This is a genomic window from Colwellia sp. BRX10-4 (genome assembly GCF_014077465.1).
In the GTDB taxonomy this organism is placed as follows: Bacteria; Pseudomonadota; Gammaproteobacteria; order Enterobacterales; family Alteromonadaceae; genus Colwellia_A.
Genome location: NZ_JACGVZ010000008.1, coordinates 57,672 through 115,342, shown reverse-complemented (window position 1 = coordinate 115,342; position 57,671 = coordinate 57,672). Strand labels below are relative to the sequence as shown.

General features: G+C 37.5%; 50 protein-coding genes (2 of these 50 cut by a window edge). 32 read left to right on the top strand and 18 right to left on the bottom strand.

Features of this window, described 5'->3' with window-relative positions:
- Positions 1 to 147, top strand: the end of a protein-coding gene (locus H4J67_RS08895) for a hypothetical protein (RefSeq protein ID WP_182203510.1). The gene continues 642 nt to the left of window position 1, outside the view; only the last 147 of its 789 coding nucleotides appear in the window; the start codon falls outside the window, past its left edge; its stop codon occupies positions 145 to 147.
- Positions 148 to 169: 22 nt separating this feature from the next.
- Complete coding sequence (locus H4J67_RS08890; RefSeq protein WP_182203509.1) at positions 170 to 1,042, top strand: mechanosensitive ion channel family protein; 873 nt, start codon at positions 170 to 172, stop codon at positions 1,040 to 1,042.
- A gap of 53 nt (positions 1,043 to 1,095) precedes the next feature.
- Here H4J67_RS08890 and H4J67_RS08885 read toward each other — a convergent pair whose 3' ends face one another.
- Positions 1,096 to 1,950 (bottom strand): universal stress protein, encoded by an 855-nt coding sequence (locus H4J67_RS08885; RefSeq protein WP_182175680.1) that lies wholly within the window; start codon positions 1,948 to 1,950, stop codon positions 1,096 to 1,098.
- A gap of 224 nt (positions 1,951 to 2,174) precedes the next feature.
- Here H4J67_RS08885 and H4J67_RS08880 point away from each other — a divergent pair, with 224 nt between their 5' ends.
- Positions 2,175 to 3,926: an autotransporter assembly complex family protein gene (locus H4J67_RS08880; protein WP_182203508.1), complete on the top strand. Its 1,752-nt coding sequence runs from the start codon at positions 2,175 to 2,177 to the stop codon at positions 3,924 to 3,926.
- Entirely contained in the window at positions 3,923 to 7,657 is a 3,735-nt protein-coding gene (locus tag H4J67_RS08875; protein WP_182203507.1) for a translocation/assembly module TamB domain-containing protein, read from the top strand. Before H4J67_RS08880 ends, H4J67_RS08875 begins: the two co-directional genes overlap by 4 nt.
- Positions 7,658 to 7,719: 62 nt before the next feature.
- On the opposite strand, the gene H4J67_RS08870 is transcribed toward H4J67_RS08875, so the two are convergent.
- Positions 7,720 to 9,516, bottom strand: a complete 1,797-nt coding sequence (locus tag H4J67_RS08870; protein ID WP_182175683.1) for a diguanylate cyclase domain-containing protein — start codon at positions 9,514 to 9,516, stop codon at positions 7,720 to 7,722.
- A 206-nt stretch (positions 9,517 to 9,722) separates the two neighbouring features.
- Entirely contained in the window at positions 9,723 to 10,244 is a 522-nt protein-coding gene (locus H4J67_RS08865) for a gamma carbonic anhydrase family protein (protein ID WP_182175684.1), read from the bottom strand.
- A gap of 394 nt (positions 10,245 to 10,638) precedes the next feature.
- Between H4J67_RS08865 and rimO the strand changes: the two genes are divergently transcribed.
- Entirely contained in the window at positions 10,639 to 12,093 is a 1,455-nt protein-coding gene (rimO, locus tag H4J67_RS08860) for a 30S ribosomal protein S12 methylthiotransferase RimO (protein ID WP_182175685.1), read from the top strand.
- Between the two features lie 57 nt (positions 12,094 to 12,150).
- On the opposite strand, the gene H4J67_RS08855 is transcribed toward rimO, so the two are convergent.
- Together H4J67_RS08855 and H4J67_RS08850 are read right to left on the bottom strand one after the other, a co-directional pair.
- Positions 12,151 to 13,389, bottom strand: coding sequence for an ABC transporter permease (locus tag H4J67_RS08855; protein ID WP_182175686.1), 1,239 nt, complete (start codon positions 13,387 to 13,389; stop codon positions 12,151 to 12,153).
- Positions 13,390 to 13,393: 4 nt separating this feature from the next.
- The gene (locus H4J67_RS08850) at positions 13,394 to 14,080 is read right to left on the bottom strand and encodes an ABC transporter ATP-binding protein (RefSeq protein ID WP_182175687.1); all 687 of its coding nucleotides are present in this window, start codon (positions 14,078 to 14,080) and stop codon (positions 13,394 to 13,396) included.
- Positions 14,081 to 14,211: 131 nt separating this feature from the next.
- Between H4J67_RS08850 and H4J67_RS08845 the strand changes: the two genes are divergently transcribed.
- The 11 genes from H4J67_RS08845 to H4J67_RS08795 all read left to right on the top strand — a co-directional run bounded on the left by H4J67_RS08845 (position 14,212) and on the right by H4J67_RS08795 (position 23,475).
- A complete protein-coding gene (locus H4J67_RS08845; protein WP_259368534.1) occupies positions 14,212 to 14,766 on the top strand; it encodes a DUF3299 domain-containing protein in 555 nt (184 codons plus the stop codon).
- A 292-nt stretch (positions 14,767 to 15,058) separates the two neighbouring features.
- The gene (gene zigA, locus H4J67_RS08840; RefSeq protein ID WP_182175688.1) at positions 15,059 to 16,267 is read left to right on the top strand and encodes a zinc metallochaperone GTPase ZigA; all 1,209 of its coding nucleotides are present in this window, start codon (positions 15,059 to 15,061) and stop codon (positions 16,265 to 16,267) included.
- Entirely contained in the window at positions 16,264 to 16,968 is a 705-nt protein-coding gene (locus H4J67_RS08835; protein ID WP_182175689.1) for a DUF1826 domain-containing protein, read from the top strand. The genes zigA and H4J67_RS08835 overlap by 4 nt, the downstream gene beginning before the upstream one ends.
- A 27-nt stretch (positions 16,969 to 16,995) precedes the next feature.
- Positions 16,996 to 17,619 carry a DUF2796 domain-containing protein gene (locus tag H4J67_RS08830; RefSeq protein ID WP_182175690.1) on the top strand — a complete coding sequence of 208 codons (624 nt, stop codon included), beginning with the start codon at positions 16,996 to 16,998 and terminating at the stop codon, positions 17,617 to 17,619.
- 5 nt (positions 17,620 to 17,624) lie between these two features.
- Entirely contained in the window at positions 17,625 to 18,110 is a 486-nt protein-coding gene (locus H4J67_RS08825) for a Fur family transcriptional regulator (RefSeq protein WP_182175691.1), read from the top strand.
- Positions 18,107 to 18,520: a MerC domain-containing protein gene (locus H4J67_RS08820; protein ID WP_182175692.1), complete on the top strand. Its 414-nt coding sequence runs from the start codon at positions 18,107 to 18,109 to the stop codon at positions 18,518 to 18,520. Before H4J67_RS08825 ends, H4J67_RS08820 begins: the two co-directional genes overlap by 4 nt.
- A gap of 115 nt (positions 18,521 to 18,635) precedes the next feature.
- Entirely contained in the window at positions 18,636 to 19,997 is a 1,362-nt protein-coding gene (locus H4J67_RS08815; protein WP_182175693.1) for an alkaline phosphatase PhoX, read from the top strand.
- Between the two features lie 291 nt (positions 19,998 to 20,288).
- Positions 20,289 to 20,993 (top strand): outer membrane beta-barrel protein, encoded by a 705-nt coding sequence (locus tag H4J67_RS08810; protein WP_182175694.1) that lies wholly within the window; start codon positions 20,289 to 20,291, stop codon positions 20,991 to 20,993.
- Positions 20,994 to 21,208: 215 nt separating this feature from the next.
- On the top strand, positions 21,209 to 21,901 hold the full coding sequence (locus H4J67_RS08805) for an SOS response-associated peptidase family protein (RefSeq protein WP_182175695.1): 693 nt from the start codon (positions 21,209 to 21,211) through the stop codon (positions 21,899 to 21,901).
- Between the two features lie 401 nt (positions 21,902 to 22,302).
- Positions 22,303 to 22,842: a methyltransferase gene (locus tag H4J67_RS08800; protein ID WP_182175696.1), complete on the top strand. Its 540-nt coding sequence runs from the start codon at positions 22,303 to 22,305 to the stop codon at positions 22,840 to 22,842.
- A 183-nt stretch (positions 22,843 to 23,025) separates the two neighbouring features.
- The gene (locus H4J67_RS08795) at positions 23,026 to 23,475 is read left to right on the top strand and encodes a hypothetical protein (protein ID WP_182175697.1); all 450 of its coding nucleotides are present in this window, start codon (positions 23,026 to 23,028) and stop codon (positions 23,473 to 23,475) included.
- Between the two features lie 504 nt (positions 23,476 to 23,979).
- Here H4J67_RS08795 and H4J67_RS08790 read toward each other — a convergent pair.
- From H4J67_RS08790 to H4J67_RS08780, 3 genes are read right to left on the bottom strand one after another with little or no spacing between them, the layout of a single operon-like run.
- Positions 23,980 to 24,969 carry a biotin-dependent carboxyltransferase family protein gene (locus H4J67_RS08790; RefSeq protein WP_259368533.1) on the bottom strand — a complete coding sequence of 330 codons (990 nt, stop codon included), beginning with the start codon at positions 24,967 to 24,969 and terminating at the stop codon, positions 23,980 to 23,982.
- Positions 24,953 to 25,657, bottom strand: a complete 705-nt coding sequence (gene pxpB / locus H4J67_RS08785) for a 5-oxoprolinase subunit PxpB (protein ID WP_182175699.1) — start codon at positions 25,655 to 25,657, stop codon at positions 24,953 to 24,955. The genes H4J67_RS08790 and pxpB overlap by 17 nt, the downstream gene beginning before the upstream one ends.
- The gene (locus H4J67_RS08780) at positions 25,657 to 26,382 is read right to left on the bottom strand and encodes a 5-oxoprolinase subunit PxpA (RefSeq protein WP_182175700.1); all 726 of its coding nucleotides are present in this window, start codon (positions 26,380 to 26,382) and stop codon (positions 25,657 to 25,659) included. Before H4J67_RS08780 ends, pxpB begins: the two co-directional genes overlap by 1 nt.
- A 767-nt stretch (positions 26,383 to 27,149) precedes the next feature.
- Between H4J67_RS08780 and H4J67_RS08775 the strand changes: the two genes are divergently transcribed.
- A complete protein-coding gene (locus tag H4J67_RS08775; protein ID WP_182175701.1) occupies positions 27,150 to 27,923 on the top strand; it encodes an ABC transporter substrate-binding protein in 774 nt (257 codons plus the stop codon).
- Between the two features lie 25 nt (positions 27,924 to 27,948).
- Here H4J67_RS08775 and H4J67_RS08770 read toward each other — a convergent pair whose 3' ends face one another.
- Genes H4J67_RS08770 through H4J67_RS08755 form a run of 4 tightly spaced genes read right to left on the bottom strand, consistent with a single transcriptional unit; the run spans position 27,949 to position 34,767 of the window.
- Entirely contained in the window at positions 27,949 to 28,977 is a 1,029-nt protein-coding gene (locus H4J67_RS08770) for a zinc-binding dehydrogenase (protein WP_182175702.1), read from the bottom strand.
- Positions 28,978 to 28,992: 15 nt separating this feature from the next.
- The gene (locus tag H4J67_RS08765; RefSeq protein WP_182175703.1) at positions 28,993 to 30,429 is read right to left on the bottom strand and encodes a TolC family protein; all 1,437 of its coding nucleotides are present in this window, start codon (positions 30,427 to 30,429) and stop codon (positions 28,993 to 28,995) included.
- Positions 30,430 to 30,432: 3 nt separating this feature from the next.
- A complete protein-coding gene (locus H4J67_RS08760) occupies positions 30,433 to 33,576 on the bottom strand; it encodes an efflux RND transporter permease subunit (protein WP_182175704.1) in 3,144 nt (1,047 codons plus the stop codon).
- Positions 33,577 to 33,585: 9 nt separating this feature from the next.
- Positions 33,586 to 34,767, bottom strand: coding sequence for an efflux RND transporter periplasmic adaptor subunit (locus H4J67_RS08755; protein WP_182175705.1), 1,182 nt, complete (start codon positions 34,765 to 34,767; stop codon positions 33,586 to 33,588).
- Positions 34,768 to 34,886: 119 nt separating this feature from the next.
- Between H4J67_RS08755 and H4J67_RS08750 the strand changes: the two genes are divergently transcribed.
- The gene (locus tag H4J67_RS08750; protein ID WP_182175706.1) at positions 34,887 to 35,831 is read left to right on the top strand and encodes a LysR family transcriptional regulator; all 945 of its coding nucleotides are present in this window, start codon (positions 34,887 to 34,889) and stop codon (positions 35,829 to 35,831) included.
- A gap of 23 nt (positions 35,832 to 35,854) precedes the next feature.
- Here H4J67_RS08750 and H4J67_RS08745 read toward each other — a convergent pair whose 3' ends face one another.
- Together H4J67_RS08745 and H4J67_RS08740 are read right to left on the bottom strand one after the other, a co-directional pair.
- Entirely contained in the window at positions 35,855 to 36,547 is a 693-nt protein-coding gene (locus H4J67_RS08745; protein ID WP_182203506.1) for a cupin domain-containing protein, read from the bottom strand.
- An 88-nt stretch (positions 36,548 to 36,635) separates the two neighbouring features.
- A complete protein-coding gene (locus tag H4J67_RS08740) occupies positions 36,636 to 37,253 on the bottom strand; it encodes a glutathione S-transferase (protein ID WP_182203505.1) in 618 nt (205 codons plus the stop codon).
- 184 nt (positions 37,254 to 37,437) lie between these two features.
- On the opposite strand from H4J67_RS08740, the gene H4J67_RS08735 reads away from it, so the two are divergent.
- The 3 genes from H4J67_RS08735 to H4J67_RS08725 all read left to right on the top strand — a co-directional run bounded on the left by H4J67_RS08735 (position 37,438) and on the right by H4J67_RS08725 (position 39,444).
- Positions 37,438 to 38,550, top strand: coding sequence for an FAD-dependent oxidoreductase (locus tag H4J67_RS08735; RefSeq protein WP_182175709.1), 1,113 nt, complete (start codon positions 37,438 to 37,440; stop codon positions 38,548 to 38,550).
- A gap of 12 nt (positions 38,551 to 38,562) precedes the next feature.
- Positions 38,563 to 38,814: a glutathione S-transferase N-terminal domain-containing protein gene (locus tag H4J67_RS08730; protein WP_182203504.1), complete on the top strand. Its 252-nt coding sequence runs from the start codon at positions 38,563 to 38,565 to the stop codon at positions 38,812 to 38,814.
- An 87-nt stretch (positions 38,815 to 38,901) separates the two neighbouring features.
- Positions 38,902 to 39,444, top strand: coding sequence for a TetR/AcrR family transcriptional regulator (locus H4J67_RS08725; RefSeq protein ID WP_182203503.1), 543 nt, complete (start codon positions 38,902 to 38,904; stop codon positions 39,442 to 39,444).
- Positions 39,445 to 39,632: 188 nt separating this feature from the next.
- Here the strand turns inward: H4J67_RS08725 and H4J67_RS08720 are convergent, their stop codons facing one another.
- From H4J67_RS08720 to H4J67_RS08710, 3 genes are read right to left on the bottom strand one after another with little or no spacing between them, the layout of a single operon-like run.
- Positions 39,633 to 40,619: a tetratricopeptide repeat protein gene (locus H4J67_RS08720; protein WP_182203502.1), complete on the bottom strand. Its 987-nt coding sequence runs from the start codon at positions 40,617 to 40,619 to the stop codon at positions 39,633 to 39,635.
- A gap of 1 nt (position 40,620) precedes the next feature.
- Positions 40,621 to 41,328 carry a phage tail protein gene (locus H4J67_RS08715; protein WP_220471627.1) on the bottom strand — a complete coding sequence of 236 codons (708 nt, stop codon included), beginning with the start codon at positions 41,326 to 41,328 and terminating at the stop codon, positions 40,621 to 40,623.
- A 28-nt stretch (positions 41,329 to 41,356) separates the two neighbouring features.
- Positions 41,357 to 42,184, bottom strand: coding sequence for a PEP-CTERM sorting domain-containing protein (locus H4J67_RS08710; protein ID WP_182203500.1), 828 nt, complete (start codon positions 42,182 to 42,184; stop codon positions 41,357 to 41,359).
- Between the two features lie 434 nt (positions 42,185 to 42,618).
- Here H4J67_RS08710 and H4J67_RS08705 point away from each other — a divergent pair, with 434 nt between their 5' ends.
- The 7 genes from H4J67_RS08705 to nhaD all read left to right on the top strand — a co-directional run bounded on the left by H4J67_RS08705 (position 42,619) and on the right by nhaD (position 51,584).
- A complete protein-coding gene (locus H4J67_RS08705; RefSeq protein WP_182203499.1) occupies positions 42,619 to 43,470 on the top strand; it encodes a DUF6279 family lipoprotein in 852 nt (283 codons plus the stop codon).
- 246 nt (positions 43,471 to 43,716) lie between these two features.
- Positions 43,717 to 45,129: an efflux RND transporter periplasmic adaptor subunit gene (locus tag H4J67_RS08700; protein ID WP_182203497.1), complete on the top strand. Its 1,413-nt coding sequence runs from the start codon at positions 43,717 to 43,719 to the stop codon at positions 45,127 to 45,129.
- A gap of 9 nt (positions 45,130 to 45,138) precedes the next feature.
- Positions 45,139 to 48,276 (top strand): efflux RND transporter permease subunit, encoded by a 3,138-nt coding sequence (locus H4J67_RS08695; protein ID WP_182175714.1) that lies wholly within the window; start codon positions 45,139 to 45,141, stop codon positions 48,274 to 48,276.
- Between the two features lie 296 nt (positions 48,277 to 48,572).
- Positions 48,573 to 48,821, top strand: coding sequence for a hypothetical protein (locus H4J67_RS08690; protein ID WP_182175715.1), 249 nt, complete (start codon positions 48,573 to 48,575; stop codon positions 48,819 to 48,821).
- A gap of 27 nt (positions 48,822 to 48,848) precedes the next feature.
- Positions 48,849 to 49,094 carry a hypothetical protein gene (locus tag H4J67_RS08685; RefSeq protein WP_182203495.1) on the top strand — a complete coding sequence of 82 codons (246 nt, stop codon included), beginning with the start codon at positions 48,849 to 48,851 and terminating at the stop codon, positions 49,092 to 49,094.
- 21 nt (positions 49,095 to 49,115) lie between these two features.
- Positions 49,116 to 49,379 carry a hypothetical protein gene (locus H4J67_RS08680; RefSeq protein ID WP_182203494.1) on the top strand — a complete coding sequence of 88 codons (264 nt, stop codon included), beginning with the start codon at positions 49,116 to 49,118 and terminating at the stop codon, positions 49,377 to 49,379.
- A gap of 783 nt (positions 49,380 to 50,162) precedes the next feature.
- Positions 50,163 to 51,584 carry a sodium:proton antiporter NhaD gene (gene nhaD, locus H4J67_RS08675; RefSeq protein WP_310650667.1) on the top strand — a complete coding sequence of 474 codons (1,422 nt, stop codon included), beginning with the start codon at positions 50,163 to 50,165 and terminating at the stop codon, positions 51,582 to 51,584.
- A gap of 68 nt (positions 51,585 to 51,652) precedes the next feature.
- Here the strand turns inward: nhaD and speB are convergent, their stop codons facing one another.
- On the bottom strand, positions 51,653 to 52,594 hold the full coding sequence (gene speB / locus H4J67_RS08670) for an agmatinase (RefSeq protein ID WP_259368532.1): 942 nt from the start codon (positions 52,592 to 52,594) through the stop codon (positions 51,653 to 51,655).
- A 213-nt stretch (positions 52,595 to 52,807) separates the two neighbouring features.
- On the opposite strand from speB, the gene H4J67_RS08665 reads away from it, so the two are divergent.
- From H4J67_RS08665 to H4J67_RS08650, 4 genes are all read left to right on the top strand, one after another.
- On the top strand, positions 52,808 to 53,770 hold the full coding sequence (locus tag H4J67_RS08665) for an adenosylmethionine decarboxylase (protein WP_182203492.1): 963 nt from the start codon (positions 52,808 to 52,810) through the stop codon (positions 53,768 to 53,770).
- A complete protein-coding gene (speE, locus tag H4J67_RS08660) occupies positions 53,760 to 54,617 on the top strand; it encodes a polyamine aminopropyltransferase (RefSeq protein ID WP_182203490.1) in 858 nt (285 codons plus the stop codon). Before H4J67_RS08665 ends, speE begins: the two co-directional genes overlap by 11 nt.
- A 458-nt stretch (positions 54,618 to 55,075) precedes the next feature.
- Complete coding sequence (locus H4J67_RS08655; protein ID WP_182203489.1) at positions 55,076 to 55,714, top strand: methylamine utilization protein; 639 nt, start codon at positions 55,076 to 55,078, stop codon at positions 55,712 to 55,714.
- Positions 55,704 to 57,671: the 5' portion of an EAL domain-containing protein gene (locus H4J67_RS08650; RefSeq protein WP_182203487.1), read on the top strand. The gene runs 360 nt beyond the window's last position; the window shows 1,968 of its 2,328 coding nt (coding positions 1–1,968); the start codon lies at positions 55,704 to 55,706; its stop codon lies off the right edge, out of view. Before H4J67_RS08655 ends, H4J67_RS08650 begins: the two co-directional genes overlap by 11 nt.

Here is a 57,671-nt window from a genome sequence, read left to right as displayed (position 1 = left end):
GAAAGAAATAATGAATCAGCCGATATTGAATTAATTATAGAAAGAAGTGTTTCAGTTGAATTTCAACCTCTTACCGCGATAAGTAGTCCGCGAGAAACCTCTGAGCACGGTAAATTAATACGAAGAATCAGTAACTTATTTGGGTAAATTTTAGCTAGGTAAATATTATATGGAAGTCATTAATGAGTTTTTTAATATGCTCAAAGCATCTCATTTATACACATTAACACAGGCACTTATTTTATTTGTGGTCGGTTACTTCATTGCTAAAGCGCTCAGTAGCGTGATGGAAAGAATTGTTAGCAAGAAAATGACGACACACGGAGTGTTTTTGTTAAAAAGAACGGTATTTTATACCTTACTGGGCTTGTTTGTCTTGTCGGCTTTAAAGCATATTGGTATCGACTTAACGATATTACTTGGTGCAGCGGGAATTTTTACTGTGGCGATTGGCTTTGCTTCACAAACTTCAGCATCAAATTTAATCAGTGGCATATTTTTGATGATAGAAAGACCTTTCTCAATCGGTGATGTGATTAAAGTCAATGACATCTTAGGGGAAGTTATTTCAATTGATTTATTGTCTGTTAAATTAAGAACCTTTGATAATTTATTTGTTCGAATACCCAATGAAAGCATGATAAAAAGTGCGGTTACCACTATGACAAAGTATCCCATTAGAAGAGCAGACTTAAAACTAGGTATTGCTTATAAAGAAGATATTGAAAAAGTGCGTGATTTATTATTAAAAATCGCCGAAAAAAATGTTATTTGCTTAGAAGAGCCAGCTCCTTTGTTTATTTTGACCGGGTTTGGTTCATCGTCAGTTGATATTCAATTTTCAGTGTGGTCAAGAAGAGAAAATTTTCTTGCGCTTAAAAATGAAATGTATCAGAACATTAAGAAAACATTTGATGAGCAGGGCATTGAGATCCCATTCCCGCATATTAGCCTTTATGCAGGGAGTGCAAGTAGACCTTTTAAAGTTGCTATGAATGAGAACTCGAGAAGTACGGCAGATGTTCTATCCAAAGAAGAGTAGTGACTGAATCAACGTTGAGTATTAACCTTGCTGGTTAATGCTCATTATTTATTTTACTGTTTAATAAGCAATAAATCACATGGCGGCTCATATAAAAAATTTGAGGTCGTACTTCCTACCCAAAACTTATCAAGCATGTTTCTATTAACTAGACCGATAAATAAAATATCGATATGGTTTTTGTTAATATATGACTTTAAGGCCTCTTCAGGTAAACCTTCAAGTAATTTGTATTGATCGTTCTTAATGCGGAACTGATCAGCGAACTCTTTTAAACCGTCTTGGTGCATCGACAATACTTTGTTTTTGTATTGGTATAAAACTGATGAAATGTAACAACAGTGGATAAGTTTCCATTTTACTGAAAGCGAATCTTCCCAGCTTTTTAAATGCTGAACAATATGTTCATCAATTTTTGCTGGGCGATCATTTTCGTGTAACGGGTCAACAGCGCCAATGGCATTGATTTTTTCTTTCCATACTTTGTCAGTTAATAATAATACGGGTGCGTTTATTTCAGAGAGTGTTTGAAAGATGGGATGTCTTGTTTTAGGTGGCGTGTCTTCTAAAATTAGCAGGCCATTATTTGTTTTTGCTAATTCAGTATTGATTGTTTTTATGTGATCTGCAGACTCTGAAACAATAATTTCAGCTTTAATTGCACTCATTTCTAATGCTTTAAGCAAGGTTTGTTTTTTCTTGTTAATCGCCACTAAATCTTCATTAGCCGTTGGTGAGTCGCCAACCATTGCATGCCAATACCACCGTTGGGTAGATTTTACTTTAGCATCGATTATTATTTTAACGCGCATTTTATGAGTATTGGCGAGGTGAATAACTTTATCTAAAGTGATGTTTTTATAAAAATAACGTCCATCTATAAACCAAATCAATTGCTCAGTTATCATTTTATTCCCTCATTTTGGATGTTAATTCCCGCGTGGGATTGACCTAATTTTGTTAAAACAGTCTGGCGACTTTGCTGAAGAAGTCAATATTGTGTAAATTTATCGTAAGGTTGAAAGCATAGATAGTTATTTTTACCTTAAAACTTTTCTATTAGCAAAACCACATAAACTGTTATGCTGTGCTTTTATTTAATTACTGCAAATTCCACGGATAATCTAGCATAATGTATAGTCGTTTTTTTTTGTTCATCTTGTTTATTTTAATCTCACCATTTGCAACATCGAACACACTTATCGTTCAACTTTCAGATAACTTATCCAGTGCAGCAAAACAAAATATTTATGCTTATCTAGGCAATTTGCCAGAGAATGACACCGAACGAACAGTATTTGTTTTTACCGCGAAAAAACAAGCCTTAAATGCACTCAAGGCACTGGGTTATTACCGTGCTGAGGTAATAAGTTCAATTGACAAGAATTTAGATAAAAATATCTGGACGCTTGGTCTTGTTGTGATACTCAATCAGCAAACAAGAATAAAACACGTGCGTATTAACCTAAGTGGCGACGCTTTAGGGGATAGTGCCTTTTCAGATATTATCAAAGAGGTGCCTATTGCCAGTGGAGATATATTACATCATGGCATTTATGAGCAATTTAAAACGGACTTGGTTTCCTTAGGTTTAGAACGAGGTTACTTTGATAGTAAGTTCATTAAAACTAATATCGCTATAAATAAAAGTTTGGATACCGCAGAGATTATTGTTCACTTTGACAGTGGACCTCGTTATCGTTTTGGTGAAATAAAGTTTAATGATTTTGATATCAATACAGATGTTTTGAAACCTTTGGTTTCTTTTAAGCCCGGTGATTTTTATCAACAAACCTCACTACAAAACTTACAAAATGAACTCGATGAAACTCAATATTTTAGCAATGTTGTTGTTCGTCCTGAAACTGAGAATAGCGCGAATAACATCTTGCCAATTGATGTATCGCTGGAAAAAGCGAAACGCCATCAATTTAATTTAGGACTAGGCTACGCGACTGACACCAAAGAAAGGTTTTCTTTTGGCTGGAAAACACCGCTAGTCAACCGTTATGGGCATCGTCAAGAAACAAGGTTGTCCTATTCAACCATTAATCCGACCGGGCATTTTATTTACAGTATTCCTTTGTCACACCCCAACAATGATGTGTTGCAATTACAAACTGAACTAGAAAAAAATGACTATGGAGACTTAACCAGTCGATTTTTTTCTTTTCAAGTAGGACGCGTTTATCTAAAAGATGATATTTTACGCCAACCTTATTTAAGACACTTAGATGAAGAGTGGGAGACTGATAATGTTTACGATGATGCCAGTTATTTTATTCCTGGGTTTACTTGGTCTGATATTGATCGTGATGGCCCTTTACTCGATCCAACTAAGGGATTTAGACAATACTATAATCTAGAAGGAAGCTATGAAGGTTTATCTTCAGAAACCTCATTTTTACGTTTTAATGGGCGTTGGAAATATATTTCGCTGTTTGCTCCTAAGCACCGTATTGTCGCACGAGTAGAGCTTGGCTATGTTATTGTCGACAAAGACTTTGAAGAGGAACTGTCTCCTTCATTACGGTTTTATGCCGGAGGTGATCAAAGTATTCGAGGATTCGACTATCAATCAATTGGCCCTAAGGTGACTCTTTCAGAAGGTATTAACCCAGGGAAGGAAATCGTTATTGGTGGCACTAATATGGTCGTTGCTAGTTTGGAGTACCAGTACTACTTTTCAAATACATGGCGCGGCGCACTGTTTATTGATGCTGGAAGTGTTAATGATAATCACAAACTTGAACCGGTATACTCTATTGGTCCCGGTCTTCATTATATTTCTTTCATTGGGCCAATCAGGTTTGCTTTAGGGTATCCATTAAGTGAAGAAAACCCTTCATGGCGTCTTCATTTTAGTATTGGTGCTGAACTATGACTTATAAACGTGCCAGCTTCACACTTATGGGCGTGTTAACCGGTTTACTGTGTTTCTTTGCCATACTACTTTCAACGCCTTGGGGAGCTCAGTTATCACTTTATTTTGTCGGTAAGGTTTCCTCGCTGCAAGTTGAATACAAAAGTGGTGCACTTTTAGATGACTTAGTGTTACGTAAACTAAAAATTGAAAACGATAGTGCACTAATTAATGCCAGTAACATTCGTTTAAGATTGCATTTGCGCTGCCTATGGAAAAACCAGATTTGTATTGATGAACTCAGTATAGGTACACTACAAGTCAACATAAAAGAAGCACAGCCAGCGGAATCATCTGAGCAACTTGCCGAACAAGCGATTAATTCAACCAATTTCACCTTACCCTTTAGCGTTAAATTAAAGAAGTTTTCTTTAGCACGCGCCCAAATAACAACTCAGGGGCTAGCAATAAACTTAACCGAGTTTTCTAGTGCTTTATCGGTCAATAAGAATGTTGTGAGTAATATCGCTATTAATATAGATAATGCTCGGTTGCTTAAAGCACATATTAATTTATCTGCGGCGAAGACCTCATCACCACTTCAACCCGTTACCCCTTGGCCACTGGCATCACTGCCTAAGATGTATTTACCGGTTAAGTTAGCGCTAAAGTCGTTGGCGGTAAAAACGCTAATTATTAACGAATTAGACAATACGGGTAGTGAAAAAACGCTAATTAATACCACAAATAATGTGGCACGTTTATCATGGTTTAAAACGCAATTATCTATTGAAGAATTGTCATCAAAAGTAGCGGCAGTAGGAGCGTTTTTATTAAAAGGAAAAGTTGACTTTGTACCCCCTTATCTTGTTGATTTAGCCTTAAGTAGTTCCATTGATAACTTTGAGTTATTGCCACAACTTAGTCATTCTGAACAAAAGGTTTCATTAAAAGGTGATTTAGCTGATTTAGTAACAACGATTAGCAACGCGGGTGAATTAACACTAACCGCTAAAATGTCAGTGGATGTTACTAACGCAAACTTACCTTATAAATTGCAAGCTGATGTTAGCCAGTTTACTTTACCTGATGATATCGCTAATGTTATTACTCCATCAACCCTGTTACTAAACAGCGAAGGCGACCTTAATCGGCATGTTATTGATTTAAAAAGCAACATTAGTGGCTTTGGTTACCAAGACGCCGCGTTGGAACTACAGGCAACTTACAGTGAACAAACCTTTAAAATAAAGACCTTATATTTTGAAGAGTTCAAAGAAAATAGCCGCTTGGATATAACTGGAGAGTTGCAGTTAGGCAATCGATTGTTATGGGATGTTAAGGTGAGCTCTTCGGGCATTAGCTTACCTAATATTGATCAGCGTTTATCGGGTCGTCTACAGGGAAATATTTACAGTAAAGGGTTTTGGCAGGATAATGAATGGGCGTTTACGCTAACTGACTCTATGGTTAAAGGTGAAATTAATAAAATAGCTTTTAACGCAGGCGGTAATGTTGATATTAATCATAAAGGGCAATTAGCGTCAAGTAAGATTAAGCTCAATTATGGTGATATAGCGCTTAATATAAAAGGGCATAGCGATACCCATTGGTATGTCGATGGCACGGTCAATGTTGGAGATAGCAGTTTATGGTTAAAGGATATTGAAAGTGGAATAACGGCCAATATTTCAATATCTGGTCCAGTCGAGCAGCCAGAATTCAATCTACAAGGTGAATTAAAAAAGTTGTTAGTGGTTAATCTTGCCAGTGATGCGATTAAGGTCGAGGTCAAATATCGACCGCTGGATAATCATCAACATGAGGTAGCGTTTAGCAGTGCGCGTATCAATTGGAACGATCATACCATCAATGGTGTTAATTTATCGAGTAGTGGTGATTTAAATCAACAAAAAGTAAAGCTAGCCTGGCTTGGCGATTCAGCGATTGACTTGTTAATTAATAGTGACTATTCACCTGTGGGGGAAGAGTGGCAAGTACAAACTGATCAGGTAAAATTTTCTCTAGGTGACGATGTTTTTAAATCAAGTCAGCCACTTAATATACTTTATAACAATAGCCTTAAAACGCTTGCTGTTAACAAACATTGCTGGCTTGGTGACGGTGCTCAGCTCTGTCTAAAGGACGATGCCACCTTAAAAGTAGCTCAAGACGAGTTAAGGTTAGCCATTCAATTAGACACAGACCTTTTAACGCCCTTTATTCCTAAAGATATAACTGTGCGGAGCACACTAGTGGGGAATGTTGCTGTCGGTTGGCAACAAAACAAAATGCCAACCGTTAATGCTAAATTACTTATTAGTGATGGCGATATAAAGACAACTAAAGAAGGCGAATTACATCAATTACTTGAGTGGCAAAAGGGTGAGTTAACGTTAATAGTTGATAATAGCAGTGTTGCAGGAAAACTTGCTTTCTTTGCCCAAAACAGTGCTGAAATAGTCAACCTTAGCAGTACGCTTGTCTTTGCCGATAGCCGCACTATAAATAGCCAGCTTAATATTAATGAGTTTAACCTTTCACCCTTGCAAGTGTTTTTGCCAGAGTTAACCTCATTGGAAGGCCTATTAAATAGCCGTTTAACTGTGAGTGGTGATTTAGATAAACCAATAATAACCGGTGACATTAGGTTAACTAAGGGTGAAGCTAAGATTTTAGGAAATATTAATACCTTAACTGATCTTAATATGGCCTTAAAATTTAAAGGTCAGCAAGCCATTATTTCTGGTGGGGTAAATATTAATAATGCCTTAGCTAATCTTAAAGGGGACGTCGATTGGCAAGATGAATTGAAAGGTAATTTTGATTTTGATGGGGAATCATTAAAATTATCAGTCCCCCCGGATCTTACCATAACCGTTTCTCCTCACCTTAACGCCCAAATAAAAGCATCAGAATTGAAAATATCGGGCCGTATAGAAGTGCTCGAAGGTAAATTACTGGTAAATAAATTGCCACAAGGAAGTGTTAGCTTAAGCAAAGATGTCATTATGGTTAATGATGCAGGCGAACAAGTTGCTAATGAAAAGCCATTTGAGTTATTTACCAATGTTCGTGTGGTTATTACCGATGCATTTAAAGTTGAAGGGCAAGGATTCATAGGTCGTCTAGGCGGTGAATTACAAGTGAGTCAGCAGGCAAATCAACCCTTACAGCTCTTTGGCAGCTTAAAGATACCAGAGGGTCGCTATCGCGCTTATGGGCAAGATTTGTCGTTAACTAAAGGTATTATTTCTTTTAATGGCACAGCGAATAATCCCTATGTCTCAATGCAAGCGACACGTAGCATTGAAAAAGAAAATATTATTGTTGGTATTGATGCAACTGGATTAGCCAACAGCTTGAATATCAAACTTTTTTCAAAGCCAACCATGCAACAATCTGAAACTTTATCATACTTGGTGAGAGGGCGTGGTTTAGATGCAGAAACCAGCGACAGTAATACCGCTATAGGTGTGGCTTTAGGTTCAGCGTTAACAAACTTTTCTGGTGTACTCACTCAAATAGAAAAATTACCTTTGATCAATAGAATCGAAATAGATGGAGACGATGAGCAAGCCTCCATCGCTGGCTATTTAGGTGAGCAGGTTTATATTAAATATGGGCTTGGTATAAAGGATCCTATCAATGAATTAACCGTGAGGTTTTATTTATTAAGCAGGCTATGGGTTGAAACAGTTTCTGGGCTAGAAAACTCTGCCGATATTTATTACTCATTCGACATAAAGTAAGCCGGTGACAGGTAATCGTTATTTCCTAATCCGCTCGAGAAGTTAATAAACGCTAACCTAGGTTAATCAGCATCTATTGGATTTAAACTAGGAAATAGCAGCACTTTATTACGGCCTTTGTCTTTAGCCGAGTAAAGTGCAATGTCGGCTTGTTTGTATAGTTCGTCGTAATTAGCGTTTTTCATATTACCAAACGTAACACCGATGCTTGCTGTGACTTTAGACTGAAAAGGGTGGGACATTTTTTCAATACTACTTCTGACTCTTTCTGCAAATAAGCAGGCAGAGACTTCATTACTGTTCATTAATAAAATAACAAACTCTTCTCCACCAATACGTGCAAATAAATCATCTTTTCGACACAATCTTTTAATTTTATCCGCAATCGCCACCAACACTTCGTCACCAGCGTCATGACCAAAGTTGTCGTTAATATCTTTAAAATAATCAACATCAAGCAGCAAAAAAGCCATTTCTATATCTTGCTCTCTAAAAGTATCAATTTGATGCTCAAGAAAACGACGGTTTCCAATACTTGTTAAATGGTCGGTTTCAGAGGCTTTTTTTAATGTTTTGTTTGTGGCTTCCAAACGAGAAATTACCTGTTTTCTTAGCATTAATACTAGAAATAGCACTACACTAATCAGTGAAATAATAATGACAGCAAATAGGTACATGGAAGCGTGGCGAGACTCTCGTTCGCTGATCAGTAATTCATCTTGTAGTTTTATGTAATCTCGTTCTAAGAGTAGTTGACTCTCCAATTTTTCTACTAGACCCTTTTGTGTCAAAGGTTGAACTTGATTTCTTCTGTTAATGTACTCTGTTTGAATAATCGCCGCTGCTTCAAAATTTTCTTGGCTTAATTCTAATTTGGCTAAATTTTCATAAAGCGCCATTTCACTTTCCACCGATATTTTATTTTTTACCTCAACAATGCCTTTATGATATAAATCGATGGCGGCTTTTATTTGGTTTGTTTGGACATAAATATCAGCGAGGCCTAGGTATGCTGATGCGACAGCAGGTGGATAAACACTACCTTTCTCATCGTTAATAACAAACTTATAAAGAGGTTTAGCCGCCGTAAAGTTTTTTAAATATTTATATACATCAGCTAAGTTGGCTGATGCTTCACTAAAGCTAAAGTCATTGATGTAAGCTCTATTTCTTAGTACTTCTTCAAGTAATTCTTGTGCTTTAAGGGGGTTACCGGATCTTAAGTAAGAGACACTTAATCCAACAGAAGCATTCATCTGCATTGCAATGTCATTGAGTTCTGTGTTGATTACGATTGATTTTTTAAAATATTTAGCAGCATTAGTATAATCATTTTGAGAATTAAGCACATTCCCTAAGTTATTATAAACCATCGCTAAATCTTCTTTTTGATCGCTTAATTTAGCAAATTTCAATGCTTCTATATAGTATTTTACTGCATTTTTGTGATCGATAATGAGCTCGTGAAATACTCCCATTGCTCTATTAGAAACTGAGATTAAATGCACGTTCTCACTCTTCTTGGCACTATTTATTGCTTGAGTGAGATGTTTGAAAGCTTTAAAGTTTAAACCTTGGTACATCTGTGACTGTCCAAGCAAGCGTAATAGTTTAGCTTTATTGAAATCATTATTTTCAATACTAGTAAAGGCTAGGGCTTGTGTTGCATAAGCGCTTGTTTCTTTTGGAGAGATATAAAGGTAAAAGCTTGCCAGCTCAATTAATGCCGCTAAGCGCGCTTTATCATCTTGAGGAAGAGCTGTTAATGTTGCTTTTAATGAATCAACATTTACCTCGTTTGCTAAAGTTGGTGAGGTGACGATTAGTGATAGTATCAATGCTATTAACCATTTTATCACTTTAATTCCTAGCGCTTATGTTGTCCTAAAGTTACTTTCTCATATTTTAATCAATAGATAAAACAAAAAAAAGCTAAATAACGGCTGGTAACTCACTGTTAACATAAACTCTTCTTTATAGCCAAGCACTCAATAACGACCTTAGTATTAATTACTGCGGGCCATTGAATTTTCAATAAACGCGGTTAACTTAACAATTATGATGCTTAACCTATTTGCTTTAATTCTTTCCTATATTGATGATTGCTTTGAACATAATGCGCTGCGCCTGCTGCGATCATCTCTTGGGTTTTTTCATCAAGTTGTTTAATTACTTTTGCGGGTGAGCCTAAAACTAAACTCCCATCAGGAATAACCATATTTTCGGTCACTAAAGCATTAGCACCGATCAAGCAGTTTTTACCAATCTTAGCGCCATTTAATACCACCGCATTGATACCAATTAAGCTTCCTTTGCCTATCGTACAACCATGAAGCATTACTTTATGACCAATAGTTACATTTTCAGCAATATTAATGGGGAAGCCTTCATCAACATGCAAAATAGAGCCGTCTTGAATATTAGAATTTTTCGCTATCTTCACTTGTGCTAAATCGGCCCTGATCACAACATTAAACCAAATACTGACATTTTCACTTAAGTCTACATTTCCTATTACAGTGGCGTTTGGTGCTATAAAACAGTTTTTTGAAATACGAGGAGAAAGTTCACCTAATTGATAGATCATATCTTGGTACCTTAATATTAATGTATTGATTTAATATAACTAATTAGAGATTAACAATCATTAACTTTGTAACGTTATAATATTAGTGGTGAAAGAAGTCGTCGTAAATTTATGTAAGGTATATCGCCAAGCCTTTAGCCAAGTAATTATTTAGCACAAGGTAAGGAGAGACATTTAAGTTTATTGAATATAAATCTCTGAAACTAATTATTCATCCTATGCCAACATTACTGTATAATCCTGCGCATTAAATAACGACCTAGGTAAAGCACCAGCTTTACACTAAAGGCTGTTAAATCAATATTAACGACGCTGCTCTTTATCTTTATTAAACGATGAGTAAAAGCACCAGTAGCAACACCGTAATAAAATATAGAGCAAGTTGAGGCACATTATGACCGTAGAACAATTCGATCCACAAACAACTAAAAAAAGCAGTAATTCAGCCGAGAGCCAGACAACCACATTAGACATTCCGTCTAAGATGATTGAAGAGCAAAAGAATAGTCAACAGCCCTCTAAAGCGGCTAAAATCGGATTTGTTTCATTGGGCTGCCCAAAGAATCTTGTTGATAGCGAGCGCATCCTTACTCAGCTTCGCACTGAAGGTTACGATGTAACCAATAGCTACGATGATGCTGAATTAGTGATTGTAAATACCTGTGGTTTCATTGATTCAGCCGTTCAAGAGTCTTTAGATACAATTGGTGAAGCACTTGCTGCCAACGGTAAAGTATTGGTTACTGGCTGTTTAGGCGTTAAGAAAGACGAAATCATCGAATTACATCCTAATGTTTTAGGTGTTACGGGACCTCATGCTTACGATGAAGTGTTAACACAAGTACACAAACATGTAGCCAAGCCTGTTCATAACCCTTTTATTGATTTAGTGCCGCCACAAGGCGTTAAACTTACCCCTAAGCATTACGCGTATTTAAAAATATCAGAAGGGTGTAACCACCGTTGTACGTTCTGTATTATTCCTTCAATGCGTGGCGACTTAGATTCTCGTCCTATTGGCGATGTCTTAGGTGAAGCCAAACGTTTAGTTGATGCTGGCGTTAAAGAATTGTTAGTTATATCTCAAGATACTTCGGCTTACGGCGTCGATGTTAAGCACAAAACTGATTTTTGGGATGGTATGCCGGTTAAGACTCACATGCAGCAGTTATGTGAAGAATTAGCCAAGCGGGGCGTTTGGATACGTCTCCATTATGTTTACCCGTATCCGCATGTTGATAAAATAATTCCTCTTATGGCAGAAGGTAAAATACTGCCGTATTTAGATATTCCTTTTCAGCATGCCAATAAACGTATCTTAAAATTAATGAAGCGTCCTGGTAGCTCTGACCGCGTATTAGAGCGTATTGCTAAATGGCGTGAGATTTGCCCTGAATTAGTTATTCGTTCAACCTTTATTGTTGGCTTCCCGGGTGAAACAGAAGAAGAATTTGAAGAGTTATTAGAATTCTTAGAAGAAGCGCAATTAGACCGCGTCGGTTGTTTTAAATACTCACCTGTTGAAGGTGCTACGGCTAATGCTTTACCTGATCATAATTCAGACGAAGTTATGGAAGATCGTTTACAACGTTTTATGGCAGTACAAGCGAGAATAAGTAGCGACAAACTACAAGCCCGTATTGGCCAAGAATATTTAATTCTTGTTGATGAAGTAAGTGCCCTTGGTATTGTTGGGCGTTCTTACATGGACGCGCCAGAAGTTGATGGCAAAGTTTATTTGTCTGATGATTATGACGCTAAACCTGGCGATTTAATGTGGGTCCAAATAATTCATGCCGACGAGCATGATGTTTGGGGCGTTAGAGTTGACGACGAAGCTGAAGATTAAGGTTATAAAATTTAGGTTACAAAACCTCTGTCTGAGAAATCAGACAGAGGTTAATGTTTAATTACTTGAAAGCTGAGCGTGTAAAGCATGCTTGTATGCTGCAATTCCTGGTAATAAAGGCATAATCAATGTCGCGATAAATATCATAAAGATTAACCTCATCAACTCCACAGTAAAAATATCAGCACTTAAAAACAAACCAAATTCAGCAGCCAACCATGCCTCAAGGCTATAAAGCGCGAGTGTTAATACGACTATTGACATGATGATGGCTAGGCTTACTAAAATAATGGCTTCTAACAAAATTAGCAATAATATGGTAGCAGGGCTAGCCCCTAATATGCGTAATACTGCTATTTCAGTTTGACGCTCGTACATTGAGGCCAATAACATAGTTGAAAGTCCAAATAAGGATGATATAAGTACTAGCACAGCTATAATACGCAGCAAATTTTCAACGCTTGCCATCAAACTCCATAGTTCGCTCATAGCAACACCAGGTAATACCGCCATTAATCTATCCGCTGGGTAGTTATTAATCTCTCGCTGAAATCCAAATATTGATAATTTACTTTTTAGTTTAAGCATAACAGCTGTAATACTTTTAGGAACGGGTGGTAATGCCTCGTGATCTTTTACTAATGCTTTTAATGCTGGTGGAGGTAAGTGGATCGCTTCAATAGCACCTAAACTTACGTGAACACTTTTATCAATTGGCGTGCCAGTTTTGGCTAAAATACCACTTATCACAAAGGGTTTTTGCATATGTTTGGTAAAGCTTGTATTACCAATACCGTGAGCAATAATAATTTTGTCGCCTAAATTATAATTAAGTTTTTTTGCTACATCGGCACCGATAACTACGTTAAATAAAGATGAAAATACATCCCCGTGTTTAAATATCAATGACTGTTGTTTACCATAGCGATAATAAGTAAAGTAGTTGTTATTTGTGCCAATAACACGAAAGCCACGATGAGAGTCACCAAGAGAAATAGGGATAGCCCAGTCAACTAATTGTTGTTTTTCGAGCATAGTAAAGCTCGTGTAACTAATGTTGTTGGCAGGACTACCCATTCTAAAAACAGAATATAACAATAAGTTCAATTGTCCATTAGGCGCGCCAATAATTAAATCGACACCTGATATAGTGCGATTAAAATTTTCTTTTGCTTGTAGGCGAATATGTTCGATACTAAGCAATACAACAATGCTAATGGTTAATGATAAAAAGGTCAAAATGGCTGTTTTTTTTCGGCTTAATAAGCTGTGCCATGCAACAGAAAATAATATCATAGTGTCATGCTTCCTCAGTTTTACTCAAGCTAGTAATATCGAGGTTACTATCAAAATGATGCGACAAAGAGGCATCATGGCTGACAAAAACAAGCGTCATTTTAGTGTTATCACACATTTGCATAAGTAAGTCCATGAATGCATTTTTTGCTGATGTATCAAGTGCAGAGGTAGGTTCATCAACTAATAATAGTCTTGGATTATTTATTAGGGCACGGGCAATGGCGATACGTTGCTGCTGACCAGCACTCAATTGGTTAACTGGCCTATGTATAATATTATTAGGTAACTGCAATGCATTAAGCAACGTTTTTACGTCATTGTTGACCTCAGGTCTTGAGTTTTTGACGAAGTAGGCTGCGAGCTGAATGTTTTTTAGCACAGATAAATACGGGATAAGGTTAAATTTTTGAGATACCACGCCAATATTTTTTGCTCTAAATAAGTCTCGTTGGCTGTTTGACAACCTACTGATATTATTATTAAATAAACTAACATTCCCTGATGTTGGTATTAAAATACCACACAATAAGTTTAAAAGTGTTGTTTTCCCTGTCCCCGAGTTTCCATGTAAGAATACACGTTCAGTGATATCAACATTCCATTGAGCAATAGATAATCCAGCATAATTAGCAGGGGCATTTTTATAGCGGTAGTTCATATCTTTTAAGCTGATAGCAAGTGTTGACAAGTTTCATTCACCTTTAGAAATTACAGCAGAGGTATTTCTATCTGTACATACTTCATGCTACATTATGTTATAACATCACTATATAACTTGGAAAGAAAATTTTTAATTTTAATAAACTGACTAGCTGCCATTTGCTATGCTCAAAAATATTTATATTAGTAGTATTAACCTTTAGTTTAACGGTACATGCACAGGTTCAGTATATTGAGATAGAATGGACTGAATTAATCCCAGCTGATGATTTAGAAGTATTACTTAATCCACCAGATTTTTTATTTGAAATAGAAGATCAATTAGAAAACGATAATATGAAGGCATTGAAAGACATTATTTCAACTGATACAAAAACTAAAAGGTATCAACAGGCGCTAGAATCAACGAAGGTTATAGACACATTTGATGGCAAAAACATTCGACTTCCAGGTTTTATTGTTCCTATAGAAATAGATGAAAAACAACGGGTAACGCAATTCTTTATTGTTCCTTACTTTGGAGCATGCTTACATATGCCACCACCACCACCAAATCAAATTATCTTCGTAAAATCGCCGGCAGGCATTGAAGTAACCTCTTTGTATGATGCGTTTTGGTTTGAAGGAACTTTAAGTATTGATACAACAGATAGTCACCTTGGAAAATCAGCATATAGTATACAACTTAGTCATGCTTATCTTTACGAAGAGTAAGGTGTGGAAACCTCAGATAGTCCTACCAACCTTATTAATGTTGTGATGATTTTTACTGATTAAAATAGGCAATGACTAGGTTATATATTTAATAATTAAACCAATATCTCATTAGATCAACATCATTAAATTAATCCAAAGGTCCACTCAAAAATAAAATCACCTGAAAATCTTTTGTTATGTTATCACAATGCTTCTTTATTAATATATTGTTATGTTATAACATAACAATATATTACTTTCTGGATGATTCATCTAGTCAATCGCAATAGAATAAATAGAGAGTGCTCCCATGCTTCAAAAAAATAAGTTACCGGTTACTGTGTTGTCAGGTTTTCTCGGTGCCGGCAAAACAACGGTGTTAAGTCATATTTTGAATAATCGTCAAGGTAAAAAAGTGGCCGTCATCGTTAACGATATGAGTGAAGTCAATATTGATTCTGCTACGATTACCAACGAAGTATCTCTTAATCGTAGCGATGAGAAGCTTATTGAAATGAGTAATGGCTGTATTTGTTGCACATTACGTGAAGATCTTCTTCTAGAGGTTACCAAACTGGCAAAAGAGGGACGATTTGATTACTTGGTTATAGAATCCACAGGTATTTCTGAGCCATTGCCTATAGCTGAAACCTTCACTTTTTCTGACGAAGACGGTGTTTCATTATCAGATGTCGCAACACTGGACACTATGGTTACGGTAGTTGATGCGGTAAATTTTTTAAAAGATTACGAAGAGGCATCTTCCTTACAAGAAGTAGGAGAGTCGTTAGGGGAAGAAGACGAACGTAGTGTTTCTGATTTACTGGTTGACCAAGTTGAATTTGCGGATGTCATCTTGATTAGCAAGACTGATTTGGTCGATGTCTCTGATATTGCACGCCTAATAGCAATACTTAAAACGCTTAATACTCATGCCAAAATCAGCCCTATTACTCAGGGGGAAGTCGATATTGATGCCGTACTGAATACGGGGTTATTTGATTTTGAACGTGCTCAGAGCGCCCCAGGGTGGTTAAAGGAAATGCGAGGTGAACACATTCCTGAAACTGAAGAATATGGTATTAGTAGCTTTAGTTTTTTTGCTCGCCGACCGTTTCACCCAGAGAAATTTTTTCACTTTCTTCACGACACAGAAAAATTTGGTAAATTAATTCGTTCCAAAGGCTATTTTTGGTTAGCCACACGCCCCCTATTTTCAGGTCAATGGAATCAAGCAGGTGGCATTGCTCATTATGGGTTTGCTGCTATGTTCTGGAAATCGGTGCCTAAAAAAGACTGGCCTACCGATGAAGAGTCACTGAGCGCTATACGAAAGCAGTGGGTTGAGCCATTTGGTGATATGCGGCAAGAATTAGTGTTCATTGGTCAGCAACTCGATCAAGGAGCTATGACCCGTGCACTCAATGAATGCCTGTTGTCAGATGATGAATTACTGAAAGGGAAAAATTACTGGGCAACACTCAGTGATCCGTTTCCAGAGTGGAGTGAAAGCGTATGATTGCATCAGAAGCGATTAATGACAACCGATCAATAAGTCCACTTTTACCTGAATTACTGACAAAACGTGCCAGTGAAAGTGATACGCCTGAGGTATTCACCGATATTTATCGAGATGACACTAATATTGCAATTTGGCAACGTAAATTGTCTGACGAATTAGCCTTGGCCGTGGATGATATTTTAAAAACGGGTGTAAGAGTAAAAGTCGCAGAGGCAGTTACCGTACAAAGTGTCAATGCTACACTTTGTAATGCGTTAGGTGCTTCGAGCGCAGTGATGAGATTGAGTGAAGACATCACACTATTGGTTGATATGTTTTGCTGTTTGTTTGATCTCAAAGAGGTTGGGTTACGATTAACGGCACTCGATCGTGCTATGTGCCCCAGGTTTCATTTCGATCGAATACCCTGTCGACTGGTAACAACATATCATGGTGTTGCTACCGAATGGCTTCCTCATCAGTTAGTTGATCGCAGTAAATTAGGTTCGGGGAACCAAGGGAAGTCAGATGAACAATCAGGTCTTTTTGATAGTACTGATGATATTCGTCAATTAAGTCAAGGTGATGTTGGCTTACTGAAGGGTGAGTTTTGGCATAATAATGAAGGTGCGGGTTTGGTACATCGTTCACCCGCTCAGTCACAAGACTCAATCAATGAACGTCGTTTATTATTAACACTTGATTTTATTAATAATTAAATAGTGTTAGTGCAGGGGAGTTTATAAATGAAAGTACAAAAATTAGTATTGTTTTTGCTAAACATAATATTATTAAATATTTTTTTATCAGGCCAACTTGTCTATGCAAAAAATCAGCAGGAACAAAGTACTCGTTTAGATGCCCATGTACATGGTTCATCTGAAATAACGATGGCGATTGAAGGCGAGATACTAGATATTCAATTGGTTTCTCCAACAGTCAATCTCTTTGGTTTTGAGCACAAAGCAAGCAACAAAAAAGAGATCATGCTTGTTAATAATGCCAAAGGTATACTGAGCAATGCGGCATCAATTTTTTCTTTCTCTGGTGGCAGTTGTTCACTCATTAATATCGAGATTGATGTTTCAGGTTTATTAAAAGATCATGAAAACGAGCACGAACATCAGTCAAAAAATAGTAAAAAATCGCATGATGATCACAGCATTAAAGAGACAGTCAATGAAAATCATAGCCAAATAGTTTCAAATTATCGCTATCACTGTGAAAAAACAGCAACGTTATCAGCTATTACTGTACTTGCTTTTGAGCGATTTTCAGGAATTAAGAAAATTCGTACGATGTGGGTAACAGACAAAAAACAAGGTGCTCTCACACTCAATATCAACAATAACATCATTTATTTGAGGTAAACCTTATGGCTAACGTCTGCGAAAACTTCAATCATGTCGAAACACATAATCAAGAACTAAGCATGCGTCTAACGAATAAACGACAGCTGATCCTATCAAGTCTAATAAAATCAGGAAAAGCGCTCTCTGCCTATGAGATTATCGAGTTCTGTAATGCTGAATTTAATTATACTTTACACCCTATGACAGTGTACCGAGCATTAGACTTTTTTCGGGGTAGAGATCTAGTACACAAACTGAATTCAATCAATAAATATATAGCTTGCGCTCGTAATGTGAAAGGGCATGAACATGACATCATACAATTTTTAATTTGTAAAAAGTGCGATAAAATTGATGAAGTTAATATCCAAAAATCGACTCTGGATGACCTTCATCATAATGTTTTACATGCGGGTTTTCACTTCGTTAGCTCACAGCTTGAAATGACGTGCATTTGTAAATCATGTCATGAAAAAAGCTTACTCACTCATGAGAAAATAATAAAATGACAACAATAAAAAACCTTACCGATAAGCTAGCGATTGGTTTATCAATAACCTGCGCAATTCATTGTTTAGTAATGCCTATAATGCTGGTTTTGCTACCAAGTGTTGCAGTACTACAACTTAATAATGAAGCTTTTCATTTGTGGATGATCGTCGCGGTAGTACCTATCAGTATATATGCCCTATTTATGGGATGTCGACGCCATGAACATTATAGATTGCTTGTTATTGGCTCGTTAGGGTTAGTTTTTCTTGTACTCGCTGTCGTTCTAGGTGATTCACCCCTTGGTGAATTCTGGGAAAAAGCACTAACCTTATCTGGCGCGATGATCATTGCTTATGGCCATTATCAGAACTTTAACTTATGCCAGCAGCAAACTGATTGCCATAGCTGCGAAAATAAAGGTATATAAGTAAAAAAATAACCAAGAGACCTCATGGTTAATACCAAGATGCTTGAATTAACGCCACTATTATTAAATACATTAGGTATGTGAAGTCAAACTATTATCAACTAGAGAAATGAATATGATTTCAAGACGCCGATTCAATCAAAGTATAGTAACACTTGCATTCACAGGGCTATCACGTCATTTACTTGCTTCAACTTCTGGGATAGCCAATAATTCACTTTCTATTGGCTATGGGGAATTACTCAACGATCCCAATGGCTTAATTGATTTACCAGCAGGGTTTTCATATAAAGTTATTTCCTCATTAAATGAAAAAATGGCCGATGGCCTACCAGTGCCTGATCGCGCCGATGGAATGGGCTGTTTTTATCTAGACGACGAACGGGTAGCATTGATTCGAAATCATGAATTATCTCCCAAACATCAAATAAACAAATCAACGAATGGCAAAATGCTTGATTTAGCTTACGATAGCTTTCAATACGCCTATCCACTGCCTGGCGGCACGAGCAACATTATCTACAACCATAAATTACAACAAGTTGAACATCAGTTTATGTCGCTTATTGGCACTATTCGTAATTGTTCAGGTGGTATCACCCCGTGGGGGACGTGGTTAACATGCGAAGAGTCAACAGTAAAACAGGATAATCAACTGAGCAAAGATCATGGGTATGTATTTGAAATACCAGCTAATGCAACTTCGATGGTAAAAGCAATACCCATTGTTGCCATGGGGAGATTTAATCATGAAGCCGCTTGTGTCGACCCGCGTACAGGTATTGTATACATGACTGAAGATAGAGACGATAGTTTATTATATCGTTTTATTCCAAAAGTAAAAGGCAGACTGCATCAAGGTGGTCAATTACAAGCATTAACTATTAGCCAACGACTTAAATTTGATACTCGTAACTGGGATAAGACATCGATTTTATTAAATGTAGAAATGGAAGTTTATTGGACTGATCTTGATAATCCTCAGAGCCCAGATGATGACTTGCGAATTCGTGGTCATAAAGCTGGTGCCGCTTTATTTGCTCGCGGTGAAGGTATTCAATGGGGCAATAACGAACTTTATTTCTGCTGCACCAATGGTGGTAATAAAAAATTGGGTCAAATAATGCGTTATGTTCCTTCATTATCGGAAGGAAGCGCATTAGAGAATAAAACGCCAGGTAAACTAAGCTTATTTGTTGAAAGTGAAAATAAGCAATCATTAAATTTTGGCGATAATATTACCGTAGCTCCAAACGGTCATCTTATTGTCTGCGAAGACCAATACACTGCTCAAGTTGATAATCATCTCAAGGGTGTGACTACAAATGGACAAACCTATGATTTTGCGCGTATAAAATTACAAACAGAGCCAGCTGGTCCGTGTTTTTCGCCTGATGGTAATACAATGTTTGTAAACTTGTATTCTCCGACTACCACGCTAGCTATTACTGGACCTTGGAATAAATTTAACCAATGAACGCCAACACTATAATTATAAAATCTGTTCCTACTAATATTATCACTGGCTTTTTAGGTGTTATTGGGACTCATGCTTACAATGAAATGTTAACATAAGTGCACAAACAGGTGACCAAGCCTGTTCATAACGCTTGTATTGATGAGTAATGACTTCCATCGGATTGCTCTTTCTTACAATTTTTCACACAACGCTGACATTTGATAGACAAAAAGCCTCAGGAATCGAACGCAATAAATTTTTATAATACCCCCATAAATTACAAAACATAAACTTTAGGGAACAATTATTATGAAAAAATCACTTATTAGCACGGTATTACTTTTAGCTTCATCGACTGTTTTTGCAGAAACTGAATATCCTACCAATCCAATATTAAGACCTATAACATTAACTGATGGCACCATTGCCGTCAGTGGAGCCTTAGCGTGGGGAGAAGAGAAGGATGAAAGACACGCAGCGCTAAATTTAAATCTGGGCTACGGTTTGACTGACAATTTAACGATTGGTTTAAATGGTATTAGTTACCGACTTTTAGCTCGCCCTGACAATGAAGCTGGCCTTGAGTTAGCGGTTGGATTAGGTTTAAGGGGCTTTCAAGAGTCAACCATTAATGGAGATTCTGTTGCTTATGGTACCGACTTAAAGGGTAAGTATGTCTTTGATAAAAACTTAGCAATGATTTTTTCTTTAGGTTATGTAAAGTGGGATGAAGAGAAGCTACAAAATAAAGATGAATACCGTTACTCTGTTGGTGTGCAAACCCACTTAGCGAAAGATTGGACGGCTAACATTAACTATACTTATCGAGATTTAAAAGACTTTCAGCAAAAATCCGCTCATGAAGTTAGTCTTGGTGTTAATTATAATTACAGCAAACAGACCGACCTTGGGATGTTTGTTAGTTATTCAAACTTTGATGCGCAAGAAAATGGTTATCAGTATGATAATAATTTTGATCGTGTGGTTGGTGTTTACGCTACCTATCGTTTTTAAGTTAACTTAACTTAACTTAACTTAAGGGATAACTACCCTTGTTAGTCATATGAAAGTGAGCTGAATAGGCTCACTTTCATCATTAAAAATATCTTCTTTTTAATCATCAGTCGTCACTAAGTCATTTTCTCTTTAACGCCAACTTGTTATATTCGTTGGCAAGACACAGCTAATATTCGTTGCTACACTGGCCGATAATAAATAAGGATAGGATTATGTGTGGTCGGTTAAATACGACGTTTGATAGTGGTGTAAAAAAGCTATATACCCGCTTAAAAATAAATAAGGTTATCGATAGGCCGATTGATCGTCGCTTTGTTAAAGCCGCAGACACCGTTTCCATTGTGAGGAATGTGGGTCAACAACGCCGAGTAGAAAGTGCTATGTGGTGGTTATTATTAGATCAAACTGAAAGTGACTTTAAACCCTCTCGGTTTACTTCATTTAATACCCGATTTGATAAGCTTAATACTCCCCAAAGTGCTGGTTATCAGGCTTATCGGAGTGCTAGGTGTATTATTGCCGTTAAAGGCTTTGGTGAAACAGAATTTGTCGATAAAAAGCCGGTTCATTACTTTGATATGCAAGCAGAATCTGGCGGTTTAATATTGGGGGGCTTGTATCGAACATGGCAACATAAGAAAACGGGAGAAATTAAATTGAGTTGCTCGGTGATAACGCTGCCAGCACACGAAAAATTAAAACATATCCATAGCAAAGCCATGCCACTGATACTCCCGCAAAATTCATCACTCGTAGACAAATGGTTAGATCCTCAATGTGATGAACTTAATCAATTTGAACATCTGTTACAGCCGCGTTTACCTCAGTCTTTGATTGCTCATCAAATTGATAGACCCATGACTCATCAGCCAATTTCTTTGCCGCAAACAATTCCTTATGATTAATTATTTACAAGTAAACTTAACAGCCGCTGCGCTTTTATTTATTGAGAGTAAAAGGGTAGATCATCGCTCTTTATTTATGATTGAAAGTCGATAATACGCTAAGTTATCTGAGATAATTGCTAATAGGATTAAAAAGCGTATTAGAAACAGAAGGTTTTAGCGCAGAAGAACATTTAAAAGCTGGTATTTTGTGTTTAATAATATTTTTTATTGAGACTTAGTTGATGTAATATGCTGAAAAGCCTAAGCTATTCTTATCGAGAGTATCAATTTTTAAGAAGGGATAGAATGTCTTGTTAATTTTCATTAAAGGTAAAATGAAGTGTTTTATTTTTCCGCTTATTGCGGTGTTAGATGTAAGCGAAATCATCAGCGTTCAACTGTTTTAGGCTATTGTTAACATGGATTTTTTTTCTCTAATACTTCTTATTATTGTTATTCTCATGGTCTTATCCATCGTTTGGAGTACGCTGAAAACGGGGATTTCCCCTATGATGAGTTCAAGCAAAGCGTGCAAAACCATGCTTGCTGAAATAGATACCCATGAAAAAGGACCTTTAATTGATCTAGGCTCTGGTTGGGGTACGCTGGTTATAGCTGTTGCCCAGAAATACCCCAATCAGCAAGTTATCGGCTACGAGTTATCTTGGTTTCCGTGGTTGGTTTCAAAAATTTTGAAACACAGTTTACGTTTAGATAACCTTACTCTCTTTCGTAAAGACTTTAAAAACGCTGATCTCAGTACTGCCTCGACCCTAGTTTGTTACCTCTTTCCTGAAGGCATGGTCGCTCTTCAAGAAAAGTTAGTAGATGAAGTCTTTAATAAGGTTACTATTGTGAGTAACACCTTCGCCTTACCTTTATGTCAACCAACAAGAGTCATCAGGCTTAGAGATTTCTACCAAACACCTATTTACGTATATCATTGGCAACCAAAGTGAGCTTTGGCTTTATTAAGGCGTAATGACGACATTCTAAATTTCAGTATACAGCTGATAAGCCATCCAAGAGTGAAAATTAATAGTTTGCTGTTTTCATTTTGTTCAACATTTTAGCAAGCTGATAATCTCTCCTTATTGGAGCGTAGTTAAATAGTATGGGTGTGTTTCACCCTTGGAGAATAAATGAAAAATGGATTTATGGGCGTTTTTGACATGGCATCAGTAGCAAAGATTTTAGTTCTTTGTATTCTAAGTATTGGCTCATATTTAATATATAAGCTCTACCTGTTTTCTAAGCAAATTAATAAACATACAGCGTTTAAAATATCTAAAACCTTTATTTTTATCACTATATTTTTATACATTATTTCATTTGGCACCCTAATTCACGCACTAGCAAACTGGCAAGAACCCGGTATTTTAAATCTCACCTTAGGTTTTCATGTTATCTCATCTATTTTCGATATCATCTGGATGATTATGGTGCGTAATCGTATTAATCTAATTGCAGGCGCTAATAAAGGAGACAAACTTTGGTTAAACCCCTTTATTACGTCTTTGTTACATGTGGTTTATATGCAACATAAAATAAATCAAGGCTTGGCTAAAACGGCTACTGTCTATCAATGTTGAAGTGCGTCCAAATATGAAAGCCCAAATAGCGATACAAATAAAAATCAACTGTAGAACTAGACGAGTTAATATCTGCAGTTGAAGTACTAATAAACGTAGGCTTCTCCATTATTATTAGTGTGATATTGTTTTTATTAGCTATTATTCTAATTTTTATAGATATAATGAAACACAGTTATAATAAGTTTTTAAATTAATAAGGGCAGTTAATGGGTCTAGGTGTTAAAAAGTTAGCAGAAGATGATTGTTATTTTACCAGTAAAATCGTTTTATTCGGCGTTGTTATACTATGTGCACTTTTTAGGCTTGGTCTAAGTCTATTGGTTAGTTTAGTTCTACTTGAGCCATCAACAGGGCAGTTGACTCATTTATTAAGTTCTATCATTTTTCCTGTACTCGCTTCTGGTTATGTTTTGCATTATCACTATAAGCAGGTATTTACTAGCGCTAAGTAATACAACCATAGCTTCAAACTGAACCAATAGCTTATTTGTGTGACTTATATTAATCACAGACGCTAACTTGGGTTTGTTCAAATAAGCTTAAATCTTCGAGGATAAGTTCACGTGCCTTTTCCATCGTAATAGGCGCAAAGCGTACTTTACCGCCTTGAGATAACTGACCTAATTTGGCGGTATCAAGGGATATAACGGCACCGATTTTAGGATAGCCACCAATTGTTTGACGATCATTCATTAATACTATTGGTTGGCCATCGCTAGGAATTTGCACGGCACCATGACAAATACCCTCTGATAAGATGCCGTTAATATCAGAGACAATTTTTTGACCTTCTAAACGATAACCCATCCGATCAAAGCTTTTACCAACGCTATATTCACTTGAAAAAAACAATTTTTGCTGTTCTGTACAAAAATGATGTTGCTGATAACTAGGAATAATACGCAGCAGTACTTCTTGGCTATATTTAGGTTGGTCTTCTATAGATAAACTAACTAATTGAGAATCTTTTGTTGCTACACAAGGGAGTATATCGTTCGCGGCTAATTTTTTGCCCTTTAATCCCCCGATACCTTCACGGCAAACGGTTGCAGTGCTGCCAAAACTGGGTGTTATATTAAAACCACCAGCAACAGCAAAATAACTTCGCATACCAAGGTTAGTAAAACCTAGTTCGATTAAGTCACCGGCTTTCACCTGATAACTGCGCCATAACGTTTTTACTTGACCGTTAATGGTTAATGGCATGTCAGCGCCTGTTACGGCAATAACAGCATCTACTTGTGCAATGATGGCAAAACCACCAACACTCACTTCAATAGCACTAACATTAAGGGCATTATTACATAAGCGGTTTGCCCAGTGAAAAGCCAGCTTATCAATCGGACCACCATTGGTTAAACCGACATTAAAAGCACCATAACGACCCTCATCTTGAACAAGACTTAACATGCCTGGTCGTTTAACAATAAAACCTAAGTTTATTGCCGGTCTTCTTAAAGAAGCTTTACTTTGACTAATCATATGTTGCATCTAATACACCACCTAGTGCAAAAAATTCATCTTTGGAAATCGCTTTAAATTTAACCCTATCACCTACTTGAACGGGCATTGTTGGCGCTTTATTGGCGTTAAAAATTTCAATAGGGCAAAGACCAATAATATTCCAACCGCCAGGAGAAGTACTTGGATAAACAGCTGTTTGCCTGTCAGCAATACCAACAGCCCCTTTAGGCACTTTTATACGAGGAGTGCTTAATCTAGGCATCGCAATACGCTGATTAACTTCGCCTAAATAAGCAAAGCCCGGCGCAAAGCCAATAGCATAAACGTTATATTCTTGTTGCTGATGTAGGGTAATTATTTGCTCTATGGTTAAGTCTTTAGATTTAGCGATAGCCGCTAAATCGGGTCCTGACTCGCTCGAATAATAAACAGGTAATTCGATGAGTGCCCCTTGATTATTATTAATTATTGGTGAGTTTATTAATAGCTTTTGCAATTTGTTAGTGATCTGATGATGGTCGATATTGTGTAAATTAAACATCACTAATATTGAAGCATAAGATGGTATTAAATCAATAATATCATTGCTCATCTCTTGCCTGATCAGCCATTGTGCTTGCTGTACTTTTGCGGCAACTTCATCATTAACGGGTTGGTCAAAATAAAGGATCAAGCTGTTTTCACCGGCAATTTCTATTTTAAATGTTGCTGACATTAACGAATAAGCTCCCTAATAGTGGCTATTGCTTCTACACCCTCGAGGTTGTCACCGTGCACACACAAGCTGTCTACTTCTAAAGGTAAGCGCTTACCATTAATAGTGATGACACTGCTTTGCTCTTTTAACAGTTTAACTTGTGCGATCATTTTTTCTCTATTATGCACCGCACCTGTTATGTTGCGTGATAACAAGCTGCCATCATCGTTGTAGCATCTGTCAGCAAAGGCTTCAGTGAGTATTTCTACGTTAAATTTTTCTGCTTGAGCGCGATGTTTTTTAATATTTGAGCTTGCTTGTATCATTAGCTTAAGTGGTTTGTGATATTGGGCTATGGCTGAAAGTATCGCCTCGCGCACTTCAATATTAGTCATCATGTCGTTATATAGTGCACCATGAGGTTTTACATAGCTAAGCTCAATATCTAAAGACTGAGCAACGCCATCAATAGCCGCCACCTGATATAAAACTAACGCAATAATTTCTTCTGTGGAGCACTTCATTGAGCGACGACCAAAACCAACTAAATCAGGGTAACTAGGATGAGCGCCAACACTAACGTTGTGCTGCTTAGCTAACTGTAATGTTTTTTGCATGACCAAAGGATCGCCTGCATGAAAGCCACAAGCTATATTTGCCTGGTCAATGTACTGCATTACTTTTGCGTCTGAGCCCATATTCCAAGAGCCAAAACTTTCGCCGAGATCGCAATTTAACTTCATTTCATTTCCTAAAATATTACCGTATATGCAGTGAAGAATTATGATTACTTTAACGATACTCTGACCAAGCATCGTTATTTTAAATCTTTAGCATGCTATTAAGTGACAAAGATTAGCCAGCATCTTACTAAATTTTAGGTGTATAAGGCTAATAGTATCTAAATAAGAGAGGCTAGATTACTTAAATCAAATGGCTGAGATAAATATAAAAAGATGTTAATGATACTTTTGGGAGTGTACAACAATAAAATCAATGCAATAAGACACTTGCCAGTTTAATAAATAATCATTTTAGTGTACTTATTGATCCTACATAACCTATTTTCGCAAGTAATAAGATAAAATGTTACCTGTATATTTCCTTGCATGTGTTAATGTCATTATTTTAGACTTTACCGGCAGTTATGGTCTGTAGTCCTGTTAAGGCAAAGACTTGATTTAATGCTAGGTTTTCAAATAGGTAGTTGCCACTGACATGATAAAATAACGGGGTGTATTGATCACAATCACGGGATGAATGGCCAGTTGTTTGACGAGCGACTTTACATTAGCAATGCCTGTAAAGTATAAATTGGTATTGTTACCTTTGACCCTAGTAACAAGTAATCGGTCGTTTCTGTTAAAGTTAAAGTTAAAAATAAGCTAATCTTTAACAAGCTAATAGCTGACTATTGTTATAATTATTAATATACCAATAGATCTACTTACATTCTTATGGGGTTTTAGCTAATTTCACCGTTGAAATTAGGTAAAAACGATGGTGCTAAATGCCGTATAAATATATATTATTGATTGTTTTTTCATGGTCACTGCAAGTTGGGGCAAATGACACCATAAACATTGCTTCAGACGAATGGTGTCCTTACATTTGTAATGAAGATGATAAGCCAGGTATATTAATTGAAATCATCAATGAAATTGCTGAAGCTCAAGGCTATGATGTTAACTTTACCCTTATGCCGCTGGCTCGTTCATTAAGGCTTCTTCAACAATCAAAATTAGACATGGTCCTCGCTTTAACAAAAGAACACATTGAAGCTTTTGATTTAAGGCAAAGCCAACAAGTTTATGGCGGCTTGTATAATGACTTTTATGTGAGTAACGAAACTCAATGGAAATTTTCTACCATAGAGAACCTTAAAAACTTCATTGAACAGGGCAATATTCTTGGGCTTATTAATGGCTATGAATACGGCAGTGCAGTGAGTCGCCTAAAAGAAACCTCAGGCGAATTTATATTTTTAGCCTCGGGAGATAAGCCGTTATCCAGTGCTTTAAAAATGCTCAGTAAGCAGCGTATAACTGTGCTGCTTGATTCGCGTTTTAATGTTGAATATGAAATTCAGGATAAAAAAATCACTAACTTACAATATGCCGGTACCCAAGGGAAATTTGTTCCTCTTTATATCGGCTTTGCGCCTGACACTACCCTTAACTATATTAGTGCCTTTGATAAAGGCTTAATAAAACTAAGAAAAAAAGGACAATTGTCAAAAATATTGCAGCGTTATGGTATTTCAGATTGGCACTCAAAAAAGTAGCCACCCAAGGGGCTAAATAAAATCCTCAGGCAAATATTTTTACCACTTGTTTACCGGTAAAACCTCCATCAACTTGAATGTGCAGGGCACGAGAAACCTGCTGTGCGTTAAATTCAATTAAAGTAATATCAGGCGTTTGAATACTGCCTTTTGCTAGTGCATCAAGTAATTGATTACTCTTAAAACTCATTTTTTGTTGTGCGCACAAGCTATTGGCTAACCACGCACCAGCAAGTGATACTATGCCGATATTGGGCGCTTTTCTAAACATGAGCTCTTGGTCAATGTTAGGCAAGGGACGCAAGCAAGCAATACGACCACAAAACCTCATTAGCTCAATATTACGCATTGTTGAGTCACCACCAACAGAGTCAAGTACGGCATCAAAACCTTGAGGTCCTAATGCTAGGCGAATTTTTTGACAAAGTTTTTTATCGTGGTAATCAAATATTGCATCAGCACCGAGTTTCTTTACTAATTTATGATTATGCTTAGCAGCCGTGGTAAACACATCTGCACCACGTTCCTTGGCAAACTGAATAGCAAATTGCCCAACAGCACCTGCACCAGCCTCAATTAAAATAGTATCACCTTGTACTACTTGTAATTTATCTAAAGCAATTAAAGCCGTCATACCGGCACAAGGAAGTGTTGCCGCTTCACTTGCTGTAACATTTTTTGGCACAATAGAAACGGCAAAGTTAGGGACTTTAGCGTACTCACTTAGCACGCCTTGTTGTCCAATATTGGCATGCCACATAACGCGGTCGCCAATATTAGGAAACAGGCCTTTTTTAGCTTGAACGACAATGCCAACTGCATCTAAACCAAGAATATGAGGATATTGCCATTGAGAAAATCCACTTTTAGCGAAATGAGCATCAATAGGATTGAGACCTACATATTCAACCTTAACTAACAGCTCGTGTTCATCGCACTCAGGTAACGGCAATTGCACGTCAGATAAATGGATTTTTTCGTTTGCCTTTTCAAGCACTATAGCTCGCATAGAAGTAGGTTGGTCAATGTTGGGCAATATCTCAGTAGTTAGCATAAAAAAACTCAAACTTTACAAGGTGATTAAACCGTAACTCCACCGACCATTAAAAGCCTGATAGGCACTTACTTTGGCCAGAGATGAAGAAATGGTCGCGTTTACTGCATTTTCTTGGGCTATTAAAACATCCTGCCGCGCATCTAACAACTCTAAGTAAGGAATTTGCCCCTCTTGATACATAGCGTTAGCTTGCATAAAAGCTTGATGAGCAAATTGAAAACGTTTATCTGCAAAGCGTTTTTGTTCAAGGTGCTTTGTCAGCAATTGTAACGATAGTTCACTGTCATTAATAGCCGCTAAAACAACCTGCTGGTATTGGCTATAAGCCGCTTCACTTAAATATTGCTGAGCGTCACGTTGCGCCAATAAAGCTGGATAGCTTAATAATGACCATTGAATTTGTGGCGCGACTTGCCATTGTTGCTGGTTATTATTTAATTGACTACTGCCAAGGCTTAGCACACCAACAAAGGCACTTAAACTAATGTCAGGTAACAAGGCTTTACTTGCTGCTACACTTAACGAATTAGCTTGGCTAAATTGATATAAGGCTTGGCTAATGTCGGGGCGTAAAGCTATAGCTGAACTGGGTTGCGCTAAAGTGACCTCAAAGGGTAAGTCAAAAATCTTTTGTTCATTATTAAGCTTTATATCGCCGCTTAAACGACCGGTTAATAAGGCCAACGTAGATAAATCGTTATATAATGCATAACTTGTTTCAGGTAATAATGCTTGTTGTTGACTTAACTGAGCACGAGTGCGGTTTAAGTCAAGTTCATTAGCAATGCCTTCTTCAACCCTGGCGGAAAGAACCAAGATACTTTTTTTAAGCGCAGCAACTTGCAGACTAATAATCTCTTGCTTTTGCATATTGCCCTGATAACTAATATAACCTTTAACAACAGACGAAATCACTTCGATTTGCAAGGCGCGTAATTGTTCAGCCTGGCTCATCGCTGATGCATTGGCTGCATCAACTAACGCATTAATACGACCGAATAAATCGAGTTGCCAACTTAAGGCTAGATTAGCACTTGATTGACGACTTATGTTATCAGCTATGCTGGTGCGTTGCGCACCCATTTCAAGGCCACCTTGTGGTAGAAAATCACTCTTTTCTACCTTGAGTTTAGCTAGAGCACTTTGCAACTGTAACTGACTTGTTTTTAAGTCATGGTTATTGGTAAGTGCATCTTTAATCAATTGATTCAGTTGTACTGAGTTGAGTTGTTGCCACCAATTTATTTCGTCTTGACCGGTCAATTGTGTGGCTATTTCAGTATCAGCAATAAAAATTTTCATTAATTGTTGATGCTGTTGCTCATCAATTTTGGTGGCACATCCCGATAATAAGCTGGCGACTAAAACGACACCGACAGTTAACTTGGTTTTTAGCGGCTTAGTGCTAAATTGCTTGGCTTTTAACCGACGGGTAAGTAATTTAATCATTGGCTATTCCTCAAGCTTTTTTTGTTTAGTCTTTGTCACTAAAATATAAAATACTGGCGTAAAGAGCAGGCCAAATACTGTTACACCTATCATGCCTGAGAATACCGCATTACCCATAGCATGGCGCATTTCTGCTCCAGCACCTGTGGCAAAAACTAACGGTAGTACACCCGCTGTAAAGGCTATCGAAGTCATGAGTATTGGACGTAATCGTAGCTTACATGACTCAATAATAGCGTCAAAGTGAGATAAGCCTTGATCGTTTTGATCCTTAGCAAACTCCACCATTAAAATAGCATTTTTCGAGGCCAGGGCAACCAGAACAATTAACGCAATTTGGGTGAAAATATTATTGTCTGAACCAACGAGCCAAACACCTAACAAAGCAGAGAATATAGTCATGGGTACAATGAGAATAATGGCTAAAGGTAAACGCAAACTTTCATATTGTGCAGCTAAAACCATAAAGACTAAAAGCACCACTAGCGGAAAAACATACACCATAGTGTTGCCGGCTAATATTTGTTGGTAAGTCACTTCTGTCCATTCATAAGCAATACCTTTGGGTAGGGTATTGGCCAATATACCTTCTATTGCCGTTTGTGCTTGGTCTGAACTATAACCAGGAGCAGGGCTCCCATTAAGCTCTGCACTTGGGTAACCGTTGTAATGCATTACACGGTCTGGACCTGTTGTTGGCGTTACGGTTAAAACAGAACCTAACGGCACCATATCACCATGGCGATTGCGCACTTTGAGGTTTAATATTTGTTCAGGGTCTTGGCGAAACTCAGCTTCTGCTTGCGCTTTTACTTGATAAGTACGACCAAACATATTGAAGTCATTGACATAAACTGAGCCTAAATAGACTTGCAGGGCATTAAAGACTTCATCAAGTGGAATTCCTTGTATTAAGGCTTGTTCACGGTCGATATCTATATCCATTTGTGGAACTTGAATTCTAAAACTTGAAAACAGTCCTACCAATGCAGGGTCTTGTCTTGCTTTGTCAATAACTGCCTGTAAGCTATTAAATAACACTTCAAAGCCTTTGTTACCACGGTCTTCAATTTGTAACTTAAAGCCGCCGGTTGTACCTAAACCTTGGATTGGTGGTGGTGTAAATACCGCAACAAAAGCTTCATCTATGGCTGTAAAACGTTGGTTTAATTGCGCTGCAATTGCCATAGCTGATTTACTATCATCAGTTCGCAGAGAAAAAGCATCTAAAGGAAGAAAAACAATCGCACTATTAGGACTATTAGTAAAACCATTGATCGACAAGCCAGGAAAAGCAACAGTATGAGCAACACCTGGTATATCTAGCGCAATTTTTTCCATTTCTCTAACCACCGCATGGGTACGGTCAAGACTTGCTGCGTCAGGTAATTGAGCAATAGCGATAAGATATTGTTTATCCTGTGCTGGAATAAAGCCACCGGGCACACTGCTAAATAACTGTACGGTTCCACCCACGAGTGCGATATAGGCAACAATAACGATAACACTCATACGCATTAATTTTTTAACCAGCTTCTGATAACCATGGCTACCACGTTCAAAAACACGGTTAAAAGGCGCGAATAACCAACGGCCAAAAAGCTTATTAAGTAGGCGTGTTAATCGGTCTGGTTTACTATCGTGTGATTTTAATAACAATGCCGCCAATGCTGGCGATAACGTTAAAGAGTTAAAGGCCGATATTATCGTTGATATCGTAATAGTTAAGGCAAATTGTTTATAAAATTGCCCCGATAGGCCACTAATAAATGCCGTTGGTATAAATACCGCACTTAATACTAAGGCGATAGCGATAATAGGTCCTGTGACTTCTGTCATGGCAACGCGTGTTGCTTCTAAAGGGCTTAGCCCTTTTTCGATGTTACGCTCGACATTCTCAACGACAACAATAGCGTCATCGACGACAATACCTATTGCCAGTACTAAACCAAAGAGTGATAGGGTGTTAATTGAAACGCCAAGTAATTGCATTACCGCAAAGGTACCAATTAAAGACACGGGTACGGCAATTAACGGGATAATTGAAGCACGCCATGTTTGTAAAAATAGTATTACCACAATCACAACTAAAACAATGGCTTCAATTAAGGTCGTTATTACTGCATCGATAGAGTCACGGACAAAAATAGTGGGATCGTAAACTATGTCGTATTCGACACCAGCAGGGAAGTCTTCAGATAATAACGCCATAGTTGCCCGTACTTGATCTGATAACTCAATAGCATTAGAACCAGGTCGTTGAAAAATAGGCATAGCTAAAGCAGGTTGCCCGTCTAACATGGCACGCAAGGCATAAGTATTTTGTCCTAGGTCAACACGAGCGACATCTTTTAATCGAGTCAGCTGGCCTTGTTCACCGACTTTAATAATAACTTGTTCAAACTCTTCAATGTTATCAAGACGGCCTTTTACATTGAGTAATACTTGAAATTGACTGTCGTTAGCAGCAGGTTGAGAGCCTAAACTACCGGCAGCAACTTGTTGGTTTTGCTCACGTAATGCATTAATAACATCGGTTGCGGTTAATTCACGCGCAGCTAATGCATCTGGGTTAAGCCAAACGCGCATCGAATATTGACCACCACCAAATAATTTTATATCACCAACGCCGGGTAAGCGGGAGATTTTATCTTTAACGTAGAGATCGGCGTAGTTAGATAAATATGCGGTATCATGGCTTTCTTGGGGTGAATATAAATGTACCACCATAGCTAAATCAGGTGATGATTTTTCTGCAACCACACCCAGACGTTGCACTTCTTCTGGTAAGCGAGATAATGCACTATTAACGCTATTTTGTACTTGTACTTGCGCGCGATCTAGATCGGTTCCAAGAGCAAACGTCACCGTTAAGGTCATACGACCATCGCCAGTGGCTTGTGAAAACATGTATAGCATGTTTTCAGTGCCGTTGATTTCTTGCTCAAGTGGGGTTGCCACTGTTTGTGCAATAACCGAAGGATTTGCCCCCGGGTAATTTGCCGTAACCACCACGGTTGGTGGCACAACACCAGGGTATTCACTAACGGGTAGTTGAAAAAGTGAAAGTCCACCAGCAAGCAGAATGACAAATGACAAGACAGCTGCAAATATCGGGCGTTGTATAAAAAAATGGGAAAAATTCATGGTTAACTCTTATTCTTCTGACGTTAGTTTTGCCGTTAAACTGGCATCAGCAACAGGTGATAAAGTAAAGGCAATACCAGCACTATCAATGGTGACATTATTAGGTGCGACAGGCATGCCTGGACCTACGCGGGCAGGACCATTAACAGCAATAACATCTGTTGCTTTTAGCCCGGAAGTAATTGCCTGTAAACTGCCGTAACGCTCACCCAATTTAACCAGCTTATATTGCAAAATATTATTTTCACCAACAGTTAAAACAAAATTATTTTTTAAGTCGGTACCAATAGCGCGTGAAGGCACGATAATTTTTTCGGTAATGGCATTTGCAGCCAACTTGATGCGTGCAAAAGAGCCTGCACGGAGTTGGTTTTTCTCTTCATTAAATACCGCTCTTACCCGCAATGTGCCGGTTGCCGAATTTATTTGGTTATCAATAAAATCAATATAGCCTTGGTAAGCAAACTCACTTTGTCCTACTTTTTGCATCATGACTTTTTGCTGATCGGAGGCACTAATATTAGCAAAATCGCTATTCCAGGTGCGCTCATCAATGTCAAAGTAAGCAAACATCGCTTGGTTAGAGACAATCGTTGTTAGCACACTTTGTCCGGCGATAATGTTATTGCCTTTGGTAATGTTGGCTCGAGAAATAATACCGTCGATAGGTGAACGAATAGCGGTAAATTCTAAATCAAGTTGTGCTGCTGTTAATTGTGCTTGTAATGCAGCGAGTTGTGCTTCGCGCTGACGTAATGTTGACGTGCGAGACTCTGCTTGTTCAGTGGATATCGCTTTTCGTTGAGTTAAACGTATTGCACGTTCTTCTTCACTTTTTGCTTGATCAAATGCAGCTTTTGCACTGTTAACTTGTGCTTGAAGGCTAGCAACAATAGCTAAAAAGGGTCGATCATCTAGTTTAAACAGTAGGTCGCCCGTTTTAATTTGCTGACCCTCATCAAAAGCAATCGACTCTATTACCCCTGAAACACGTGGTTTCAAAGCAACTTGCTCAGGAGCTTCTAAGTGGGTGGTATAGGTATGCCAATTTTGTACAGATTTGACTAGCACTTCTGCCACATCAATCGACTGTAGTTGTTGCTGCTGTGTTTTTTGACTAGGCGCTTCTGAGCAACCTAATAAAGTTAAGCTTGCCATAGCAATAGCTACTGCGATTAAATGTTTATTCATAATAAGACCTCTTTTAATTTGAGCGCAATTTTACGTAACAAACCTGTTGATAAAAACCATAGATTTTGCATTTGATTAGTGCCAAAATGGCATCAATTGAATTGTGATGGTAATAAAGTATGGATACGACTAGCCGATTATTGATGTTGCTTGAAGTGGTTGAACAAGGTTCTTTTATTAAAGCGGCTGAAGTACGTAATATTGACCGTTCGGTTATTTCTAAACAGCTCAGCCGCCTTGAGGAACAATTAGGCGTTAGATTACTTAATCGCACGACACGTTCATTTTCCTTAACGGCTGCTGGCGCTGAGATGGTTAAAAAAGCAGCTGAACTTAGAGAGTTACTGGGCGAAACAGTACGAATGGCTGAAAATTATCATTTGGAGCCCCAAGGAGTCCTCAAAATAACGTCTTCTACCTTATTTGGGAAACGTTACTTACAGCCAGTCATTAACGATTTTCAAATGCGCTTTCCGCAGGTTGAAGTAGAATTGCGTTTAGATGATCGTGTTATTGATATTGTCTCAGAAGGGTTTGACCTTGCGTTTCGTATCGGTGAGCCCAAAGATTCGTCGTTAATTGCTCGTAAAATAGCGCGTAATCGTTTATTAATTTTAGCGACCCCGTCATTTATTGATAATTATGGTTTACCTCAAACTATCGAAGATTTAACGCAATTACCGGCGGCAAGTTACGCTAGCACCTCATTTAAAGTCGAAGGTGTTCGCTACTATGATAAAAATGGTGAAGCCAAGGAACAAAAACTCAATAGTATTTTTAGGGCAAACGATGCCGAAGTTTTATTGATGAAAACATTATCAGGTAGCGCGTTTTTTGTTGCGCCAGCTTTCGTACTTGATAACGAAGTGAAAGATGGTCGTTTAGTACCTTTATTGACCGACGTTAGATTAATGGAGTATGGCGCTATCTATGCAGTATATCCACATCGTGATATACCCGTTAGAACGCGATTATTTTTTGATGCGGTTCGTGAGTATCTAGGAAAAGAAATACCTATTTGGGAACGGGCTATTCCTAACTTTGAACAGTTATATACCATGTAGATATTTGTCTGTGCTATTAAATATTAACCCGCCAATTTTACTCGTTTTATTTGCTTGTTTACCTCAGTTAAATTACCTGTCTTAAGCCAAATTCTTGCGCCAGCACTACCAGCGGTTACCTTTAAGGTATCGCCTAATGGTAAACGTACCCAACTATGCTTTTGTAATAAATCACTGGGTGTTTGTAACTCCCCTGATAACACTAAAACTTCAGCCCCTTGAGTCGCGACAATATTCATTACTGCGCTCGGTTCAAAAGATAAAATAGCGACTTCTTCGATAGTATCTTGGTGTAGTGGGATAATTGAAACGCCTAGTATTTCTGTCGGTGTTGCAGGCATTTGCTGTGTTTGTAAACAAACATGGCTTCTATCTTCTGGCTGAAATTGCCAAAGTTTTACAAAAATAATACAGCCTTCATCAGAACGAGGTGTATGAGACGATTGTGGTGGGTTTCTAATGTATGTGCCGACAGGGTAGTCGCCGTGTTCATCTTGAAATACACCTTCAAGTACAATAAATTCTTCACCACCGGTGTGAACGTGGGCAGAAAACTTACTCCCTTTTGCATATCTTACTATTGATGTTGCTCTGGCCACTTCTCCGCCTATTCGGTCTAACGGTCTTCTGTCTACGCCAGGCATAGGTGAAACTAACCATGCTAATGAGGTACTGTGCACGATAGCTCTTTGTTCAAAGTTAGCTAAAATTTCCATAATCAATCCTATTTTAAAACAGTAAGGGTGAAAGTGAGCCATTTTACATTTAGTAAAAACCTTCATGTAAAATGACTCACAGTCATTTTTATTTAACGCTTGGACGTTCAGCAACCTTAGCACGCCAATTGAGTAAATGTGTGTATTCATCGGGTACGGCTATTTTTGCAAAGTCAGCAAAACCAAGACCGGCAAACAGGGTAATATCAGCGACAGTAAAAGCTTCACCTGCGACATAAGTCTGGTTGCTTAAAACAGTGTTAAAGTATTTAAAACCAGCAAGTGCTTTCTCGGCTTGTTTCTTACCCCATTCTTTATTTTGATATGTTTCAAGTTCAGGTCCTAGGCCGTCGGTAGCATGATGAAAATAAGTAGCGACAGCATCAAGTACCATTAATTCAGCTCTTCGTTGCATCATGCTAATAACGGCACGCGATTTTGCCGTTGACCCTGTTAACGATATCCCCTCAAAAGTGTGGTCGATATATTCAATAATAGCAGAACATTCAGCGATGTAAGTTCCATCATCTAATGCCAATACGGGTACGCTGGCTAAGGGGTTCATAGCGATGAAAGCGTCACTTCGATGTTCTTTGTTCATCACATCAACAGCAATAAAAGTGACCTTGTCAGAGGCGTTTTTCTCTGCTAACGCCATGCGGACACGCAATGGGTTAGGAAAACCTTCTACATCATATATTTTCATTTTATATTTCCAATTAATTTAGTTATCGTTGTTTACTTGACTACCTACTGGTAGGTAGTTTGCGTATTTTTAATTATATTGTCAAATTTTATTTAAAACTCAAGTCTCCTAAAAATTAAAGTTGCTTTTACAGGTCGAGCTAGTTAATATTTATCTATCAGTAGATAGTTTTTAAAGTTTACATATGAATAATAAACGTGTGATTATTGTCGGTGGGGGATTAGCGGGTTTATATACCGCTTATCAACTAGAACAGTTGAATATTCCTTATCTTCTTTTTGAAGCAAAAGATGTTTTTGGTGGCCGTATATATAGCGAGCAACCGAAAGTGTATGATGAAAATGAACCATTACATGATTTAGGTCCGACGTGGATATTTCCGCATCATCACCAGATGAAAGCATTAGTGGCTGACTTGCAAACACATTTGTTTGACCAACATATTGAAGGTGCTGTTGTTTATCATGCGGATCAGCATACTCAGCCACAAATTATTGAAAATGGTCAAGGGCCACTTTTACATCGTTTAGCTGGCGGATTATACAAGCTCATTTTAGCTTTACAGGCTAAGCTATCTAAAGATAACTATCAGCTTAGTTGTCAAGTCGAGCAATTAACAAAAGTCCACGATAGCTGGCAAGTGGCAGTAAAAAATATTAAAGATGACTCGACATCTGTTTTTGAAACCGACCATTTAGTTTTAGCTTTACCACCGCGGATCATTAATGAATTTTTAACACCCGTTTATTGGGCAAGTAAAGCTTTAACCGCAGCCCTTGTCGCTGTGCCTACTTGGATGGCAAGCCAAGCTAAGTTTATTGCAACTTATGAAGAAGCTTTTTGGCGAACAAAAGGCTTAGCAGGGCAAGCCTTTAGCCGTGTTGGACCTATGATAGAAATTCATGATGCTTCGGCACAAGTACAGCAAGGTTTCGCTTTATTTGGTTTTATTGGGCTTTCTTCAAAAGCGATAGAAAGCTTATCTGTAGAACGGGTTAAAGCTTTGTGTATTAATCAACTGAGCTTATTATTTGGTGATGAGGCCCAGCAATACTCACAGTGTTATTTAAAAAGCTGGGGTAATGATCATTATGTTGCCGTTGAAAAAGACAGAGTGGAGCCACCAAATCATCCTTATTTTAATATGAAGGGGTTTGCTGGCGAATTATCCTCATTAAATTTATATTTAGCCGGTAGCGAATTTGCTCAGCAAGAAGCCGGTTACCTTGAAGGCGCATTATTTGCCGCAAATACAACCATTAGGTCATTAAAAAAAGAATTTAATGACCTTAACTAGAGAGAAAATATAATGAGTAAAAGTTCTTATGCTTTATATTACAAAGTTCATTGTCCATATTGCCGACAAGTCATTGCCGCAATGAAAAATAGCAATGTAGCCCTTGAATTATGTGATACAGAGAAAAATTTAGCCTTTAACAAGGAATTAATTCAAAAAGGAGGAAAGAAACAGGTACCTTGTTTAAAAGTCATTGAAAATGGGCAAGAATCTTGGCTGTATGAGTCTGGAGATATTATTAAGTATTTGAATAAAATAACGTAGTCATTGATAATAGATGAAACTACAGATTAGTCGTAATAGCAGTAAAAATCTATATGATTTACGTAACCCTTCGAATAGCATTTATTTATGAATAAAAAATCTCAAATACTCAAATTAGCTGAAAATAAAGTAAGATCTGGTGGCTATGGTAATTTTAGCTTTAGGGAACTGGCTGATGAAATTGGCATTAAAAGTTCAAGTGTTCATTACTATTTTCGTACAAAAGCTGATTTAGGTGCCGCACTAGCACACCAGTACGTAGATGAGTTTTTAGCGTTATTAAATGCTGAAAAAGCAAAGTTAAAGGGCCGTAGTGCGATTAACCTCTATATTAATGCTTTTAAAACGGCATTAGAAAAAGACAATCAAATGTGTTTATGTGGCCTGTTAGGCGCACAGTCTGATGCACTGCCAGAGCAAGTCAACATAGAAATAAAACGCTTTTTTGAATTAAATATAAACTGGTTACAAACAGTGTATATAGACGAAAAAGGTTTAGCAGTAGACATTGCCAAAACTAAAGCTATTCAATTATTAGCCACTTTAGAAGGGATGATGATTTTAGCAAAAGTGTTAGACGATACAACGGCTTTTGACAGCCTTAATAATTATATCAATGAGGGCATTTAATCGAGTCTATTGATAATAGTGTTTCTTGCCACTCATCATATTTAGCTAATCACTTCTTTACTTCAAAGTGCAGAAAAAGAGTAAATATAATGAGTGGAACATAGTTAAGGAGGTTATTAAAAAAGTCTAAAAAAGCCATTGAATATAGGGGAATTTTTATAACACTCTTTTTATCGTGGTAACAACGGCTAAGGGACTGCCAAATGGCTAACACTCTTTTCATCTAAACTTGCTTGCCACGTTTCTGGCATTTCCTCCATAATTCGCACTAATAATTGCTTAGCCACTGCTTTATCTTTTAATCGCTCTGATGAGTTTGACCATATTGTTGCCCATAAATAGCTTTTTGCTAAAAGCTTATCTTTATTGATTTTTGCTTTGGTAAACACTTGCCAATATAATAAAGCGGTTGGCATATAAGCTTTTTTATATTTTCCTAATGCCGCGATTTCATACCAGTGCAAAGCCTCTTTTTCGTCGACATTCATGCCAATTCCTTGATCATAAAATTTTGCTAAAAGATAAGCTGAACCGGGCGATTTTTCACTTACAACACGCTGTAGCCAGTTAAACGCTTGTTGATAATCTTGTGGAAAATATTGACCATAAAAGTACCACTGAGCAAGCTTGTTTTGTGCACTAATTGAGCCTTGCTGGGCTGCGTTAAGGCAAAGCCGTTGTCCAGCCATTAAATCAACGTTAACACCATCACCGGAAAGTAATAATTCGCCAGCCTGACATCCTCCCGACGGTATTCCTTGTTCAAACGCTTTTAGAAACCAATGGTAAGCCAATTTTTTATTTTGCTTAACCCCCTGTCCTTCAAAGAAGCACTGTCCCAATGATTGCATAGCGCCTGGTATATTATTTTTTGCTGCTTTTTGATACCACTGACAGGCGGTTGAACGGCTGGGAGTGATTCCCCAACCTAGATCGTAAAATAATGCGACAGTAAATTGCGCAAGACCATTTTCTAAATTAGCTTGTGCTTTAAAGGCTATTAATGCGTCTTTATATTGCTGCTTTGCCAGTAATGCTTGGGCATCATGTAATGGGTCTGCCCAATCATCAACATTTTTGGCAAAAACAGGTGGTTTGAAGAGTATGAGTATAATAATAACAAGGCCGATAGTTAATCGACCTTGAATTATTTGACTTTTAAATGATTCAGCCATATTAATTACGCGACGGGTAAATACCTTGAAGGGAAATTAACCAGGTTAATGGGAGGTAAGGTCCACGAATATTAAAAGCTTGATTACCACCATTAGGATTAACCACTGTAGTTGATGTGGAACTTACATCAACACTTAAGTCTAAAATAATCGCATCAGCCCTCATATCGACATTAGGAGCACCATTACTGTATATATTTTCCCTATTTGGACTATTTGATAAAACCGCATTCGTAGGTGAATTAGTCCTACTACTTGATGCTAATGCACGTAACGCAATTGTTGTCGCACTTGTATCGACAACATTGTTGGTTGTGGTTGTAGCTATATGATTATGCGATGGCATTTGTGAAGTAATTAAGGTGTGGGTTTCTGACCCACCCCTTTGTCCTAAACGGTAATAACCAAGTCCGGGTCCTTGGCCCTGACCAATAGGAGAGCGACCACGTAAATCGGGTAAGGCAAAAGTTCTTCGTCCATCGCCACCAAAGGTTGTGCCAAGAATAGAAAATAACGCGGTATTACTTGAAATAGCCAGTAATTGCCCTTCAGCTTTTGCCCAACCTCGAATGGTAAAATTACCACCAAAAGCGCACATTCCAGCCAAATATGGTTGAGCAGAGCAGGCTAATGCTTTCATCGGCATCGTGATAGCCGTGAGACTAAATCCTAAAATACAGCTTAATTTTATTATTTTTATAATGTTCATTTCTATTGTCCTTAATTATTAAAAATCATTAATTATTTATTTTGCGCTTTACTTGTAATAGTGCCATCGCAATAAAAAACAGTATGAATGTACTAGGCTCTGGCACTTGTGATGGTGGTTGTGTGTTAGTTAAGTTGTCTGCACCAACAATACTAATAAAGGCACTGGTGCGTGCATTAAAAATAGAGCTATTGTCGAAAGCTTTACCATCCATTTTTAATAATGCGGAGAAGTTATCTGAGGCACCTGCCGCCAACGTAATATCAAAAAGGAATGTGCCATTATCAGATAGTGCTGCCCCACTAGTCGGTAAATCTGTACCATTTTTGCTGTCATTATAAAAAGTATCTGAGGTTAAATCAGAGGCGAATAATTCAGGGATTAAAGTATTTAAAAGGTTGATTTCAGCATCAATATAAGCATCAGGCCCGTCTGCATCAGCAAAGTTTAAAAATGCTAATTCAAAAAATATTTGATAAGTATCAGTAGCTGAACTATTAAATAAGGAAAACCCCATATCAAAGATAAAATCAGGAACTTCACTTATTGCACCCGCAGTAGAAGACCCAATAGCACTAACACCAACGCCATCTCCAAAATCAGTGAATGTTCCTGTTAAAGGGTTGGCACCTGTTGGCGTGAGGTTAGCAATGGAGGTAAGTGTCGTGCCGCCACCAATAACAAGTGACATATCGGCATTTTGACTGGCGTTACCTGTGGTAGAAGCTGAATAAGTGGTATCGAGTTCAGCGTTACCGGTAATAGAGATATCTAGCGGAATTAACCCTGCAGTAACTGTTGGTGCAATTAAACTAAAAGCACATAGAATAGAACAAAACCTGAGAACTTTACGCATCCGTGTAATCCTTTTTTAAGTGGTTGGTGAGTCATGTGCAAGGTTGAAACCACTTTGTTAATTTACATTTAAAACATTAACTTATGCTTTTTAGTAAAATAAATAAAAATAAAAATAAAATGTAAAAATTACTGACATATTTATACGTAAATATTATTTATAAATTCTCTCTAAAAATATTAACCAATAAAATAAGTATCTTCTGAACCTTCTTTGAATTTCAAACGTATTTGATGACGTATTTCTATGCTAAAAAGTCCATTAGTATGTGGACTTAACTTTTTGAAAGTATGGCCTTATAATAATGTTAAAGCAGAATTATAGCCTGACGACTCAATATGGAATGGGTTAAAAGAATCCAGGAATAATAGCTGTGAACATTAATCGTTTTTTTAAAACTAAATAAAACTAAATAAAACAAAAGGGGTTTGTATATGCCACGAATAATTAAAAATGGTTTTTTGGTGATTTTTAGTTCATTTTTGCTATCAGCCTGTAGTTTTAGTTTTTTTTATAACCACTTAGACTGGTGGAGTAATTGGTATCTTGATGATTACGTTACCTTAAGCCAAGAACAGCAACAAACATTTGATACAACATTTAATGAGCTGCATATATGGCACCGACGAACACAACTCAGTGAATATAGTCGGCAACTTATCACACTAAAAGCCCAAGTAAATCGCGGTATTACCGTAAAAGAAGTCGACGATCAGTTAGTTAATATTAAGCAGCATTGGCTTGTAGTGCGAGAGCAAGCAAAACCGGCGCTGATATCGTTAGTTCATAGCTTGAGTAGTCGCCAAAGAAAACAAGTCATCGATGAAATTGCCAGTAATAATGAAGAACGTCTCGACGACTATGATGAGTTATCTCAAGAGCAATGGCTTAACGAAACATGTATAGAACGACAAGAGCAGTTCAAAAAATGGTTGGGGAAGTTAACTGAAAACCAAAAAATTGAAGTATGCCAACTGACCAAAAGTCTAGCACCGACATTTAATCATAGAATGGATTATCGAATAAAATGGCACTCAGGTCTAAAACAGGTATTAGCCATGGGATTAGATAGACAAGAATATGAAGTGATGTTTACCGAACTTATTTCTGAACCAGAATTATTAAAGTCTGAGCAACACAAAACATTATCTAAAAATAACAGTGATACCTCTGTAAAAATATTTCATATTATGATGAACAGTCTAACAGATAAACAATTGAATCGACTAAATAATAAACTTGATGGTTTAATTGATGATTTAAAAGAACTGGCTATAAATACTTAGTAGCAGAGCTTGTTTTAAAGCCTTTATATAAGGCAGTTTTACGTTGACGTTGTTATTTCACCCCCATGCTTAATTTTAATTATCTCATCTTTGCTGTACCCACCTGAAAATAAAACTATTTTTTCACATAAAAAGTAAACTTAATATTGGTTTTATCGTATAACATAGATCAATTTATAAGTATCATCGGTAATAAGTGCGATTAACGTGCAGACACCCAGTAAAAATAATTTAAGAGAGTGCTAAATGAACGATATTAATTCACCACAAAAACCGGTGGAAGTGACCAAAAAACCTGTTGTTTGGGGAATACATTTGATTGTAACCATCGTTATTTTTGCTATTGCTTTTTCAATTATTGCCGCAATGTTTGCTAGTAAACCTACTCCACGTAAATGGGGAGGAGGTCCGCCGGCTTCTGTTGGTGTTGAAACAGTACAATTAACGGCTACGGATTACCCTGTTTGGATTAAATCTTACGGCTCAGCTGAGCCTTTAACTCGAACGCAATTAGTTTCAGATGTCAGTGGGCGTGTCATTGAGGTCGCTAATAATATTCGAGCAGGAGCATCATTTAAAACAGGTGATGTTTTACTGGCGATCGACCCTCGTGATTATCAGATAGAAGTTGATGTTGCAAAATCAACAGTCGCCAATGCTTGGGTAAAATACAAAGAAGAATTGGCTCAAGCAGATGTCGCTGAGCGCGACTGGAATGTTAGACCTGGTAGCAAAGCGGGTCGCGATTTAGCACTTCGCATTCCACAAGTTGCGGCTGCACTCGCTTCTTATGATGCATCTAAAGCGCAATTGGCGAAAGCCAAACTCAACCTTGAGAGAACCCAAGTTAAAGCCCCCTTTGATGGAAAAATTTTGAAGCAAATGGTTGATTTAGGGCAAGTTGTTAATCCCTCTCAAACTATTGCTGAGATATATTCCACTGATTATATTGAAGTAAGATTACCGGTAAAAGCCCAAGACCTAGCGCACATCTACTTACCCGATGAATACAATGCACCAGGCAAAGAGCCTACAGACAACAAGGAACATCAATCTGTTGTTCTTTTTGAAGGTGAGTTAGGTGGTAAAACTTATACGTGGAAAGGTAAGTTAGTGCGCAGCGAAGGAGCTTTTGATTCATCTACTCGTATGCTTTACGTTGTTGCCAAGCTTGATAATCCTTTTGTTAGCTCTCCCCAACTCCCCGCATTACGTGTTGGGCAGTTTTTAAGAGCAAAGATTGAAGGCACACAATTGAAGAATGTCTATGCTATTCCAAGAAGAGCAGTAAGTCAGAATAATATGATCGCGGTTGCAGAAGATGGTTTGTTGCAAAAACGCGCTATTGAACCTTTGTGGACAGATGTTGAGTCTGTCGTTATCTCTGCCTCATCACTTGCTGGCGACATTTATAATTATGCTGCCGCTATTGATTCTACCGATAAACTTATTTTAACACCAACGGCCAATTTAGCCGCGGGTACCCGAGTTAAATCATTGAATGACATTAATTCGACAACCAATGAAGAATTAGTTAAAAAGAAAGTGTCAACACCCGAAATGAATCAAGAGATACGAGACAGTGGTAGTGAAAAGCGAGAAGGTTTACCTGCTTTAAAAAAATCCCAAAATAATTCATCCACTTCAAGTACGGACTAGGAACTCATTATGCATGGTTTAATCGCTTGGTTCGCTCGTAATGACGTTGCTGCTAATCTTCTTATGGTGGTCATTGTTGCCGTCGGACTTTATAGTTTGTCCAACAAAATCCCTGTAGATCTATTTCCTGAATTTGCAATAAATACCGTACAAGTCAGTACTGTTTTACCTGGCGCTTCACCACAAGAGGTTGAAGAAGGTTTAACCATAATAGTCGAGGAAGCGATTCAAGATATCGATGGCATTCGTGAAATGACTTCGCGCTCTAATGAAGGCAGTTCAACAGTGACTGTTGAAGTAGAAGATGGTTTCGACGTTAGAGAAGTACTCGACGAAATGAAAGTTCGCGTAGATGCGATTAATAATTTTCCCGTTGAAGCTGAGCGTCCTTTGGTGACAATGCCTAAGCGTATGCGTGACGCTATTGGTGTGGTGATGTATGGCGATTATGACAGCTTAACATTACGCCGTTATGCTGAAGATGTTCGAGATGAAATAGCTTCGTTGCCTGGGGTTACTCAAGTTAGTGTTGATAACTCTTTGCGTTTTGAAATATCGATTGAAATACCTGAATGGTCATTAAGAAAATATGATATTACCTTAGAGCAGGTTGCCGACACTTTACGACGTAACTCTACAGATGTATCCGCCGGTAATTTGAAAACTGAAGGTGGAGATATTTTTATCCGCAGTATTGGTCAAGCTTATAAAGCAAGTGACTTTAGCCAGCTACCGATATTAACCGATAAAGATGGTACATTAATCCGCTTAGGTGATATTGCCGTTTTACGTGATGAATTTGAAGAAACCCCTTTGAGAACAAGATTTAACGGTATACCCGCAATAGAGGTAGAGGTCTTTCGCGTTGGTGATCAAAGTATTATCGAAGTAACTGATGCCGTTAAAAATTATATCGCAGGTAAACAACAAGCACTACCTGTAGGGTTAACGATGACTTACTGGCGCGATCGCAGTAAGTCGATAAAAGCACGTTTAGCTACGCTTACTACAAGCGCTTGGCAAGGTGCGCTATTAGTTATTCTTCTCTTAGCTTTATTTTTACGACCCGCCGTTGCATTCTGGGTGTGTCTTGGTATTCCAATGTCATTTATGGGCGCATTTATATTGATGCCATTTTTTGGTATATCTTTGAATTTAATGAGCCTATTTGCTTTTATTTTGGTGCTAGGTATTGTTGTCGATGATGCGATTGTTACGGGGGAAAATGTTTACGAACATATGCAACGCGGTACTGATCCCCTTACCGCTGCCATTAGAGGTACTCAAGAAGTTGCCGTGCCAGTTACCTTTGGTATTTTAACGACTGTTGCAGCGTTTATACCTCTGGCTCTACTTGAAGGAAGAGGCAGTTGGTACCAGAGTATTCCTTACGTTATTGTGCCGGTTTTACTCTTTTCATTGATCGAGTCTAAATTGGTATTACCCGCGCATCTTAAACACATTAAACCGCGTACAGGCGCGCCATCGCGGCTAACACGCATTCAAATGGCAATATCGACCTCTTTAGAGACGTTTATTGCTAAATGTTATCAACCAACATTAGCATTAGCGCTGCGCTGGCGTTACGCGACGCTGGCAATTATGTTCTCGTCACTTTTTATAGTCATTGGTGCGCTTTCAAGCGGACAAACAAAATTTGTATTTTTCCCTCGTGTGCAAAGTGAAGTAGCAACAGCAACACTAACAATGCCAACAGGTACCGCCTTTGAAAGTACCGATCGTATTGTTCAACATATGACTACGCAAGCGAAGTTATTACAAGAGAAATATATTGATGCCGAATCTGGTGAGTCTATTATTAAGAATATTTATTCTATTAGTGGCGGACGTAATTCAAGTACGGGACGTGTTCGTGTCGAAACAATCCCCCCAGAAGACCGTAGCACAGACATTGGCACTCAACAGATAGTTGCAGAATGGCGTAAAATGGTTGGACAAGTCGCTGGCGCTGAGCAGTTAAATTATCGAGCTGAAATTGGTTGGAGTAGACCCGCTATTAATATCGAATTGCGTGGCAAGAATGCTGATGATTTAGCTGAGCTAGGCGATAAGTTCAAAAGTAAATTAACGCAGTACTCAGCAGTTTCAGATGTTGAAGACTCAATGTCTGATGGCAAAGAAGAACTACAATTAAAACTTAAGCCCGAAGCAACGCTACTTGGACTTAATTTGAATATGGTTGCAAGACAAGTTCGTCAAGCAGTCTACGGTTTTGAAGTTCAGCGTATTCAACGTGGGCGTGAAGAAGTGCGAGTTATGGTGCGCTATCCTATTGCTGCTCGACAGTCGATTGAGACGTTAGAGCAGATGATGATCAGAGTTGAAGCCGGTCAAGAAGTTCCGCTATGGCAGATTGCTGATATCGTACCTGGATTAAGTCCTTCGAGTATTTTACGTATTGATCGACAGCGAACACTTTCTATTACTGCTGACTTTAACAAAGAACAAGGTAATTTGTCTGCGGTGCAGGAAGAGTTAGAAGAGTTTTTACAACAATCGATAAGTACGTATCCAGGCATGAATTATGAAATGGCTGGTGAAGCTAGAGATCAAAAAGAGTCTTCTCAAGAACTGAAGTTTGGTATGTTTGGCTTGTTATTAGTGATTTATATCCTGCTTGCCATTCCGTTTAAAAGTTATTCCCAGCCTTTAGTGGTGATGATGGTTATTCCTTTTGGCATTGTCGGTGCGGTAATAGGTCACTGGATAATGGGTATGGATTTAACCTTACTGAGTCTGATGGGGGTCTTAGCGTTATCGGGTGTGGTGGTTAACGATTCACTGGTCCTGGTCGACTATATTAACAAAAAGCGTGCTGAGGGAAGTGCTGTCTTTGAAGCTGTTTATGCCGCTGGTGGTCGTCGCTTTAGGCCGGTTTTACTGACATCATTAACAACGTTTGCTGGTTTAATGCCACTTTTATTTGAAAAGAGTACTCAGGCACAGTTCTTAATTCCGATGGCTGTAAGTCTTGGCTTTGGTATTTTATTTGCAACAATCATTACATTGTTTTTAGTGCCGATAAATTATTTGATTATGGAAGATATCAAACGCTATTTCGATCGTTATAAAAATGACATGCGTTGGTTAGTACGTAAAGGCGTTAGTAAAGGAAAATCGTTATAACGTCAGCTGTTAAACGCTCAACTATGTTGTTGCGATTACACTAAAAAATTGCCAACCTTTTATTAGGTTGGCAATTTTTTTTTCATAATAAAATTTAATCGCACTATTATCTGCAGTGCTAATTTCTTCAAATTTTATTAAAATATGCTTAACACAGTAAACTGTTTACTTAAAATAACACTTTGGCTACAATATTTCGTCAAGGTTAGCGCTGATACTGATATTTATTAAAATATTCCTTGACCAATCACCCCCCTCTTTGCCCATGAATTTATTCAAATGTAGAGATTTAATTAGTGAGCCAAGAATTAATGTACGACAAAAATAGCATTATCATTATTATTACCCTTTTTATCTTGATGTTAATTATTAACCAAATAGGCTACAGCTTCGGTTTACGTAATAAAGACGCAGAAAACACCGAGATGAAAAGTCAATCTCCGGCTATTCAAGCCGGCATTCTGGGTTTGTTGGCTTTGCTGCTAGGTTTCACCTTTAATATGTCACTGCAACGTTATGATGGACGAAGCAGCGTGGTTATTTAAGAAGCTGGCGCTATTTTAAGAGTAGCCATGCAAGCAAAACTATTGAGTGGTAAAGTAAAAGATGACGTTTTTGATGAATTAGAGTCTTATCTAGCACTGCGTATTTCACTAAGCCAAATAGATTTGAGCAATGTAGACCAACGTATGGCTGTGAACAAAAAGGTCAGTAAATCACAAGCGAAACTGATTGAATTAGCACAACAAGAATTGGAAAATTCAAGATCATTGTTAATTGCCAATGGCTTTTATCAGTCATTGTCCAGCATGATTTAAATTGAAAACAAACGTTCGGCTATGCTTAGACTCCATGTGCCCGAGCCGGTATTGTTTTTGTTTTTCAGTGTTTTTGTTACTGTTGGCGGCATGCTTGGTTATAATAGCGGGTTAGGGAACAAGCGTCCCGCATTTCCCACGATATTATTATTCACCTTAATCATCTTAGTGGTCTTTATTATCATTGATTTAGACAGACCTAAGCGCGGTATTATACAAGTTAACCAAGATAGCCTGCATGATGCGGTCATGCCCCTTCAAGATTATAAAACTGAATATTGTTAATGTTTATTTAAGCTAGGGATATTAAAATTTAATAGCTATTTTTGGTCATTTAATAATGAATAGCTATTAGACATTCCCCTTTAAAAGGGCAAGGCACTTAAGGTTGCGGCTGAAACTTCACGTTATATTCGTTCGAATATATCAATACTAGTCCGGTTGATACCAACCTACCTAGCTAAGCGTTTGATAGCGATAATCAAGATTATAAAAGTTGATAACGACCAAGCTCTTAAAATATTATTTATTTAAAAACATTGTCTTGCAAACTTCCCTCTACTCTTTTCTCACTATATTCCCTGATCATTTGTCGCACTTTCTACGACGCATTGACATCAGCTAATACCGCCAGTTTTTCAAAGCTCGCCTTTATTAGCATCAATGATTACTGTAAATTTGGCTGTTTTTTTTTCCATCTTTAATGTTTGTATAGCGACATGTTATTTTGATTATCATTCAATTAAAATTGTATTGTCTTTTAATTGGAATATAATCGTCGTTTTGTTGACTGCCATGTGAAATATTAACCGTTAAATTACGCTTATCTATTGATGATATTTACCCATATTTATTTTATGTAAGCAAGACATGCAGATAAACCCCAAACATACTTATATTATGGCTGTTCTTAATTTTCAGCCTTTAAAAGCGTTAGCCACTGGCTTTTTTTGATGGTGACCGTTGCCTTGTATTCTCTTTGCTTACTCTGTCAAAGGAATATCTAATGCAGCGCTGCTCGCTGAGATAAAACGTTTTTTGACAAATTTTAAATTAACTCAGAGAAATATTGTGAAAAAATTAATAACGACTGTATTGCTGCTCCTCTTTGCAACACCTGTTTTTGCCGCTGGAGCCGGCGAAATTGATCTCACTAACACTGTTGCAGGATTTACTGCATTAACGATTTTTATTATCGCTTACCTACTGGTTATTAGTGAGGAGTTTCTTCATCTGAGAAAGTCAAAACCGGTATTGGTCGCCGCCGGTGTCATCTGGCTGATTATTGGTTGGATTTATACTCAACACGGCATTCCTAAAGCGGCAGAAGAAGCTTTTAATCATAATTTATTAGAATATGCTCAGTTATTATTATTTTTATTAGTCGCGATGACTTATATAAATGCGATGGAAGAGCGAGGGGTGTTCGATAGCTTACGGGTTTGGATGATTTCTAAAGGGTTAAGTTTACGCAGCTTGTTTTGGTTAACCGGCATGATGGCATTCGTTATTTCTTCGTTTGCTAATAATCTAACGACGGCAATGTTGATGTGTGCCATTGTCCTTAAAGTGGCTCCGAAGGACCTTAAGTTTATTAACATTGCCTGTATAAATATAGTGGTCGCCTCTAATGCTGGCGGGGTGTTTAGTCCATTTGGAGATATAACCACTTTAATGATATGGCAGGCAGGCTTAGTTAAGTTTGAGCAATTTTTTGTACTATTTATACCTTCGCTGGTCAACTTTTTAGTCCCTGCCATTATTATGAGCTTTTTTATCTCTAATGAAAGATCAACACCGATAACCGATGAAGACTTCATGCTAAAACGTGGCGCGAAGCGAATTATTTTCTTATTTATACTCACCATAGCAACGTCAGTTGCCACCCATAGTGTTGTTAACATGCCACCCGTGTTAGGAATGATGATGGGCTTAGGTTACCTCAAGTTTTTAGGGTTTTATTTAAGAAGAAGCCTTCCTCGTTCATTAGATAAAAAACGTACCTTAGCAACCATCCGTCATGATGAAAAAGCCCTAAAAAGATTAGGTAATATTGTTCCTTTTGATATTTTTGAAAAAATAGCACGCGCAGAGTGGGATACCTTATTGTTTTTTTATGGGGTTGTTATGTGTGTTGGCGGGCTCGGTTTTATGGGCTATTTAAGTTTAGTATCAGACTTACTATATACCAACTGGGATCCTACTTATGCCAATATTGCTGTCGGCGTACTTTCAGCTATTATTGATAATATCCCTGTTGTTTTTGCTGTCTTAAGTATGAACCCCGTGATGGATTTACAACAATGGTTATTAGTTACAATGACCGCTGGGGTAGGGGGAAGTTTACTGTCGGTTGGCTCTGCGGCGGGTGTTGCTTTAATGGGGCAAACGAAAGGCAAATACTCGTTTGTTGGCCACCTTAAATGGAGTTGGGCTATCGCTTTAGGCTATAGCGCCAGTATCTATGTTCATTTTTTAATTAATGGCTAAGTAATCTGGAACACCTTTAATGTAACTGCTTTATATTAAAGGTGTTCTCTTAGAATATTGAACGACTATTAGGCCGGGCTTGGCCCCGCTAAACAAAGTAATAATTCACGCACGACTTTCGCCGCAAAACCATCACTATTTCCTGTACTGTCAATTTTAGGCGCTAACTCGACTACATCACACCCAACAAAATATTTAGATCGCAATATTTTGCATAAGCTAATCAATGAATGAAAATCTTCTCCGCCTGGCTCAGGTGTTCCGGTACCTGGAAAAAAGCTTGGATCAAAATAATCTAAATCTAAGGTTAAATAAATGGGAGTATCTTGTGCAATCGCGTCAACACTGGCAAGAAATTCAGCTCTGCTTTTTTTGAGTGTTTGATGTGCTTTCATCCATTGATATTCTTCACGAGTACCTGAGCGAATGCCGTATTGTATTAGCTTATTATCTTTACCAAAATGATCGGTAATACGGCGAATAATAGCGGCATGGGAATAATGATATCCTAAGTAACCATCGCGTAAATCAGCATGTGCGTCGAGATGCAGTATGACCAAGTCAGGGTATTCGCTTAAATACTTCTTTATTGGAGCATAAGAAATAGAATGTTCTCCGCCTAAGGTTACAATGCGAATATTATTTTCTTTTAAAGCAACATTTTCAAATAAGGTGTTAAAAGCATTATTAGCATTACTATAGGCGTTTTCTATATCAGCTTGGCAACTTTGTTCATTGATAGATAAATCAATTGGTAAATTACCTAGATCAACAAATGAAATATCTTCAAGGTCTGCGTCTAAATAAGGAGAATACGACTCAATACCATCAGAGACAGTTCGAAGTGCGTTAGGCCCAGCTTTAGTGCCTTTTCTAAAGCATGCCGTACCATCAAACTCAAAGCCGATGATGTGGCTCGTATTTTGAAAAATACCTCGCTTATCTTTAGCTCCTTCAAAAGGTGTTGGCGGGGATATTAAACCCACATTAATTTCTTTAACCATATTCATTGAGTCGTAATACCTAATGGCAATATTTTCTTAATTATCCAAAATAAAGGCTAAATGTATAGTTTTATTTATAAAATATAGAGTTGTGAATAAAAGGAGGGCTATTGGATGGCAAGCTTGTTGTTTATTTTCTTGATGTTAGCTACATTATTTTATTGATAAAAATGAAATAATTTGTAAAATGACGCACTGTTTTTTTAATGAGGAGTTGTTATGTTTTTTGAGGGATCAGAAAAAAAAGCTGAAATCTTAATCGATGGTGAACAGCTTTCTTTACTTAACGACATTGACGATGGATTTTGGTCTGCGTTAGTTCATCGTAGTCAAGCTCAAATACTATCTTCGATTGAAAATGAGTATTGCAAAGCTTTTTTACTGTCCGAGTCGAGTTTATTTGTCTGGTCAGATAGAATATTAATATTAACCTGTGGTGAAACGCAGTTAGTTAAAGCGGTAGAGTTTTTTATTCAAAAATTTGGCACAAAAGTGATTAAACAGCTTACTTATCAGCGTAAGAACGAATATTTTTCAAACGCCCAGCCTAGCTGCTTTGGTGATGATATCAAATTAATTAATCAATATTTACCGGGTAAGGCTTATCGTTTTGGTGAAATGGACAGTCACCACAACTACGTTTTTCATTTAGATAACGACTTTACTGCTGATACTGATGACATTACCTACGAGTTACTCGCCTATCAAATAAGTGAGCAGGCTTCGAAACATTTAACACAAGCTAATTTGTCAGCTGAAGAAATTCGTCAATTTTTGTGTATTGATAGTATTCTACCTGACTTTATTATTGATGATTTTGTCTTTTCCCCTTACGGTTATTCACTTAATGCGATTAACGAACAGCAATATTTAACCATTCATGTGACCCCTCAAATGGACAGTAGTTATATTAGCTTTGAATCGAATATAGATTTACTTTTGCTTGCGCCAAAACTTTTAGAGATACTGGCACCCAAATCTTTTGATTTAATGAGCTTTAATGAACAAGCTTTTGAGCAAAAATTAAGGGTGTTAATTCCAACACAATATGTGAGTAAATCACGTGTTTGTAAAAAGCTTGATAATGGTTATTTAGTAAACTTTGCCAACTATATTCTGCCACAGACAGTCTTTGCTGAGCCAATTATGATTGATATTTCAGGAGAAAACCATGCACTCTAATTTATGGGTAGAAGAAAAGTTTGAAGACTTTTTGGGGATTAAATTTAAAGTAGAAAAAGTACTTTTCTCGGGGAAAAGTGAATTTCAAACCGTTGATGTTGTTGAAACTAAAGGTCATGGTAAAATGTTACTAAATGACGGTTTGATTATGGTCACCGAGCGAGACGAATTTGCTTATCACGATATGATAAGCCATGTGCCCTTGTTTGTGCATCCTAACCCTAAAAATGTATTAGTGATTGGTGGTGGTGATGGTGGAACGGCAAGAGAAGTCATTCGTCATCTATCAGTAAAAAAATGTACTATGGTTGAAATCGACGTGATGGTTGTTGACGCCTGTAAAGAGCACATTCCACAAACCGCTTCAGCACTCGATGATGAACGCATAGATCTTATCATTGGTGATGGTGTGCAATTTGTTAAAGAAACCACTGAGAAGTTTGACGTTATTATTGTTGACAGCACTGATCCGATTGGACCGGCTCAACCCTTATTTGGCGAAGCATTTTATAAAGATGTTTTTAACTGTTTAGCCGATGACGGTATCGTTGTTGCTCAGGGAGAGTCTTCTTGGTATGCCATGGATATTCAACAATCGCTATTGAAAGTATTAAACAATGTTTTTCCTAAAACTTACTTGTATAGTTTTAGTAATTTAACTTATCCAGGCGGCTTATGGAGTTTTACTTTTGCATCTAAGCAATACCATCCTATTAATGATTTTAACGCTGAACGGGTTGAAAAGTCAGGCTTAAGTTTTGATTATTATAATGCACCGCTTCACTCTGCTGCCTTCGCCTTACCTAGCTTTGTCAAAAAAGGTTTGCTGGGTTTAATTGATAATTAAGTTGTTTTAAACGGCCAATAATTTTTAGACGTTTGCGTTGTAACTGTGTAAGTAAAAATCACCAAGACAAGCTATAGCTAAGTAACTCGCTCATTTTGCTATAGTTTATGATTATTCCCCAAGTGATTCTCTTATTTTGCTATAGCTTATGATTATTTCCCAAGTGATCCCCTAATGCTCTTTTACTTATATTTATACACATGCAAAGGATATTGTTCATTTTTACAGCGACTTATTAAACTGATGACAACGATTATTTTTACTGATGCTTAATAGGTAAACCGCTAAGTCTTTTAACATTACTATTATCGTTAAGTATAAGTTATTACAACGTTAACAGGGGATGTATTGATTATTACCTTAATAAAATTAGACTCTTGTCATATGTACAGGTATGATTTAAAGCCGAAAAAAAATTATTTTAGGTCATCATGATAATGTTTACGTTTCGATTGTTTATGGTTATATCTTTCTGTTCAGTAGTCTTCATTGAAACTGCTTTTAGCCAAACACTTATAAAAATTGTTGATCAAAATAACGATCCTCTGCCCGATGCTGTTATTGAATATGTCATACCTCAACCCGTTATAAATCAATCAATCGATGATCGTATTTACGTAATGGATCAAATAAACAAACAATTTTCCCCTCATGTTTTAGTTGTGCCGGTTAATAGTCAGGTTAGCTTTCCCAATAAAGATGATATTAGACATCATGTTTATTCTTTTTCGCTAGCTAAAACATTTGAATTAAAATTGTATTCAGGTAAGCCTAAAAGTCCAGTTCGTTTCGAAGATAAAGGTCTTGTCGTTATGGGCTGCAATATTCATGATGCTATGGTCGGCTATATTTATGTTTCAGATGAAAATAATGCCTACTTAAGTGATACCAACGGAGAGGTCTTGTTAACGCAACCATTAGCGTTAAATACCCAATTAAAAATTTGGCATCCTAATAGCACTGCAGGGTTAACAAAACATACCCTGTTAACCGTTGATCAAAAAATGATTGATAACAATGAAATTTTTATCACCATAAGCGTAAATGCACCTCAAGCAAGAGGCAGTTTTGAAGAGTTAGCTTTCCATGAACACTAGGTTTAGTTTTAAAGCACAAATTACTTGGCTATTAACCAGTTTAATTTTATTAACCGTGATTATTTTAACGGGGAGTAATTGGTTTAGGTTTGCTGATTATGCCGAAAACCAAATCGAACGCCAAATGTATTTTGCTCAAAACGTACTCGACCAAACATTAAGGTCGCAAGAGCGAGTGTTAACGACTACCGCCAGTGTTTTAGCCGCCGACTTTGGTTTTAAACAAGCGGTAGCGACTCGCGACAAAAATACTGTGGAGAGTGTTCTATTCAATCACGGTAAACGTATCAATGCTGATTTGATGTTGATTCTAGACTTAGAAGGTAAGTTATCAACAACCAGTTCATTACACTCATTCGATGAAAAAACAATTCAAGCAAATATTACTAAACTTCCTTTTAGGGAGGTTCATGCTCAAATTCTCAGTATCGAAAATAAAGTTTATCAAGTTATTGTTGTCCCGGTTAAGGCACCAAGAGTTATTGCTTACACCGTGATTGGCTTTGAATTTGACCAAGTTTCACTATTAAAACTGAAAGACCTCATCGCTTTAGACTTAACATTAGTGCAAAACAATCAACTGATTGAGTCAAGTATCGAACGTGAAGACATTATAAAACAATTGTTACAAGGCACTAAACAACAGTCGCCAAACTTATTGCTAACACGTGCAGATTACTTCCACAAAACCATCAACTTTGCCGGTTCTAAAGATATAAAAGCAATCTTGTCTGCGCCTTTAACACAAATTCAAAGTGATTTTAATCGCCTGATTTTTTCTATGTTAATAATCGCGGTGATTGTCATCGTTATTGCTATCACCTTTTCTCGCCTGTTATCTCGAGGCTTATCTACTCCGTTACATATTTTAATGGAAGTCACGCAAAAAATTGGCCGCGGTGAACTTAATGTTCCTAAATTGGCCAACCGTTTGCCTGTTGAGTTTAGCGAACTTTATCAAGGATTTTCATTGATGGGCGCAGCTATTGAGAATCGTGAGCAGTCAATTGTTTATCAGGCAGAGCGCGATATATTAACCGGCTTATATAACCGCCATAAAACATTAACGAAAGTAGCTGACTACTTTAATAAAGATATTCATTTAGTGGTGATTACTTTTAATATTAAAGCCTTTAAAGCACTTAATGACACCATAGGATTGACTAATGGTGATAATATTTTAAAAGAAATTGCTGCCCGTATTTTAGTTTATATTGAAGAATCAAATCATAACTTAGAGCACGATATTATTGCTGCGCGAACTAATTCAGATGAATTTTTATTGGCTGTTCCTATACAGAAAACCAATGAAATAAAACATTTTATCGAGTTACTGCAGAGTGAACTTAATCGTCCTTTTTGGCTTGATGACATTAAAATTAATTTATCACTTTATTTTGGTGTCGCCAACTCTATAGAGCATGGTGTCGATGCGGAGCGATTGATCAGGCGTTCAACCATGGCAGTTGCTTCAGCTTATCAAGAGCAGGTCTTATTGCGATTTTATCAAGATGGGGAAGACGAGGCTTACCTTTATAAGTTGCGTTTAATAGAAGAGTTAAAAGAGGCACTTGAGTGTGAAGTAAGCCCACTTTTCATGAATTATCAGCCAAAATTAAATATAAATACCGGTAAAATTGATAAACTTGAAGCGTTAATTCGTTGGATAAATAAAGAAGGTAACTTTGTAAACCCAGAATTGTTTATTGATTTAGCTGAAAAGGCTGGTTTGATTGTATCCTTAACACGTTGGGTGATTCTACAAGTTATTCAACAAACTGAACAATGGAATAAGATGGGCTACCGTTTTAAGGTAGCGATTAACTTATCCGCACAAGATATTCAAAATGAGCAATTTGTTGATTATTTACTTAGCACAGTAAATAATCACGAAGTGTCAACATCGCAAATCACTTTAGAATTAACAGAGAGAGATATTGCCGAAAACGAAGCATTA

Bases quoted from the DNA above. Each gene is read 5' to 3' on its own strand.
- H4J67_RS08890 (WP_182203509.1), top strand. From the start codon at position 170: ATGGAAGTCATTAATGAGTTTTTTAATATGCTCAAAGCATCTCATTTA.
- H4J67_RS08885 (WP_182175680.1), bottom strand. From the start codon at position 1,950: ATGATAACTGAGCAATTGATTTGGTTTATAGATGGACGTTATTTTTAT.
- H4J67_RS08880 (WP_182203508.1), top strand. From the start codon at position 2,175: ATGTATAGTCGTTTTTTTTTGTTCATCTTGTTTATTTTAATCTCACCA.
- H4J67_RS08875 (WP_182203507.1), top strand. From the start codon at position 3,923: ATGACTTATAAACGTGCCAGCTTCACACTTATGGGCGTGTTAACCGGT.
- H4J67_RS08865 (WP_182175684.1), bottom strand. From the start codon at position 10,244: ATGATCTATCAATTAGGTGAACTTTCTCCTCGTATTTCAAAAAACTGT.
- rimO (WP_182175685.1), top strand. From the start codon at position 10,639: ATGACCGTAGAACAATTCGATCCACAAACAACTAAAAAAAGCAGTAAT.
- H4J67_RS08855 (WP_182175686.1), bottom strand. From the start codon at position 13,389: ATGATATTATTTTCTGTTGCATGGCACAGCTTATTAAGCCGAAAAAAA.
- zigA (WP_182175688.1), top strand. From the start codon at position 15,059: ATGCTTCAAAAAAATAAGTTACCGGTTACTGTGTTGTCAGGTTTTCTC.
- H4J67_RS08835 (WP_182175689.1), top strand. From the start codon at position 16,264: ATGATTGCATCAGAAGCGATTAATGACAACCGATCAATAAGTCCACTT.
- H4J67_RS08830 (WP_182175690.1), top strand. From the start codon at position 16,996: ATGAAAGTACAAAAATTAGTATTGTTTTTGCTAAACATAATATTATTA.
- H4J67_RS08825 (WP_182175691.1), top strand. From the start codon at position 17,625: ATGGCTAACGTCTGCGAAAACTTCAATCATGTCGAAACACATAATCAA.
- H4J67_RS08820 (WP_182175692.1), top strand. From the start codon at position 18,107: ATGACAACAATAAAAAACCTTACCGATAAGCTAGCGATTGGTTTATCA.
- H4J67_RS08815 (WP_182175693.1), top strand. From the start codon at position 18,636: ATGATTTCAAGACGCCGATTCAATCAAAGTATAGTAACACTTGCATTC.
- H4J67_RS08810 (WP_182175694.1), top strand. From the start codon at position 20,289: ATGAAAAAATCACTTATTAGCACGGTATTACTTTTAGCTTCATCGACT.
- H4J67_RS08805 (WP_182175695.1), top strand. From the start codon at position 21,209: ATGTGTGGTCGGTTAAATACGACGTTTGATAGTGGTGTAAAAAAGCTA.
- H4J67_RS08800 (WP_182175696.1), top strand. From the start codon at position 22,303: ATGGATTTTTTTTCTCTAATACTTCTTATTATTGTTATTCTCATGGTC.
- H4J67_RS08795 (WP_182175697.1), top strand. From the start codon at position 23,026: ATGAAAAATGGATTTATGGGCGTTTTTGACATGGCATCAGTAGCAAAG.
- H4J67_RS08790 (WP_259368533.1), bottom strand. From the start codon at position 24,969: ATGCAACATATGATTAGTCAAAGTAAAGCTTCTTTAAGAAGACCGGCA.
- pxpB (WP_182175699.1), bottom strand. From the start codon at position 25,657: ATGTCAGCAACATTTAAAATAGAAATTGCCGGTGAAAACAGCTTGATC.
- H4J67_RS08780 (WP_182175700.1), bottom strand. From the start codon at position 26,382: ATGAAGTTAAATTGCGATCTCGGCGAAAGTTTTGGCTCTTGGAATATG.
- H4J67_RS08775 (WP_182175701.1), top strand. From the start codon at position 27,150: ATGCCGTATAAATATATATTATTGATTGTTTTTTCATGGTCACTGCAA.
- H4J67_RS08770 (WP_182175702.1), bottom strand. From the start codon at position 28,977: ATGCTAACTACTGAGATATTGCCCAACATTGACCAACCTACTTCTATG.
- H4J67_RS08765 (WP_182175703.1), bottom strand. From the start codon at position 30,429: ATGATTAAATTACTTACCCGTCGGTTAAAAGCCAAGCAATTTAGCACT.
- H4J67_RS08760 (WP_182175704.1), bottom strand. From the start codon at position 33,576: ATGAATTTTTCCCATTTTTTTATACAACGCCCGATATTTGCAGCTGTC.
- H4J67_RS08755 (WP_182175705.1), bottom strand. From the start codon at position 34,767: ATGAATAAACATTTAATCGCAGTAGCTATTGCTATGGCAAGCTTAACT.
- H4J67_RS08750 (WP_182175706.1), top strand. From the start codon at position 34,887: ATGGATACGACTAGCCGATTATTGATGTTGCTTGAAGTGGTTGAACAA.
- H4J67_RS08745 (WP_182203506.1), bottom strand. From the start codon at position 36,547: ATGGAAATTTTAGCTAACTTTGAACAAAGAGCTATCGTGCACAGTACC.
- H4J67_RS08740 (WP_182203505.1), bottom strand. From the start codon at position 37,253: ATGAAAATATATGATGTAGAAGGTTTTCCTAACCCATTGCGTGTCCGC.
- H4J67_RS08735 (WP_182175709.1), top strand. From the start codon at position 37,438: ATGAATAATAAACGTGTGATTATTGTCGGTGGGGGATTAGCGGGTTTA.
- H4J67_RS08730 (WP_182203504.1), top strand. From the start codon at position 38,563: ATGAGTAAAAGTTCTTATGCTTTATATTACAAAGTTCATTGTCCATAT.
- H4J67_RS08725 (WP_182203503.1), top strand. From the start codon at position 38,902: ATGAATAAAAAATCTCAAATACTCAAATTAGCTGAAAATAAAGTAAGA.
- H4J67_RS08720 (WP_182203502.1), bottom strand. From the start codon at position 40,619: ATGGCTGAATCATTTAAAAGTCAAATAATTCAAGGTCGATTAACTATC.
- H4J67_RS08715 (WP_220471627.1), bottom strand. From the start codon at position 41,328: ATGAACATTATAAAAATAATAAAATTAAGCTGTATTTTAGGATTTAGT.
- H4J67_RS08710 (WP_182203500.1), bottom strand. From the start codon at position 42,184: ATGCGTAAAGTTCTCAGGTTTTGTTCTATTCTATGTGCTTTTAGTTTA.
- H4J67_RS08705 (WP_182203499.1), top strand. From the start codon at position 42,619: ATGCCACGAATAATTAAAAATGGTTTTTTGGTGATTTTTAGTTCATTT.
- H4J67_RS08700 (WP_182203497.1), top strand. From the start codon at position 43,717: ATGAACGATATTAATTCACCACAAAAACCGGTGGAAGTGACCAAAAAA.
- H4J67_RS08695 (WP_182175714.1), top strand. From the start codon at position 45,139: ATGCATGGTTTAATCGCTTGGTTCGCTCGTAATGACGTTGCTGCTAAT.
- H4J67_RS08685 (WP_182203495.1), top strand. From the start codon at position 48,849: ATGCAAGCAAAACTATTGAGTGGTAAAGTAAAAGATGACGTTTTTGAT.
- H4J67_RS08680 (WP_182203494.1), top strand. From the start codon at position 49,116: ATGCTTAGACTCCATGTGCCCGAGCCGGTATTGTTTTTGTTTTTCAGT.
- speB (WP_259368532.1), bottom strand. From the start codon at position 52,594: ATGAATATGGTTAAAGAAATTAATGTGGGTTTAATATCCCCGCCAACA.
- H4J67_RS08665 (WP_182203492.1), top strand. From the start codon at position 52,808: ATGTTTTTTGAGGGATCAGAAAAAAAAGCTGAAATCTTAATCGATGGT.
- speE (WP_182203490.1), top strand. From the start codon at position 53,760: ATGCACTCTAATTTATGGGTAGAAGAAAAGTTTGAAGACTTTTTGGGG.
- H4J67_RS08655 (WP_182203489.1), top strand. From the start codon at position 55,076: ATGGTTATATCTTTCTGTTCAGTAGTCTTCATTGAAACTGCTTTTAGC.